Source organism: Streptomyces sp. NPDC033216 (assembly GCF_055577115.1).
On the sequence record NZ_JBVIQK010000014.1, the window covers coordinates 114,573 to 171,482 of the forward strand.

A 56,910-nucleotide genomic window follows, 5' to 3' on the forward strand; every position below is an offset into this window, starting at 1 on the left:
GGGGATGCCCCACTCGTCGTCGACCTCGCAGTCCTCGCGCACCCGGGGCGGCGGCAGGAGCGGCCCGCGCCCGTACTTCAGCAGCGCCTCCATCTCCTCGGGCACCTCCAGCCGGCGCGACGCGCGCATCGTCAGCAACAGCCGGCTCTCCACGGTGAGCCGGTCCTCCCGTACGGCGTCCAGGGCCGTACGCACCTCGGCGACGGGTACCTCGGTCAGGAAGCCCACGCGGCCCAGGTCGACGCCGAGGACCAGGGCGTCGTTCTCGGCGGCCAGCCGGGCTCCGCGCAGGAACGTGCCGTCGCCGCCGAGGGTGACGACGAGGTCGGGGTTCCCGGCGGCCTCGACCTCCTCCCCCGCGCTGTGCCGCCCGCCGTCCCGCCACACGTCGATGTCCGAACACGACACGGAGTGCTCCGCACACCACGCGCGGACGACGCGGGCGGCCTCTCCGGCCTCCGGGCGCCCTCCGTGCACGACGAGTCCCAGCCGACCCACCGTCATGTCAGCCTCCACATCACCTCGCGGGAGGCCAGCAAACACCGTCGGCGCCGGGCCGCCACGCGTGCCACGCCGCCGCTGTCCGCCAACCGCGGCCCGGAGTCCTGAGTCCTGAGTCCTGAGGTCAGCGCGTGCGTGCCGTGCCCACCGCGCTCAGGGCGCGCAGGGCCGCCTGTTTCAGGGCGGGGTGGTCGCGGACCAGGCGGTGCGCGGCGCGTACGGGTTCGCGGCGGAGCCAGTGCAGGGCTGCTCCCGGTCCGGTCGTGCGCAGCGCCCCTTCGTGGACCAGGAGGTCTCCCGTCTTGAAGGAGTCCTTGTACGCCGCCTCACCCCGGCCGAAGTCGAAGAGGCGGATGCCGGAGGCGGCGGCGGTCTCGATCATGCGCAGGTAGAGGACGCGGCCGGGCGAGTAGGTGGCGAGGGCGCGGTCGTAGGAGGGGAACCAGCAGGAGAAGACGGTGCGCGAGCGCAGGCCGAAGTGGGCGGCGACGGGCCGGTCGGCGGCGTAGAGCACCGAGAGGACGCCGGAGCAGTGCGGGGCGGCGGTGTCCGCGAGGAGGTGGACGAGCCGGGTGATCCAGGGCTGGGCGAAGGGGTCGCGGCGGCCGGTGCGCCGGTAGTGGGCGGACTTCCAGGCGATGAGGGTGCGCAGGGCCCCGGGATCGTGTTCGTCGTGGACGAAGCGCAGGGGGCCGAGGTTGCGGGCCATACGGCGCTCCTGTGCCCTGGCCGTCTTGAGGAAGCCGCGCGCGGTCTCGCGCAGGTGCCGCTCGTACCACTCGAAGCCAGGGGTGAGGTCGACGACGGGCGAGGCGAACTGCTCGGTGGCGTACGGCAGGAACAGGTCCTGACCGCTTTCGAGGTGGTTGAACTCCCAGGCGTTGAGGGAACAGGCGCGCATCAGGTACTGCGCCTCCAGGTGGACGTCGGGCTGGAGTACGGCGCCCTGGCAGTCGGAGACGCCCAGTCCGACCGCACGGCCGTAGCCCCAACGTCCGCGCTGGTGGGGGAAGTAGCCGACGGGCCGCCCTCCGCGGCGCAGGACGGCCACCCGGGTGTCGGGCCGGACCCGGCCGACGGCCTGGGTGAACTCGGCGCTCATGAAGGGATTCGCGACGGTCGCGGTCGTGGTGCGCAGGTCGTTCCACGACGCGAGGTCCGTGGGGGCCAGGTCCCCGGGGTGGACGAGGTCGATACGCGGTGTGGTCATGCGGACTCCTGGTGTCGCGGGGAGTGGGCGGCGCGGCCGACGGAAACCTTGCCGCCCCGTCCCTTCCGGCCCGTCCATGATCCGCGAGAAACGTGACCGCCGTTTCCGGAACGGGAAGATTGCCGCATATGAACGTTCAGCCGAAGACTCGCGGGTACGGGTGAACGGCCTCGGGGACCCGGGTGGGCGAACGGCTTCGCGGTGCGTTGCGGGCAATCGGCGTCACCCGGCCGGCCGGAAACGGTGACGAGGCCGCCCGCCGGCCGACGCGGCAGGCGTCACCGGCAGGCTCAGCGCGTCACCGTCACCGGCAGGCTCAGCGCGTCACCGGTCGGCTCAGAAGGCGCCCATGCGGACGAGCCACTCGTCGTCGTCGAAGTCGTTCCTCGCCGGGTCGATGACGTTCGACGGCTTCTCCTCGACCATCTCGGCCGGGGTGATCCGCTCCGGCAGTGCGCCGAACCGGGCGCGGCGGGCCGCCTCCGCGGCGTCCGGGACGTTCTCTTCGTGCGCCATCTCATCCTCCGGGGGTTCGGACGTGCACTGCGGTTCGGTCGCCCACTCGAATACCGAGGATACCCGGCCCGAGCAAGCACATCACCAGTCAGAGCGGTGACGTATGCCGGGGGCGCGCCTCCGGGGTCAGCCGACGCCCCCCGCGTCCAGCAGCGTGGCCACCATCGGCAGGATCAGCCCGCCCAGGGCGTCGGCCCGGGTGCCGGCGCGGGCGCTCGCCCCGTCGAAGAGGAGGGTCAACTGGCGGGCCAGCAGGGCAGGATCGGACGCGCCCCCGCGCTCCGCCTCGGACCGGAAGAACTCGGTCAGCTCACCCTTGACCCGCAGGGCGACCCGGCTCGCGGGGTGGTCGGGGTCCTTCAGCTCGATCTGGACGGCGAGGTAGGGGCACCCGCGGTATTCGGGCAGGGCCGCCTGCTCCTCCACCCGCTCGAAGACGTGGAGGACTCGCTCGCGGGCCGTCCGCCCGTCGTCGGCGTCGGGCATCAGCAGGTCGGCGTAGGCCGCGGCGCGCCGTTCCAGGCTCGCGGCCAACATCTCGTCCTTGCTCTCGAAGAGCTGGTACATCGAGCGCTTGGACACCCCGGCCGCCTTGCAGAGGGCCTCGACGCCGACCCCGACGCCTTCGGTGTAGGCGAGGGCGGCGGCGGCCTCCAGGAGCCGGTCGCGGGGGGTGGGCTTCGCGTCGGTACTCATGGGGAGAGGCTAACCCGGTCACCGGCACCTGGGAAACCGAACGGTTTACCGGGACCTCGGTACCGGGCCATCGTTGCGTGCGGGTCGCCGCACGGCGCGGCCGTCGCGCGGGTCAGCGGGCCAACTGGTCGTACATCCCGGCCACATCCCCGGAGAGCTGAGCCTTGACCCAGCGGGTGAGGTCGTCGGCGAGCACCTCGTGCGCCCCCGACTCCACCCCGTCGAGCGCGGCGGCGGCGATGTCGCCCGGGCGGGACTTGGGCCCGTCGACGCCCCTGGTCATGTCGGTGTCGACGTAGGCCATGTGCAGGCCGGTGACCTGGATTCCACGGGAGCCCAGTTCCAGACGCAGGGCGTTGGTCTGGGACCACAGGGCGGCCTTGGTGGCGCCGTAGGCACTGCCGTCGGAGAACCAGGACAACACGGAGTGGACGTTGAGGAGGTGACCGCCGCCGTTGCGCTCGATGACCGGCACGAAGGCGCGGGCGAGCAGCAGGGGACCGTAGAAATTGGTCTCGAACTCGGCACGCACGGCGTCGAGCGGGGAGTCGAGGAAGCGGGCGCCGGTGGCGACGCCGGCGTTGTTGATCAGGACGGTGACGTCACCGGCCTGTGCGGCGGCGGCCGCCACCGAGTCGGGGTCGGTGACCTCGAGGGCGAGCGGGACGGCGTCCGGGTGGGTCACCGTGCGGGGGTCGCGGGCGGTGGCGTACACCTTTCCGGCGCCGCGCGCGTAGGCCTCCTCCACCAGGGCCTTTCCGACACCCCGGCTGCCGCCGGTGACGAGGACGACGGAGTTCTTGATCGCGGTCATGCGGTGCCTCCTGGACCCGAACCTGGGAAACCGATCGGTTTCCCTTCGGCTCCAGGATGCTAAACCGATCGGTTTCCAGAGTCAAAGGCGTCGCCGCCCGTCGGTCGCCGCTTGCCGAAACCATTGACGAGGTCACTCGCGACCCCTATCTTCTGGCCGAAGTTCCGAACTGTGTTCGAAATCACGTACAAGGGACGGTCCCGTATGCCTCGGATGTTCCGTCGGCTTGCCCGCGCGCTGACCGCCCGCGGTGGTTCCCGGCCGGCCTGCGTGCTCACGCTCCTCGTCGCACTCGTCGCCCTGGTCGCGGCGACGCAGCCGGTTTCCGCGGCGGCGGGCCGCCCGTACACCAACCCGCTGAAGGCGGCGAAAGGCGCCGACCCCTGGCTTCAGTACCACGAGGGCAACTACTACCTGGTCACCACGACGTTCACCGGTGTCCTCGGCATGCGCAAGGCGCCCACCCTGGCGGGACTCGCCACCGCGCCCACCGTGCAGGTGTGGTCGGACACCACCGCGAGCCGCAACACCAACATCTGGGCGCCCGAGATCCACGAGTTCGACGGCCACTGGTACCTGTACTACTCGGCCGGGCGAAGCGGGGTCGCCTGCTGCGACTCCCAGCGCACCCACGTCCTGGAGAGCGCCGGCACCGACCCGCTCGGCCCCTACACCTACAAGGGCTCGCTCACCGGCTCCAACCTCACCCCGGGCGGCTGGCTGATCGACGCGAGCGTGCTGCGAGCGAACGGCAAGCTGTTCCTCGTCGGAAGCGGATTCGTCGACGGCGGTCCGCAGAGCCTGGTCATCGCGCCGATGAGCAACCCGTACACGCTCTCCAGCAGTGCCTTCACGGTCATCTCCGGTCCGACGCTGGACTGGGAGCGGGTGGGCTCCCCCGTGAACGAGGGCCCGGAGCCGCTCTACCACGGCGGCCGCACGTTCCTCACCTACTCCGCCAGCTCCTGTCAGACCGCCGACTACAAGCTCGGTCGGCTGGAGTTGACGGGCCCGGACCCGCTCGACCCGGCGTCCTGGACGAAAAGGGAGGCGCCAGTGTTCCAGCGCAGTGACGCGAACGGCGTCTACGGCCCCGGCCACAACGGCTTCTTCACCTCCCCCGACGGCACCGAGAACTGGATCGTCTACCACGCCAACTCCTCCGCCGGCGGAGGCTGCGGCAACGGCCGTACCACCAGGGCGCAGAAGTTCACCTGGAACGCCGACGGCACCCCCGACCTCGGCACACCGGTCGCGCTCGGCACCGCGCTGCCCGGCCCGTCCGGCGAGACGGCGGCCACCCCGACGGCGTACACCCTCGTCAACCGCAACAGTGGCAAGTGCCTCGACGTGTCGAGCGGTTCGGTCGCCGACGGCACGAACGTCCTCCAGTGGACCTGCACGGGCGGGGCCAACCAGAAGTGGCGGATCGAGGACCTCGGCGACGACACCAGTCGGCTGGTCAACGTGGCCACGGGCGGGGTGCTCGACACCGCCGGGTGCTCCACCGCGGACGGCGCCGATCTGCGTCAGTGGTCGTGGCTGAACAACAAGTGCCAGCGTTTCCGGGCCGTGTTCACCGCGAGCGGCGACCACGTGCGGCTCGTCAACGAGAACAGCGGCAAGGTCGCCGACGTCGCGGACTGCGGGACCGCGAACGGCGCCGACGTACGGCAGTGGACCTGGCTGAACAACACGTGCCAGCAGTGGCGGCTCGTGCCCACCACCTGATCCGACCCCCCTGCGATCCGGAGAACTCCCGTGAGACGCAACGCCCTACGCCTGATCACGGCCCTTCTGGTGGCCCTGGCGGCCACCTGCCTCGCCGGTCCGGCCGGCACCGCACGGGCCGCCGTGCCCGCCTCCCCCGGCGTGACCTACACCAACCCGATCGCGGAGAAGCGCGCCGACCCGCACATCTTCAAGCACACGGACGGCTACTACTACTTCACCGCCACGGTCCCCGAGTACGACCGCATCGTGCTGCGCCGGGCGACGACCATCCAGGGCCTGTCGACGGCTCCCGAGACCACCATCTGGACCAAGCACACCAGCGGGGTCATGGGCGCCCACATCTGGGCACCGGAGATCCACTTCATCGACGGCAAGTGGTACGTCTACTTCGCGGCCGGCGCCACCAATGACGTGTGGGCGATCCGCATGTACGTCCTGGAGGGCACCGGCAGCAACCCGCTCACCGCGACCTGGACCGAGAAGGGCCAGATCAAGACCACCTGGGAGAGCTTCTCCCTGGACGCCACCACGTTCGCCGTGAACGGCGTGCGCTACCTCGCCTGGGCGCAGCGCAACCCGGCCGAGGAGAACAACACCAGCCTGTTCATCGCGAAGATGGCGAACCCCTGGACGATCACCGGGACCCCGGCGGAGATCTCGCAGCCCACCCTGTCCTGGGAGACCGTCGGTTACAAGGTCAACGAGGGCCCGGCCGTGATCCAGCACGGCGGCAGGGTCTTCATGAGCTACTCGGCGAGCGCGACCGACGCCAACTACTGCCTCGGCCTGCTCACCGCCGCCGCCACCGCCGACCTCACCAACCCGGCCTCCTGGTCCAAGAGTTCGCAGCCGGTGTTCAGGACCAGCGCCGCGACGTCGCAGTACGGGCCGGGCCACAACTCCTTCACCGTCTCCGAGGACGGCAAGTCCGACATCCTCGTCTACCACGACCGCAGCTACAAGGACATCACCGGCGATCCGCTGAACGACCCCAACCGCCGCACCCGCGTGCAGAAGCTGTACTGGAAGGCCGACGGCACCCCCGACTTCGGCATCCCGGTCGCCGACGGGGCCACCCCGCAGCGCTTCTCCTCGTACAACCTCCCGGACCGCTTCATCCGGCACTGGGAGTACCGCGCCCGCGTCGAGGCGAACGTGAGCCCGCTCGCGGACTCGCAGTTCCGGGTGGTGCCCGGCCTCGCCGGCAGCGGCACGGTGTCGCTGGAGTCGGCCAACTTCCCCGGCTACTACCTGCGGCACAAGAACTTCGAGGCGTGGGTGGAGAAGAACGACGGCACCGCGCGGTTCGCCGCCGACGCCACCTTCACCCGGCGAGCGGGCCTGTCCGACGCGGCGGGAGTGTCGTACGAGTCGTACAACTACGCGGGCCGCTACCTGCGGCACTACGACCACCTGCTGTACGTACAGGCGCCGAGCACGGCGACGGACCGCGCGGACGCGACGTTCTACGCCCAGTGAGACGCCCTCGCTGATCCCGCGGAACCACCGGCGTGCGCCCGACGGTCCCTCACCGTCCGGGCGCACGCCTGTGTCCGGACGGTAAGTGCTCGGGCTGGTGGCAGCCCCGCACGGCAGGCGGCATCGGCGCGTGGACCGGAAAGAATCACCAGGTCACCCGCTATACGCTTTATGTATAGTCCCGGCATGCCTTCTCCGACCAAGAAGACGAAGAAAACGGGGATCCCGTTCCGCACGGCCGCGATCGGTGTCACCGCCGCCTGCCTGGCCCTGGCCCTGACGGGCTGCGCCGGTGCCGACGCCACCGCACCGAGCGCCGTCCGCGCCGAGCCCGCGTCCACCGCCCAGGCGGCCCGCTTCGGCACCGTCGACTGTCGTGAGGCCAAGTGCGTCGCGCTCACCTTCGACGCCGGCCCGAGCGAGAACTCCGCCCGCCTGCTGGACATCCTGAAGGAGAAACAGGTCCCGGCGACCTTCTTCCTCCTGGGCAAGAACCACATCGAGAAGTACCCGCGGCTCGTCGGACGCATGGCCGACGAGGGCCACGAGGTGGCCAGCCACACCTGGGACCACAAGATCCTCACCAGGCTGACACCGCGGGAGATACGCGAGGAACTGGAGCGCCCCAACAGGGAGATAGAGCGCCTCACGGGCCGCCGGCCCACCCTGATGCGCCCGCCGCAGGGCCGCACGAACGACACCGTGCACGAGATCTGCCGGGAGCTTGGCCTCGCGGAGGTGCTGTGGACCGTGACGGCGAAGGACTACACGACCGAGGACTCCGCGCTGATCCAGCACCGCGTCCTCGCCCAGACCGAGCGGGACGGCATCATCCTGCTGCACGACATCTACGCGGGGACCGTGCCCGCGGTCCCCGGGATCATCGACGCGCTGAAGGAACGCGGTTACGTCTTCGTGACCGTGCCCCAACTCCTCGCACCGGGCAGGGCGGAGGCCGGAAGGGTCTACCGCTGAGCCGGACAGCGGTCGCCGCGGAAACGTTCCCCCGTCCGCCGGCGCCCCTCCCGCACTGGGCCAATGGTGTGAGCCGCCGGCGAACGCGCCGCCGGGGCGAGGCGACTCCTTACGATCACTACGTGGTCACCTTCCAGTTCGAACGCACGGCACCGCTCCCCCTCGACGAGGCCTGGCGCCGGCTCACCGAGTGGACGCGGCACGGTGACGTGGTCCCGCTGACCCGCGTCACCGTGCTCACTCCCGAACCGAACGGGGAGGGCACCGTGTTCGTGGCCCGGTCCGGGATCGGGCCGTTCGCCCTCGACGACCGCATGGAGGTCACCGTCTGGTGCCCGCCGCAGGACGGCGAACCGGGTCTGTGCCGGCTGGAGAAGCGCGGTCGCTTGGTCCGGGGCTGGGCGGAGATCGAGGTCCGCCCGGGACCGGGCGGCCGGACCCGGGTCATCTGGCGCGAGGAACTCCGGCCGCGCCTCCTGCCCTCCCCCCTCGATCCGCTCGTGGGCCCCCTGGCCCGCACGGTGTTCGGCCGGGCCGCCAACCGCCTGCTGCGGCGGCCCTGACGCCGCACCACCTGCCCCCTCGCCCCGCCCCCACGCCCGCCGGGGAGGGCGCGGACGGCCGTTCCCGTACCGCCGCCCGCGCCGCCGAGGGGCCCTCGGGGCAGTCCCTCGCGGTGATGCCGAGGTGACCCCATGGCGGGCGCGGACGTAGCGCGGAAGACGTCGAGGCAGCGGCGGGGGACGGGCCGAGACGGCTGCCGGGGTCGTCCGGGAGACGACGGCGGAGGCATCGGGCGGCCGGGCAGTGACTTCCGACGGGGCGGTCGAGACGGACCTGTACACCGATGCCGCCGGGATCATGCCGACGCCGTGGCCCGGTCGACCGTCCGGCTCAGGCGACCGAGCCGATCCTCCCGGCCCGCCCCGTCGCCGTGTCGTGATGGATCGGGGTGTGCGCTCCGGTCAGGGAGACACCGCTGCCGCCACGCCGGTCGGCGACGATCTCCGCGGCGATGGACAGGGCGGTCTCCTCGGGCGTACGGGCATTCAGGTCGAGCCCGATGGGGGACCGCAGCCGGGCCAGCTCCAGTTCGGTGACGCCCACCTCGCGCAGCCGCTCGGCGCGGTCCAGGTGGGTGCGGCGCGAGCCCATGGCGCCGATGTAGGCGACCGGCAGCCGCAGGGCGAGCCGGAGCAGCGGGACGTCGAACTTGGCGTCGTGGGTGAGGACGCACAGGACCGTCCGGGCGTCCACCTCCGTGCGCTCCAGGTACCGGTGCGGCCAGTCGACGACGACCCCGTCGGCCTCGGGGAAGCGCCGGCGGGTGGCGAACACCGGGCGCGCGTCGCACACCGTGACGTGGTACCCGAGGAACTTGCCGATCCGCACCAGAGCCGACGCGAAGTCGATCGCGCCGAAGACGATCATCCGCGGCGGCGGCACCGAGGCCTCGACGAGGACGGTGAGCGGGGCCCCGCACCGGGAGCCCCGGGCCCCGACCTCCAGCGTGCCGGTGCGGCCCGCGTCGAGGAAGGCACCGGCCTCGGCGGCCACCGCGCGGTCCAGTTCGCGGTGGCCGCCGAAGCCGCCGTCGTAGGAGCCGTCGGGGCTCACGACCAGTGCACGGCCGACGAGTTCGGCCTCTCCGCTCACGACGCGGGCCAGCGCCACCGCCGTACCTGACGCCGCGGCCCGCAGGCCGGCCGTGACGGCCGGGCGGACCGGGTCGCCGGCCCGTACGGCGGTGACGAGGACGTCGATCACGCCGCCACAGGTCAGGCCGACGGCGAAGGCGTCGTCGTCGCTGTAGCCGAAGCGTTCGAGGACTGACTCCCCGTCGGCGAGGGCCTGTCGGCACAGGTCGTACACCGCGCCCTCCACGCAGCCGCCGGAGACCGAGCCGATCGCGGTGCCGTCGGCGTCGACCGCGAGGGCGGCGCCCGGCCGGCGGGGCGCGCTGCCGCCGACGGCCACCACGGTGGCGACGGCGAAGTCACGGCCCTGTTCGACCCAACGGTTCAGCTCATCGGCGATGTCCAGCATGTCTCGCTCTCCTCAACTGCGGTCGTGTGGGGAATGGTCGGGCGCGGCCGGGGCGTGTCTGACAAGCCGCCGGGTGCGCGGCGCCCGGCACGGCACTTCGCCACGTTGTCGGATCACCCGAGTACCTTGGGTACGCGGACGATCCTCCGCCTTGCGACGTACCCCACCGGACGCCGCGCACTGATCCGACGCGCGTCGTCAGGCACGCCCTAGTGGACGCCGAGCCAGCTCTCGATGGGGTTGAGGGCGAAGTACACCAGGAAGACGACCGCCAGACCCCACATGAAGGCGCCGATCTCCCTGGCCCTGCCCTGGGCGGCCTTGACGGCCACGTACGAGATGACGCCGGCCGCGACGCCCGCGGTGATGGAGTAGGTGAACGGCATGATGGCGACGGTGAGGAAGACCGGTACGGCGGTGGCCCGGTCCGACCAGTCGACGTGGCGGGCGTTCGTCATCATCATGGCGCCGATGACCACCAGGGCCGCTGCGGCGACCTCGCCCGGCACGATCGCCGTCAGCGGCGTGAAGAAGAGGCAGGCCGCGAAGAACAGGCCGGTGACGACAGCGGAGAGGCCGGTCCGGGCGCCCTCGCCGACGCCGGTCGCCGACTCGACGAACACGGTCTGGCCGGAGGCACCCGCGACGCCGCCGATCGCGCCGCCCGCGCCGTCGACGAACAGCGCCTTGGACAGGCCCGGCATCCGGCCCTGCTCGTCGGCGAGTTTCGCCTCGGTGCCGACGCCGATGACGGTGGCCATCGCGTCGAAGAACCCGGCGAGCACGAGCGTGAACACGATCAGGCCGACGGTCATCGCGCCGACCTCGCCCCAGCCGCCGAACTCGACGTGGCCGAGGAGCGAGAAGTCGGGCATCGAGACGGCGCCGCCGGGCAGTTCGGGAGGGCCGCTCGCCCACTGCCTCGGGTCGATGACGTCCAGGGCGTTGAGGACGACGGCGAGTGCGGTGCCCGCGACGATGCCGATCAGGATGGCGCCGGGGACGCCGCGCGCCTGGAGCATGACGATGGCGAGGAGGGTGACGGCGAACAGGAGCACCGGCCAGCCGGCCAGCTCGCCCGCGGGGCCGAGGGAGACGGGGGTCGCCTCTCCCCGGTGCACGAAGCCGGCCTTGTAGAAGCCGATCAGGGCGATGAACAGGCCGATGCCCATGGTGATCGCGTGCTTGAGGGCGAGCGGGATCGCGTTCATGACCATCTCGCGCAGGCCGGTGACGACGAGCAGCATGATGACCACGCCGTAGATCACGCACATGCCCATCGCCTGGGGCCAGGTCATCCGGGGTGCGACCTGGGAGGCGAGTACACCGGAGACGGAGAGGCCGGCCGCGAGCGCGAGGGGCACCCTGCCGACGAGACCCATCAGCAGGGTGCTGAGGGCCGCCGCGAACGCGGTCGCGGTGATGAGCGCCTGCTGGCCGAGGGTGGCCCCCGACACGTCCTTGCCGGACAGGATCAGGGGGTTGAGCAGGAGGATGTACGCCATCGCCATGAAGGTGGTGACGCCGCCGCGCACTTCACGTGTGACGGTGGTTCCTCGCTGCGACAGGTGAAAGTACCGGTCGAGCCAGGACCTGCCGGCCGGGACGCGGGTTCCTTCGCCCGCGCCTTCGGCCGTGGTCCCGGGCTCCAGTGACTGCTGGGTCATGGTGCCGTCTCCCAAGGTTCACAGGGACACCCGCGGTTGCCGTCGGCGGTGGCGGGATCTGGGATGTGCACGACCCGGGGGACGGCCCAGGACGGCCGGTTGGGGCCCGAGGGGGCCGGCTCGCACCCCCCGGGCGGACTTACCGGTTCAGTCGCCCGAGGGGGCTGTCCCGGTGAGGTGTTCGGGGCGGACCGGTGTCCGGTTCAGCTCCAGTCCGGTGGCGTCGCGGATCGCCGCGAGCACCGCCGGGGTCGAGGACAGGGTCGGGGCCTCACCGATGCCGCGCAGCCCGTACGGGGCGTGGTCGTCGGCGAGTTCGAGGACGTCGACCGGGATGGTCGGCGTGTCGAGGATGGTCGGGATCAGGTAGTCGGTGAAGGAGGGGTTGCGCACCTTCGCGGTCCTCGGGTCGACGATGATCTCCTCCATCACCGCGATGCCCAGCCCCTGGACGGTGCCGCCCTGGATCTGGCCGAGGACGGACAGCGGGTTGAGGGCCTTGCCGACGTCCTGGGCGCAGGCCAGTTCGACGACCTTCACCATGCCCAGCTCGGTGTCGACCTCGACGACGGCGCGGTGCGCGGCGAAGGAGTACTGCACATGGCCGAAGCCCTGGCCGGTGCGCAGGTCGAAGGGCTCGGTGGGCCGGTGCCGCCACTCGGCCTCGACCTCCACCGCCTCGTCGCCGAGGACGTCCACGAGGTCGGCGAGCACCTCGCCGCCGTCGGTGAGGACCTTGCCGCCCTCCAGCAGGAGTTCGGCGGTGGCCCAGGCCGGGTGGGAGGAGCCGAACCTGCGGCGTCCGATCTCCAGCACCTTGTCGCGGACCAGCTCGCAGGAGTTCTTCACGGCGCCTCCGGTGACGTACGTCTGGCGTGAGGCCGAGGTGGAACCGGCGCTGCCCACCTCCGTGTTGGCTGGATGGATGGTCACCTGGGCGACGCCCAGTTCGGTGCGGGCGATCTGCGCGTGGACGGTGACGCCGCCCTGGCCGACCTCCGCCATCGCGGTGTGCACGGTCGCCACCGGCTCACCGCCGACGACCTCCATGCGCACCCGGGCGGTCGAGTAGTCGTCGAAGCCCTCGGAGAAGCCGACGTTCTTGATGCCGACCGCGTAACCGACTCCGCGGACGACGCCTTCGCCGTGCGTGGTGTTGGACAGACCACCGGGCAGCTGCCGTACGTCCGCGCCCTCGCTGGACTCCCACTGGCGCTCCGGCGGCATCGGCATCGCCTTGACGCGGCGCAGGAGTTCGGCGACCGGGGCCGGGGAGTCCACGGGCTGGCCCGTCGGCATGATCGAGCCCTGTTCCATGGCGTTGAGCTGCCGGAACTCCACCGGGTCCAGGCCCAGTCGCTTGGCCACCTTGTCCATCTGCGCCTCGTAGGCGAAGCAGGCCTGGACCGCGCCGAAGCCGCGCATCGCCCCGCAGGGCGGGTTGTTGGTGTAGAGGGCGACTGCCTCGACCTCCACGTCGTCGACGACGTAGGGGCCGATGCCGAGCGAGGCGGCGTTGCCGACGACGGCCGGGGAGGCGGAGGCGTACGCGCCGCCGTCGAGGACGATGCGGCACTTCACGTGGGTGAGCTTGCCGTCCCTGGTCGCGCCGTGCTCGTAGTACAGGCGGGCCGGATGGCGGTGGACGTGGCCGAAGAAGGACTCGAAACGGTTGTAGACGATCTTGACGGGCTTCCCGGTGCGCAGTGCCAGCAGGCAGGCGTGGATCTGCATCGACAGGTCCTCGCGGCCGCCGAACGCGCCGCCCACGCCGGCCAGGGTCATCCGGACCTTGTCCTCGGGCAGGCCGAGGACGGGCGCGATCTGACGCAGGTCGGAGTGGAGCCACTGGGTGGCGATGTAGAGGTGGACGCCGCCGTCCTCCTCGGGCACGGCGAGGCCGGACTCGGGGCCGAGGAAGGCCTGGTCCTGCATGCCGAAGCGGTACTCGCCCCTGACCACGACGTCGGCCTTCCCGGCGGCCTTGGCCACGTCGCCGCGGATGATCGGCTGGCGGTGGACGATGTTCGGGTGCGGGACGTGGCCGATGTGGTGGTCGTCGCGGTCCTCGTGGACGAGGATCGCGTCGGGGGCGGTCGCGGAGGCCTCGTCGGTGATGACGGGCAGTTCGCGGTACTCGACCTTGATCTTGGCGGCGGCGCGGCGGGCGGTCTCCGGATGGTCGGCGGCGACGATCGCGACGGGCTCGCCGTGGTGGCGGACCTTGCCGTGGGCGAGGACGGGGGTGTCCTGGATCTCCAGGCCGTAGTTCCGCACGTCCGTCGGCAGGTCGTCGTACGTCATGACGGCGTACACGCCCGGCAGCGCGAGGGCCTCGGCGGTGTCGAGGGAGACGATCTCGGCGTGCGCGACGGTGGAGCGCAGGATCTGGCCCCAGAGCATGTCCTCGTGCCACAGGTCGGACGAGTACGCGAACTCGCCGGTGACCTTCAGGGTGCCGTCCGGGCGGAGCGTGGACTCCCCGACGCCACCCTTGGTCTGCGCACCCTGGGTGATCTTGGTGGGGGTGCCGTTGGGGGAGGACACCGAACTGTCGGAGTGAGCGGACACCGTCAGACCACCTCTCCCTGCCGGGCGGCCGCCAGGCGGACCGCGTCCATGATCTTCTCGTAACCGGTGCAGCGGCACAGGTTGCCCGACAGCGCTTCGCGGATGTCCGCGTCGGTCGGGTTCGGGTTGTGCTCCAGCATCTCGTCGGCGGCGACCAGCAGTCCGGGGGTGCAGAAGCCGCACTGGACGGCGCCCGCGTCGATGAAGGCCTGCTGGATCGGGGCGAGTTCGCCGCCCTCGCCGGTGTGGGAGTCGCCGCCTTGGGCCTGCCGGGCCCCGGTCTCCTCGAGGGAGGTGCCGCCGCGGGCACCCGTTCCGCGGGAGCGTTCCCTGGCGAACTCCGCGAGCCCTTCGACGGTGACCACCTCACGGCCCTCGACCTGGCCGGCCGCGACCAGGCAGGAACACACCGGCACGCCGTCGAGGCGGACGGTGCAGGAGCCGCACTCGCCCTGCTCGCAGGCGTTCTTGGAACCGGGCAGGCCGAGCCGCTCGCGCAGCACGTACAGCAGGGACTCGCCCTCCCACACGTCGTCGGCCTCCTGCGGACGTCCGTTGACGGTGAAGTTGACGCGCATCACGCAGCTCCCTCGGTGGCGCGGCGGGCGCCGCGGTACGACTCCCAGGTCCAGGTCAGGGTCCGGCGGGCCATGACGGCGACCGCGTGACGGCGGTAGCTCGCGGTGCCGCGGACGTCGTCGATGGGGTTGCAGGCGGCGGCGCACAGGTCCGCGAACCGCTTGGCGAGCGACGGGGTGATGATCTTTCCGTTCTCCCAGAAGCCGCCTTCGTCGAGCGCGGCGTTCAGGAACTCCTCCGCGGTCCTCGCCCGGACGGGGGTGGGCGCGGCCGAGCCGATGCCGGTGCGGACCGTGCGGGTCTCGGGATGCAGGGCCAGTCCGAAGGCGCACACGGCGATCACCATGGCGTTGCGGGTGCCGACCTTGGAGTACTGCTGGGGGCCGTCGGCCTTCTTGATGTGGACGGCGCGGATCAGCTCGTCGGCGGCGAGCGCGTTGCGCTTCACACCGGTGTAGAAGTCGTCGACGGGGATGCGCCGGGAGCCCCGCACCGACTCGACCTCGACCTCGGCGCCGGCCGCGAGGAGGGCGGGGTGGGCGTCACCGGCCGGGGAGGCGGTGCCGAGGTTGCCGCCCACGCCGCCGCGGTTGCGGATCTGCGGGGAGGCGACGGTGTGCGAGGCGAGGGCGAGGCCCGGCAGCTCGGACCGCAGGTGCTCCATGATCTTCGTGTAGGGGACGGAGGCACCGAGCCGCACCGAGTCCTCGCCGGCCTCCCACTCGTACAGGTCACCCACCCGGCCCAGGTCGAGGAGGTACTCGGGCCGCCGGTGGTCGAAGTTGATCTCGACCATCACATCGGTGCCACCCGCGATCGGCACGGCGGTGGGGTGCTCGGCCTTCGCGGCGAGCGCCTCCTGCCAGCTGGCGGGTCGAAGGAAGTCCATGACCGGCTCTCTTCCTGGTCTCGTGAGTCTTTCGGTTCGAGCCAGATCGGGTGCGGCGGTCCCGGCTCTCTCATGTGCTGTTCACGCGGATCGTGGCCAGTACACAGCGCCGTACTCCGCCCGGGTCAGTCACGGAAACCATGAAGGAGTTGGCTGGTCGTCGCGGTCATCTTGTAGATTCGTATGAACGGAGGTCATCGGTAACCTCACAGTTCTCCCGTGGAAACGCGGGAAGCGACCCGGCAATCCGAGAACGCCGCTCGTGAGAGTGCTCACGGGGGCCGGGAGCCGGTCTCCGGGGCCCGTTCGCCCCGCGACCCCTCACCCTCCATCGTAGATTTCCGGACAAGGAACGGCGGCGACGAGAATGCGGCTGCGCGCACTGCTGGACACCGACGCGCTGGGCCTGCGGCTGCTCGGCGGCCAGGACGAGCTGAACCGCACGGTACGCGGTGTCATGACCACCGACCTGCGGGATCCCAGCCGCTATCTGTCCGGCGGAGAGCTGGTGCTCACGGGCCTGGCCTGGCGCCGGGACGCCGCGGACTCCGAGCCGTTCGTACGGCTCCTGGTGCAGGCCGGGGTGGCAGCGCTCGCCGCCGGGGAGGCCGAACTGGGCGACGTGCCCGACGATCTGGTCCTGGCCTGCGCCCGGCACCGGCTGCCGCTGTTCGCGGTGCACGAGTCGGTGGCGTTCGCCACGATCACCGAGCACGTCGTACGCCAGGTGTCCGGGGAGCGCGCCGGGGACCTCGCGGCGGTCGTCGACCGGCACCGTCGGATGATGACCTCGGGACCGGCGGGCGGCGGGCCGGACGTGGTCCTGGACCTGCTCGGCTCCGACCTCGACCTGCGCGCCTGGGTCCTGTCCCCCACGGGCCGGCTCATCGCGGGCCCGAAGGTGGCCGGGCCGGTGCTGCCGGCCGAGGTGTGCGCGAGGCTGGCCGCCGAACACCTGGCGGCCGTCCGCACCGGCCGGCGGGGCCCGCACCGGGTGATCCTCGGCGGTGTGACGTACTCGCTGTTCCCGATCCGCAGCAGCGGGCGCGCCCCGCAGGCCGCCCCTGCCGGGCGGGACGTGCGCGAGACCGTGCTGTCGGACTGGCTGCTGGCCGTCGAGGCGGACGCCGGGGACTGGGCGGAGGAGCGGCTCGACCTCCTCCAGGGCGTCACCCAGCTCATCTCGGTCGAGAGGGACCGCCGGGACGCGGCACGCACGGTGCGCAGGCGGCTCGCCCAGGAGGTCCTCGAACTGGTCCAGACGGGCGCGGCGCCCGCCGAGATCGCGGCCCGGCTGCGGGTGGCGGCCCCGGTGCTGCTGCCCGGACTGGGGGCCGCACCGCACTGGCAGGTGGTGGTGGCGCGCGTCGAGTGGGACGGCGGGGAGGGCGCCGAGATCGAGGGCGGCCCGATCGCCCAGTCCCTCCTGGAGGAGATCCTCGTCGACCCGCACGCCACCGGCCCCGAGCCCTCCGACCGTATAGCCGTCGCCCACACCGGGGACGAGGCCATCGCCCTCGTCCCCCTCCCGGCGGTCTCCAGCGAGCACGACGGCTCGGAGTCCGGCATCCTCGCCGACGCCCTGCTGACCTCCGTGCGGGAGCCGCTGGCCGCGGGCCTGGACGGCGACGGCCGGGTCACGCTGGGGGTCAGCGCGGCGGTGCACTCGGCGGAGGGGCTGCGGGGCGCCCTGGAGGAGGCCCGGCACGCCCGCCGGGTGGCGGCGGCCCGTCCGGGCCGGGTGTGCGCGGCGGGCCACCAGGAGCTGGCCTCGCACGTCCTGCTGCTGCCGTTCGTGCCCGACGACGTCCGCCGGGCCTTCACCGCCCGCCTCCTGGACCCCCTGCGCGACTACGACCACCGGCACCGCGCCGAGCTGATCCCGACGCTGGAGGCGTTCCTGGACTGTGACGGCTCGTGGACCCGCTGCGCCTCCCGGCTCCACCTGCACGTCAACACGCTGCGCTACCGCGTCGGCCGAATCGAGCAGTTGACGGGCCGTGACCTCTCGCGCCTCGAGGACAAGCTGGACTTCTTCCTGGCACTGCGGATGAGCTGAAACCCGGGAGGCCCTGGAGTCCCCCGACTTTGTGAAAAGCTTCACCCGCCCCCTTGGCCCGGCCCCGCGATCCGTGTTGAGATGCGGCCACCACTCATAGCTCAATGGTGTGCTGGGCCTGTCCTTCGGATGAGGTCGGTAGTGAGGGGCGGTGCCTTGCCACCCGGTGAGCGGGGCTCGGGTGCGTGCGGCCGCGAGGCGGAGCGGGGAGTCGACGCGGAGCGTCGAGGACCGACGACGACGCCGCGGAGGCGCGTGCCGAGTCCCGCGACCCGGAGCTGATCCGAAGGACCGGACCCCGGGGAGGGCAACGTGGCGCATTCCGCCATGTCTGGCAACGGAACGACCGCTGGCGACGATCCCCTCCAGACCGCGGTGTGGCGGCTGCGCTCGCGGGCCTGCTGGGCCGACGCCGCGGCGCTGCTCCCGCCGGACAGCGCGGCGGGGGCCGTCCAGCGGGCCGCTCTCCTCGTGGAACGCTGCCTCTACACCGAGCAGGGCTGGCAGGAGGCGGAGGACGCGCTGCGGACGGCGGAGGCCCTCGCCCACACCGACGAGGAGCGGGGCGCCGCCGCATGTGAACGTGGGCACCTGGCGTACGCGGCGACGGTGCACGGGGTGCGCGACCGGGCCGACGAGGCGCGGGCCGCGCTCGGCCGGGCGGCCGCGCTGATCCCTCCGGACGCGGCGGGGCGGCCCCTGCTGGACTTCCGGCGCGGACTGCTCGCGGAGAACCTGACCCGCTCCCCGCAGGCCGCCCGCGCCGCCTACCGGCGCGCGCACGCGGCCGCCGCGGCTCGCTCCGACGCCCTGTTGCTGTCCTTCACCTGGAGGCACCTCGCGGGCCTCGCCCTGCGCGACGGCGACACGGCCGAGGCTCGCCACGGCTTCGCCGAATCCCTCCGCATCCGGGAGGAGTTGGGCTACCTGGTGGGTACGGCTCCGGCCCTGGTGTCCCTGGCGGACGCGGAGACCGAGCCCGAGGCGTCCCGGCTGCGCGAGGAGGCGCGACGCCTGTTCCAGCTCCTGGGCGGCGTCCCGACGTGGTTGGCGCGCCACTTGGCACCACCGGCGGCCACGGCATAGCGGCCTGTCCCGGGCCGGAGGCCCGGTTCCTCGGCCCGGCACGGGGACGTGCCGGGCCGAGGAACCGCGCACGGGGACGTGTCGGTGGGACGGCACGGCGGTTGACGCCGCCGACGGCGACGGCGAGGGGCGGGGTGACCCGGTCAGCCCTTCGTGCGGGGTCCCGCGAAGTGTTCCCGCACCAGCGCCTGCACCACGTCCGCGTCCCCCGACCCCAGCGCCTCCAGCAGCGTGAGGTGTTCCGCCGCGTCGGCCACCAGGTCCGCCCGGCCGCGCGAGACGGGGCCGCCCACCAGCGGCCACTGGGACCGGCGATGCAGGTCGTCCGCGAGGGAGACCAGCTGCTCGTTGCCGCACAGGGCGAGGACCGCGCGGTGGAAGGCGCGGTCGGACTCGGCGTAGGTGGCGCGGCAGCCGGAGGTGGCGGCGCGGACGGTCGCCTCGGCGACGGGGCGCAGCTCCGTCCAGCGTTCGGCGGGGACCGTGCGGGCGAGCCGCAGCAGCACGGGGACCTCGATCAGGGCCCGCACCTCCGCCAGCTCGGCCAGCTCGCGCGCGCCGCGCACGATCACCCGGAAACCCCGGTTGGGCACGACCTCGACGGCGCCCTCCAGGGCCAGCTGCTGCATCGCCTCCCGGACCGGTGTCGCGGAGACGCCGAAGCGCTCGCCGAGGGCGGGGGCCGAGTACACCTCGCCGGGCACCAGGTCACCGGCGACGAGAGCGGTACGCAGGGCGTCGAGGATCTGGCCGCGGACGGAGGACCGCTGGACGAGGGGACGCGGGAAGGGGGTCTCGCTGTGCGTGTGCTCGCCGCGGACGGCCCCGGCAGCGCTGCCGGGGCCGGGCGGCCCGCCGCCGGCGACGGGGGGCGTCGCAGCCCGGTCCCGGTCCGTGGCGCGCGGCTGTGCGGGGACCCGTGGCCCCGCGCCGGGGATCCCCGTCCCGGCAGAGCCCTGGGCGCTCCGCTCCACGGGGCCTCCTCCGGATGTGTCGGTACTTGGGGTCATTACGGCTGGTTGTTACTCGTCCGTCAAGCACCTTAGGCGTACTGGCCGTCAGTTCAAATCCGAAACGGATTCGATAAGGTAAGCCTTACCTCGCACGCACTGGTGGATCGGTGGTCCCGGTATGCCCACACGCCCGTCGGCCGTGGCGGACGCGTACGTCCGTCTCGCCATGGCCCACCCCGGCCTCACCGTCACGGAACTGGGGCGGGACGAGCCGGCCCCGCGCGGCGGCGGCTGGGTGTCGGCGGCCGCGCTCGCGGAGGGCGGTGCGGACCTGGACGCCTTCCTGGCCTGGGACGAGTCCCAGGTGGTGCGGGACTACGGACAGCGGACCCGCCCCGACGTGGTGGCGAGCTTCGGACTGCACCGGTACGCCTGGCCGGCCTGCCTGCTCATCACCGTCCCCTGGTTCCTGTACCGCAGGGTCCCCCGCCTCCCGGTGGCCCACGTCTGGTACGACCGCACCGGCGCCGGCATGCGGATGGCCGTCCGCACGCCCGTCTCGTTCGCCTGCCTGCCGGGCGACCCGGCAGCGGCCCTGCCCGGCTCGCGGGTGGTCCCCGACGAGGAGGCCCTGCGCGCGGAGGTGCGGGCCGCCGTCGCCGAGCACCACGAACCCGTGCTGGCCGGCTTCGGCCCGCGCACGCGTCGGCGCGGGCGCGCCCTGTGGGGCATGGTCACGGACGAGATCGTCGAGGGCCTCTGGTACGTCGCCGGTCTGCTCGGCGAGGGCGAGGGCGAGCGGGCCCGGCACGAACTGGAGCTGCTGCTGCCGGGCGCGACCCGGCCGTACGTCGGCTCGGCGGCCTTCCGGGAACTGACCGGGCCGGACGGGAAGCCACTGCCCACCCGGGACCGGGCGAGCTGCTGCATGTTCTACACGGTGCGCCCCGAGGACACCTGCGCCACTTGTCCGCGCACCTGTGACACGGACCGTGTCGCCAAGCTCGTGCCTCTCGCCGCGAGCTGAGGCACCCTCAGGTCGGCCCGGCACCTCCCGTCCCGTAAGATCACCCGAACGGGACGCCCCGCGGGGTTACGGATGCTTCACGGCTTCCTCACCCGACACGGGAACTTTCCGTGGAACCACCCGTACGGGTAGTCTTATTCGAACTCAACTCCCGCCCCTCAAGCGGCAGTTCGAGCAGAACGTCGCCCTGGGCATCCCCTTGCACCTCCTTGGCGGCCTCTTGCCCCGAAACCCCCTGAGGGACGCCGGGATTGGGCCACCATGGCGGGCGTTACGCCCTATCCCAATGCAAGGGACCCCAGATGAGACTGACCGACATATCGCTGAACTGGCTGCTTCCGGGCGCCGTGCTGCTCCTGGGCATGCTGGCGGCGGTGGCGGTGCTCGCGCGCGGAAAGCGCTCCTCGGGGGGGAACGCGAGCGACGACTCGTGGGAGCGCAGCGAAGAGCGCCGCAGGCGCAAGGAGGCCATATACGGCACCGCCTCCTACGTCCTGCTGTTCTGCTGCGCGGCGGTGGCCGCCGCGCTCTCCTTCCACGGGCTGGTCGGCTTCGGCCGGCAGAACCTGAACCTGACCGGCGGCTGGGAGTACCTCGTGCCGTTCGGCCTGGACGGGGCGGCGATGTTCTGCTCCGTGCTCGCCGTGCGCGAGGCAAGCCACGGTGACGCGGCCCTCGGTTCGCGGATCCTCGTATGGACGTTCGCGGGCGCCGCTGCCTGGTTCAACTGGGTGCACGCCCCCCGCGGTCTGGGCCACGACGGCGCACCGCAGTTCTTCTCCGGCATGTCCCTGTCCGCGGCCGTCCTGTTCGACCGGGCCCTGAAGCAGACCCGCCGGGCCGCGCTGCGCGAGCAGGGTCTGGTGCCGCGCCCGCTGCCGCAGATCCGTGTCGTGCGCTGGCTGCGGGCCCCTCGTGAGACCTACAAGGCGTGGTCGCTGATGCTCCTCGAAGGCGTGCGCAGCCTGGACGAGGCCGTCGACGAGGTGCGCGAGGACAAGCGGCAGAAGGAGACGGCGCGACTGCGCCGCCGCGAGCAGGACCGCGTGGAGCGCGCCCAGCTCAAGGCGATCAGCCGTGGACACCGTGGATTCCCCGGCCGCGGCGGCCGCCAGCTGGAGGCCCAGGCCTCCTTGGAGCGGGGCACCGAACGCGTACCCGCGGAGCCTGCCATAGCGGCGAACTCGCCGGAACAACTGCCCGTGCCTGCACGGCCCTCCCTCCAGCCGGTCCGCCAGAGCACTGACCCGATCACCGTCGACCTCACCGCGGAGGACGACACGATGGCCCTGCCGCGTCTGGACTCCCTGGAGCGCAAGCTCAAGGACCTGGAGCAGCAGTTCGGCTGACAAGTGGTTACGGGAAGGGGGCGCGACCGGCAGGTCGCGCCCCCTTCCCGTTGTCACGTTGTTCCTGCGTTCCGCTCACGCCATCTCGGCGCCCAGTTCGAACCAGACCACTTTCCCGATCCCGTGCGTCCGCACGCCCCACGCGTCCGCGAGGGACTGGACCAGGACCAGGCCCCGGCCGTGCGTCCCCTCGTCGCTGCCCGGCCCGCGCGGCCGTGGACGGCCGGCCACGAAATCCCGTACCTCCACCCGCAGACCGTCCGGTCCGACCGTCGCCGTCAGGACCGCGTCCTGATCGGTGTGGACGAGCGCGTTGGTGACGAGTTCGCTCGTGAGCAGTTCCGCGGTCTCCGACTGTCCGGGCTTCCCCCAGTGCCGCAGCAGTTCGCGCAGCGCCCGACGCGTCTCGGGTACGGCCCCCAGGTCCGCCCGCCCGAGTCTGCGCCGAAGCTGGGACGGGTGCCCGCGCCCGCCGCCGTCCGCCGTGTCCTGATCTGTCTGCGTCCTCGCCGAGGTGTTCGCGATCACGGTCGAACCGCTGCCTCGTGCCTGCCTCTTCATGACCCCCGCCCGCGTGCCGATATCGGTTCCCCTCCTGCTCGAACACGTTCACGGGATGCTTGCCCCCGTGGGCGGCGGGCCAGTCATGTCGCGTCCTCGACGACCAGGTGTTCGGCCACGTCCCGGCGGGCCCCAGGGCTCCCCCGGCGGGTGGCGGCGTTGCCCGGCCCCGGGACCGGCGTGCGAAGTTGGCCGAAACCAGCTCTACTCGAAGCCCTGCATCCGTGGCCGCGTGCCGCGCGCGGCACCCTGTCCGGCGGATGGCGCCGTCACCGGACCGTCTCTTCGGACGGCGCCTCCCAAACAGCGGCGGCCGTACGGTCGTCCGCGTACCCCTTGACCCTGGTCTGGGTGTCGGCGAGGAACGCCGCGAGCCCCGGCGGGGTCGGCGCGGCCCACCGTCGGGAGAGGTGGGCGAGGAGCTCGGGCTCGCCGCGCAACGGTTCGGCGAGGCCGTCGGAGCACATGAGCAACGTGTCACCCGGGCGGGCTACGGAAGCCCGGAACCGGAACGGTTCGCGGGGCGGCTCGGGGGCCGGCCCGTACGGGCTCGGCGGAGTGGGGATGCCGAAGTCCATGGTGAGTCGGTCGCCCTCGGGGGTCTCGGCGGGCAGCGCGCCGAAGCCGACGACCGGCTCGCCGACGACCTCACCGACCTGCGGCTCGATGTCCTGCCACGCGCCGTCCCTGAGCCGGAACAGTCCGCCGGGGCCGACGCCGAAGAAGACCCGGACACGGCACGCGGGGTCGCCGGGCAGCAGCAGGCAGCGCAGGCCCGCGGCGTACTCCCCCGGCGCCAGGCCCTGTTCGGCGGCGGTGGCGCGGAGCCGGCCCAGACCGCGGTCGGTGAGACGGTGCAGCCCCGACTTCAGGTCTCCCCTCCGGCTGGCCCTCATGTCCTCCACGAGCCGGACATGACTGCGGCCCACGGCCCGCCCGATCCAGCGGCACACCTCGGCGGCCGCCCGGTGCGCGCCCGGCGTGGCGCGGGTGCCGGTGGCCATCGCGACCAGGACCAGCGCCTGATCGCCGCTGCCGAAACGGGCGGTGAGCAGCGAGTCGCGGCGGGGCTCGCCCCGATACCGCGCGGAGTCGCCGCGCACGGACACCGCCCGCAACGTGCAGGTCCCGTACCGGGCCCCGTCCAGCACGGTGTCCGCGACGAGATCGTCAAGCCCGTCCGGATCGGCGGCCGGCAGCGCGGTCGGCTCGGCGTCGTAGGTGGGCGGTCCGGACCCGAGATAGGCCTTCGCGGGGGGCAGCCCGTGCGGCGGGGGCGGCCCGGCGGGGGCGGGTGGGGGTGCGGGGGGCTGGTCGTGCGGGAGCGGTGGGGCGCCCGGAGGCAGGGGTGCGCGGTCGGGGAGCGGAGGTGCCGACTGCGGCTGCGGCGGGGCCTGCGGGGCGCCTGGGGGCTCGGCGGGACGGGCGCTCCGGGTGGGGGGCGGCGTCTCCGGCGGGGACTGCGGGAGGGGTGGGGCCTCGGGCGGTGCCGGGACGGTGTGCGCCGACGCCGGGGACGTACGGTCGTCCGGGGCGAGGCCCTGGGACGTCCGTACGTCGAATCCCGGTGGCAGTGGGCCGGGCAGGTACGTCGTCGGTCCGGTGGGCGGGTCCGACGGTTCCCGGGGGGTGCTGGGCGGCGCGGGGGGACGGTCAGTCGGAAGGCCGTCGCCGGCCGCCTCGGCTGCCCCGACCGGCCCAGCACCCCCAGCCGGCCCAGCCGGCCCAGCCGCCGAGGGCTGTTCCCCCGTCTGCTTCCCCGCCCTCCAGTCGGGCCACCCCGTCGCCTCCTGGCGCGGCCCCGGCACGGAACCGGCCGTCCGCGGCTCCGCCTCGGCCGGTGCGTCTGCCGGCACGGCGCCGGCCGAGACCGCGTCGGCGGGAACGGCGCCGGTCGGGGCGGCGGAGCGTCCCGCCGGACCCCCGGTGCGGACCGTCCCGGCCGCCGACGCGAATCTGTCGTCCAGCGAGTCCGCGGCGGCCGTGGGGCCGGTGTCCTCGGCGGTGTCGTCGTACAGCTGAGCCCACCAGTCGTCCTCGTGGCCGGTGGGCCTTCCCCCCTGCTGGCTCATGCCCCTGATTGTCCACCGCGAGGCCCGTGGGAGAACGGGGCATCCGGAAAATGCCTCCGGACCCGCGGAGGGAAGGAACAGGCGTGCGAGCGGCGGGGGCGAACCGGCAGCGCTGACCGGCGGCGCCCCGTCCCTCGAACTGCCCCTTCGGCCCGCTTCCGGCAGGCTGGGCAGATGGGAGCGTGGGAACTCCTGCTGGTCGGTCTGATCATTCTGCTCGGCCTGTGCGGAGTGCTGGTGCCAGGCCTGCCGGGATCGTGGCTGGTGTGGGCCGCGGTCCTGTGGTGGGCTCTGAAGGACCCCCAGCCGGTCGCCTGGCTGGTGCTCGTGGGTGCGACGGTCGTACTCTTCCTGTCCCAGGTGGTGCGCTGGGCGCTGCCGCCGCGTCGCCTGAAGTCGAGCGGAGCCACCCACCGGATGGCCGGATACGCCGGAGCGGGCGCCTTCCTCGGTTTCTTCCTGGTGCCGGTGCTCGGTGCGATCCCGGGTTTCCTCGGCGGCATCTACCTCTCCGAGCGGCTCCGCCTGGGACGCGCCGACGCGGCCCGCGCCTCCCTGCGCACGGTGATGCGGGCGGGCGGCTCCAGCATCCTCGCGGAACTCTTCGCCTGCCTGCTGATCATGGGAGCATGGCTGGGAGCGGTGCTGTGGGGTGGGCCCCGGTAGTCCTCGCGTCCTGAACCCAGGAGCCGATGCGCAGCACCCGGGAGGCGTGGTTCGCTGCTGTGCATGACCGAATTCAGCGAGGCCGAGCGCGCCTACCTCAGGTCACAGCGGCTGGGGCGGCTGGCCACCGTCGACCCGCAGGGCCGGCCGCAGGCGAACCCGGTGGGCTTCCATCCGCAGGACGACGGCACGATCCTGGTCGGCGGTCACGCCATGGGCACGACCAAGAAGTGGCGCAACCTCCAGAAGAACCCGAAGGTCGCCCTGGTCGTGGATGACATCGTCAGTGAGCGCCCGTGGCGGGTGCGCGGGGTCGACATACGGGGTGAGGCCGAGCTGCTGACCGGGCCGCACGACCTCGGGCCCCACTTCAGCGAGGAGGTCATCCGCATCCATCCTCGCCGGATCCACAGCTGGGGCCTGGAAGACGACGGCTCCTAGGCTCGCCGTCTCCGGGGGTTGCCGACTCCCGGAGTCGCCGGCTCCTCTGCTTCCCGGCTTCCCGGCACCCGGGACGCGCCCGGCGGCGCTGCGGCCTCGGCCCCTTCCAGCGTCAGCAGCCGTACCTTTTGCTCCAGACCGCCCGCGTAACCGGTCAGTGAGCCGTCGGCGCCGATGACGCGGTGGCAGGGCCGCACGATCAGCAGCGGGTTGGCGCCGATGGCCCCGCCGACGGCCCGTACGGCGGCCCGTGGGGCTCCGACGCGGGCGGCGATCTCGCCGTAGGTCGTGGTGGCGCCGTAGGGAACCGCGTCGAGGGCGGCCCAGACGCGCATCCGGAACGGTGTGCCCTCGGCGCGCGTCTCCAGCCGGAACTCCTTCAGCTCGGCGGCGAAGTAGGCGGCGAGCTGCTCCTCGGCGGCGCGGAAGGGCCCGGGGTCGCGCCGCCACCCGTCCTGGACGTTCCGGCCGCCCTTCTGCCCCGGGACGGACAGCGAGGTCAGCGCGCCGTCCGGGCCCGCGGTGAGGAGCAGAGGACCGAGCGGGCTGCCGACGCTAGTGAAGTACATGGGGTTCCTCCGCTGCACGCAGGTGGTGAAGGGCGTACGTCCGCCAGGGACGCCAGCTGTCGGGGACGTCGGCGTCGGGCGGCGCGACGTCGGGGTCGCCGAGGGCACGGGCCCGGATCACCGCCACGGTACGTCCGTCCAGGCCGGGCAGGGTGAGCAGCGCCTCCTGGGCGTCGTCCCGGTCGACGCCGGGGTCGAGCCGTACGGCGCCGTCCGCGAGGGCCGTGGCGAGCCGGCCCAGGGGGCCGCCGGTGTCGGCGAGGGCGGCCGGTTCGGGGAAGAGGTGGGTGAGGCCGCCGCAGGGCGCGTCCAGCGTCTTGCCGTGCGCGCGGACCAGGGACGCGGCCTCGGCGCGGCCCACCAGCGCGCGCACCGCGTACTCCTCCGGGTCGGCGGCGCCGGGCGCGCGCAGTCCGGGCCGGGCGGCGACGAGCGGGGCGAGCCGCGGGTGCGCGCCTAGCCGCTCGTCGACGGCGTACGGGTCGGCGTCGAGGTCGAGGAGCCGGCGCAGCCGCTGAACGGTGGTGGTGAGGTCGCGCGGGTCGGTGAGGTGCAGGCGCGCGTCGAGCCACCCGCCGGGGTGGACGGCGGCGCCGGGCACGGAGCCCGGCCGTTCCTCGACGGCGACGATCCCGGTGCCGTACGGCAGGCGGAGGGTCCGGCGGTAGGTCCGGCCGCCCGGCGGACCGCTCACTTCCTCGACTCCGGGCACGGCCTCGCGTTCGAGCAGGTCGAACACCGGGCCGGGCTGGTAAGGGCCCCGGTGGGCGAGCCGCAGCGGGATCCCGGCTCCCGGCGCGGCCGTACGGTCCTGGCGCGGGGCGGCGGCCCGCAGCTGGGTCGGGGTGGCGGCGTACACGGCCCGGATCGTGTCGTTGAACTGGCGCACGCTGGCGAAGCCGGACGCGAAGGCGATCTCCGTGACCGGCAGGCGGGTCGTCCGCAGCAGGACCCGAGCGGTGTGCGCGCGCTGTGCGCGGGCGAGGGCGACGGGCCCCGCGCCGACTTCGGCGGTGAGCTGGCGCTGTACCTGACGGGCGCTGTATCCGAGGCGCACGGCCAGCCCCGCGACGCCCTCCCGGTCGACGACCCCGTCGCCGATCAGCCGCATGGCGCGGCCCACGACGTCGGCGCGCACGTTCCACTCGGCGGACCCCGGACTGGCGTCCGGCCGACACCGCCGGCAGGCCCGGAAACCCGAACCCTGCGCGGCGGCGGCCGTCGCGAAGAACCGCACGTTCCGGCGTTTCGGCGTCACGGCGGGGCAGCTGGGCCGGCAGTAGATGCCGGTCGTCTCGACGGCGAAGTAGAACGCGCCGTCGAACCGGGCGTCCCGGCTGCGAACCGCCTCGTACCTGCTCTCCTCGTCCATCACGGGTCCCAGTCTTCGCCCGCGGGGAGAATGCTGCTAGCGGAAATCGGACATGACGGTGAGGGTCCGGACCCGTTCCTCTCACCGGCGTGTGCCGGGCGGGCCCGACCGGACCGGGCGAAGCTGGACCAGGCACGACCGGACCGCCGAGCCGGACCGGGCCCAGCCGGACGGCCGGGACCGAGGCCAGGCAAGGCCGACCGCGGCCGGAGCCTGGGGCCGCGCAAGGCCGGACCGGGGCCGGAGCCGGGGAGGTCGGGGCCGGGCCTGGGGCCACGCAGGGCCAAACCGCGGCCGGAGCCGGGGCCGTGCAAGGCGGACCGCGCCCGGAGCCTGGGCCGCGCAAGGCCGGACCGGGGCCGGAGCCGGGGAGGTCGGGGCTGGGGCCGCGCAGGGCCAAACCGCGGCCGTGCAAGGCGGACCGCGGCCGGGGCCAGGCCCAGGGCCACGGCCGGAGCGGGCCGAGCAGTCCGGACCGAGAGCCGGCCCGAACAGGCCGGAGTGCGGCGGGGCCGAGCAGTCCGGCCCCGGCCCGGACGAGGCTGTGCCAGGCCGGGACCGGCAAGGCCTGGCACGCGGCGGCGCCGTCCCCCTCACCGCCCCGGTGTCGCACCGCGCCCGCACGGCGACGCGGCCCGGCTTCGCTCCCCTGCCCCCTCGGCCGGCGCGGCGGCCCGGTCCGGCCGACGACGCCCGCCGTTCACCACTCCCGCGCGCGCTTGGCCCGCCCGGCGGCTCGCCCGGCGGCCTGCTTGCGTTTCCAGTCCTGCCGGACGTCGCCGCGGAGCCGGGCGTCGGACTTGGCGACGATCCACTGGTTCTCCCGGACGAGTTTGCGGTAGCTGTCCAGCCGTCGGACCGGCAGGTCGCCGCTCTCCACGGCCACGAGCACCGCGCAGTCCGGTTCGCGCTCGTGGGCGCAGTCCTGGAAGCGGCAGCGGCGGGCGAACTCCTCGATCTCGGCGAACACCCGGCCGACGCCTTGTCCTGCGTCCCACAGCCCGACGCCGCGCAGTCCGGGCGTGTCGATGAGGACGCCTCCGCCGGGCAGCGGCAGCAGGTTGCGGGTGGTCGTGGTGTGTCGCCCCTTGCCGTCCATGTCGCGGGTGGCCCGCACATCCATGACGTCCTCGCCGACGAGCGCGTTGGCGAGGGTCGACTTGCCCGCGCCGGACGCCCCCAGCAGCACGGACGTGCCCCGGCCGAGGAGTGCGGCCAGCTCCTCGACGCCGTGCCCCGCCATGGCGCTGGCGGTGAGTACGGGCACGCCGGGCGCGCTGTTCTCGACGTCCTCGACGAGGTACGCGAGCGCGGCGGGGTCGGCGACGAGGTCGGCCTTGGTGAGCACGACGACCGGCTGGGCGCCTGACTCCCAGGCCAGCGCCAGGAACCGTTCGACGCGCCCGAGGTCGAGTTCGACGGCGAGCGACAGGGCGACGATCGCGTGGTCGACGTTGGCCGCGAGGATCTGCCCCTCGGACCGCTTGGACGAGGTGGAGCGCACGAAGGCGGTACGACGCGGCAGATACGCCCGTACGTAGCGCGGGCTGCCGTCGGTGTCCACGGCGACCCAGTCTCCGGTGCACACGACCCGCAGGGGGTCGTGCGGGGTGACGAAGGCGGTGTCCGCGCGGACCACGCCGTCGCCGGTGACGACGTCGCACTGCCCGCGGTCGACGCGGACGACACGGCCGGGGAGCAGACCCCGCTCGGCGTGTGCGGCGAACTCGGCCGCCCATCCCTCGTCCCAGCCGTAGGGGGCGAGCGGGTGGGACGGAGCCGGGGAGGAGGAGAGGTTCAAGACAGACCCTTCACAGGGGCGGTCCCGGCGGCGCGCTCAGGGGCGCGCGGAAGCTCGTGTGGTCAGCCGGAGACCGCGGAGGTGGGGTGGACGAACGTCTGGTGGCTGCGAAGAGCACCCGTGTCGGCGACAGTCATCGGTCACACCTCCTGATCTGCGTCATGTACGTCAAGCACGCCGTCCGTGTCATGGCCGGCGGCGGCCGGGTCGAGCGCCGTCAGGATAGGAGCACGCCGGCGACCGCCGCCATCCGTTTTCCCCGGCCCGGCTGCCGTCCCGCCGCGACGGGATCGCAGGTCCCGTGACGCACATCACATCATTCGGCCGATGTCTTCCACGCCCTCCTCCGGTCTGAAGGAGCGACTGTCCCGCCGCAGGAAAGGACGCGATCGCCATGAGCGCCCCCGTGAAGGGCCCCGCCGGCTACTTTCCCTCGATCGAGAAGAAGTACGGCCGCCCGGTCGCCGCGTGGCAGGAGCTGATTCGCACCTCGCCGCTGACCCGGCACATGGAGCTGGTCACCTGGCTCAAGTCCGAGCACGGTCTCGGTCACGGCCACGCCAACGCCCTGGTCGCGCACACCCTCGCGGAGGCCGCAGGCCGCTGAACCGTCCCTCCCGGGGGGACACCTGAGTGGGCCGGGGGCGGAGGCATGGCCCTACCGCTCCGGGGAAGCCGCAGGACGGGGGACGCCAGGGCAGGGGAGGGTGTCGCCGCCCGAGCGGCCGCACGGCGGTAGGCTGCATGTCAGACAAGCGCCGTTTTCCGTCCGTGCCACGCCAGGACGAAGCAGACGGTCGGCGACCGCGGAGGAGACCGAGTGTGGATGGCACGAGCGACTGGGGGAATTCCTCTCCCGCGCACGGCAGTGCCGTGCTGGAGGTGAGCCCGTTGTCCGGTCGTGCCGGAATCCGCGTCAGCGGCGAGATCAGCGTGGCCACCCGCCCGTCCTGGGAGGGCGCGCTGGCCGAACTGGCCCGCCGGCACGCCGACGTGTCGTACGTGGAACTGTCCCGCGTGGCCTTCGTCGACGTGGCGGGGGTCTCGGCGCTCGCCGTCACCGCGATGAACCTGCCGGCCGGACGGGTCGTCGTGGAGTGCCCGCCCCCACAACTGTCGCGCGTGCTGGCCCTGTTCTGGCCGACGCTGCACGGGATCGAGGTGGCGCCGCGATGACCTCGGTAGCCGACGAGAAGTTCGTCCACCCGGCGCTGTTCTACCGCACCGGGCAGGACTACGCCGACCACACGGTGCCTTTCGTCCGGGAGGGCCTGGCCCTCGGCGAGCCCGTGGCGGTGGCGGTACCGGGCCCCAATCTGGAGATCATCAGCGACGGACTGGGTCCGGACGCCGAGGATGTCCTCCTCCTGGACATGACCGAGGCGGGCCGCAACCCCGGGCGGATCATCCCGGGCGTTCTGCGCGCGTTCGCCGACGCCCATCCGGACGCGCGCGTCCGGATCATCGGGGAGCCGATCTGGGCCGGCCGCAGCTCCGTGGAGTACCCGGCGTGCGCGCAGCACGAGGCGCTGATCAACGCGGCCTTCGAGGGCCGGGCGGCCACGATCCTGTGTCCGTACGACGAGAGCCGCCTGGACCCGGACGTACTCGCCGACGCGCGGATCACCCACCCCACCCTGATCGCCGGGGGCCGTGAGCGGGCCAGCGAGGCCTACGACTGGCAGGCCGTGGTCGACCGTTACAACGAGGCGCTCGTGCCCGCGCCGGACGCCGCCGTCTTCTCCTTCGGCTCCGCCGAGCTGCCGGAGGCCCGCCACTTCGCCGTCGACCGGGCCGCGCGGCTGGGCCTCGCCGGGCAGCGGCTCCAGGACACGGAACTCGCGGTCGCGGAACTGACGACCAACAGCGTGATCCACGGCGGGGGCCAGGGCACGCTGTGGATCTGGGCCGAGGCGGGGCAGGTCGTGTGCGAGGTCCGCGACCAGGGCCGACTGACCGACCCGCTGGCCGGCCGCAGGCCGCCGGGACGCGGACAGATCGGCGGCCGGGGCCTGATGCTGGTGCACTACGTGTCCGACCTGGTGCGCCTGCACACGTCACCCGACGGCACAACCGTGCGGTTCTACGTCGGCATATAGGGACGTGGGCTCGTAGACGCCGCCTGCGGAGAGATGGCCAGTGAAGACGCGGGCCTGTGGGACGTGGGTTGTCGCACGTCCCACAGGCACAGCGGCTGAGCGCGTGTCCCCCCTTCCGGCGCTGACGGTCGGTCAGGGCGCCCCGGTCACGGTCCCGTCGGCGGCCATGACTCCGAAGGAGCGTCCCGCCTGCCGGAATCACGGAGATGGTCCGCCTAGCATCTAGGGGCCCGCGCCGCGGGCTCCGGCCGCCGAGGCCGCAGACGCCCCCTGATCCTCACGGGAGCCGAGCCCCCATGCGCCCGACCGGCCGTCACCGAGCCCCGCTCTCCGGCTCCGCCGCCCTCCAGGACAGCACGCTCCTCCACGGTCCCGAACCGCGCGCCGCCGTAGGGCACTTCGGCCGTCGCCGCTTCCTGACCCTCACCGCCGCCGCGGCGGCCCTCGCCTTCGCCACCCATGTCCCCGCGCGGGGCGCGGCCGCCGTCGCCCGGCTCGACCCGGCGAGGATCTCCGAGGACCCCTTCACCCTGGGCATCGCCTCCGGTGACCCGCTGCCCGACTCCGTGGTCCTGTGGACGCGGATCGCGCCGGCGCCGTACGAGCCGGGCGGCGGGCTGGCCGGGCAGAGCGTCACCGTGGAGTGGGAACTGGCGCGGGACGAGCACTTCGGCCTGGTGGTGCGCGGCGGGACCGCCCTCGCGCTGCCCGAGTACAACCACACCGTCCACGTCGACGTCACCGGCCTCGACGCGGGACGTCCGTACTACTACCGGTTCAGGACGGGCGCCTGGACCAGCGAGACCGGCCGCACCCGCACCGCGCCCGCCCCCGGCGCCACCCCCGGCTCGCTGGCCTTCGCGGCCGTGTCCTGCCAGGCGTACCACGACGGGTACTTCACGGCGCACCGGCACCTCGCGCAGGAGGACATCGACGTGGTCTTCCATCTCGGGGACTACCTGTACGAGTACCCGGTGAACTCGGCCGGCGGCGCACGCGACTACCCGGACCGGGTGCTGCCCGCGGTCTTCGACCGGGAGACCGTCACCCTGGAGGACTACCGGTTGCGGTACGCCCTCTACAAGAGCGATCCCGACCTGCGTGCCGCCCACGCCGCCCATCCCTTCGTCGTCGCCTGGGACGACCACGAGACCGAGAACAACTACGCCGGCGCCGTCGACGAGCACGGCGGTCCGCCCGCCGCGTTCCTGCTGCGGCGGGCCGCCGCCTACCGGGCGTACTGGGAGCACCAGCCGCTGCGCTCCGAGCGGTCGCCGGTCGGAGCCGACATGCCGCTGTACCGGCGTCTGCACTGGGGCTCACTCGCGCAGTTCGACATCCTCGACACCCGCCAGTACCGCTCCGACCAGGCCTACGGCGACGTCCAGCACGCGCCCGGCCCGGAGTCGGACGATCCGGCGCGCACCATGACGGGCGCGGCCCAGGAGAAGTGGCTGCTCGACGGCTGGCGGGCGTCCGACGCCGTGTGGAACGTGATGCCGCAACAGGTCTGCTTCTCCCAGCGCAAGCTGAGCACCGGCGCGCAGGCGCCGATGTCGATGGACGCCTGGGACGGCTACCGCGCCTCCCGCGGCCGCGTCCTTGCCGGGGCGCGGGCGGCGGGGGTGCGCAACCTGGTCGTGCTGACCGGCGACGTCCATGTGGGCCACGCCTTCGACATCAAGGCCGACTTCGACGACCCGGAGTCGAGAACACTGGGCGCCGAGATCGTCGCCACGTCCGTCGCCAGCGGCAAGGACGGCACCGAGCGGCCCGCCGACTGGCAGACGTGCCTCACGGCCAACCCGCATCTTCGCTTCTACGACGGCCGGCGCGGCTATGTCCGGGTGGAGATGACGCCGGACGCGGCCCGCGCCGACTTCAGGACGCTGGCGGCGGTGACGACCCCCGGCTCCCCCGCCTCCACGGCGGCGTCCTTCGTCACGGAGGCGGGCAGTCCCGGCCTGACACCGGTGTGACGCGCCGGTGCCGCTCGGCGCGGTCGCCGGGCGGTGCCGCTCGGCGGCGGGTCACGACAGGGTGCAGGGCTCCCCGTTCAGGCTGAAGGCGTACGGTGCCGTGTTCTTCTTCTGCCAGGAGGCGAGGAAGCCGAAGGAGAGGGTGCCGTCCGCCGGGACGTCCTTGTTGTAGTCGGCGTTGGAGGCGGTGACCCGCGAGCCGTCCTGGCCGACGCTCGCGTCCCACATCTGGTCGACCCGCTGGCCGTCGCGGAAGGACCAGGCGACCCGCCAGGAGTCCAGCGCCTCGGCGGTGGTCACGGTGACGGTGGCCTGGAAGCCGTCGGGCCACTGGTTGACGAGGTCGTACGCCACCTCGCAGGCCGCCGTGCGCGCGGTGGACGACGAGGTGCCCTGGGGTTCCGGATCGGGCCGGGTCGTCGCCGACGGCAGACCGCCACGGGAGGACTTCGGCGAGCGGGAGGCGGTGCCCGCGCCCGCGCCGGTCGACGACGGTGAGGTGTCGGGCGCGGCGGACGGCCCGGACGGGATCCCGGGGCCGGCCACCGGCGTGCTGTCGGTGGGGGGGTCGCCCTGCGCGAAGTCGTCGCTGTCGCCGAACGGCATCAGCGACACGGCGAGGGCCAGCGCGGAGACGAGGACGGCGGCGACGAGCAGGCCGTTGCGCAGGGTGCGCGCCTTGTCCGCGGCCGGGTCGTCCCACTCGCCGTCCGGGTCGGGCCCGGCGGGGCGGCCCGCGCCCATCCGCACCTCGGCCGCGCGGCGGCGGCGCTCCAGATAGGCCAGTCCGCCCCAGCCGATCACCCCCTGGGCCAGTGCCGCGGGCAGCCCGCCGCCGTGCAGCCGCAGGCAGGCCGCGGCCTCCGCGCACTCCACGCAGGTGGCGAGGTGCCGGGAGAGGTCCTCGGGCGTCTCGGCGACGGGCGAGCGGGTGACGGCGTCGAGGAGCCGGACATAGCTGCGGCACTCGGCGTCCATCGGCATGTCGAGATGGTTGCGGTGGCAACGGTCCCGGAACAGCCCGCGGACCTGGTTCAGTTCCTCCATCGCGGCGGCCGGGTCCAGCCCCTGCCGGCGGGCGACGGCGCGCAGCGGCAGCGCCTCCACCTCGGCCAGCCACAGCAGCGCGGCGTCCGGCTCCTGCATGTCGCGCAGCCCGCGCAGGGCGATGGGCCGGCGCAGGGGCGGTCCCGTGTACCGCGCGGCCTTGTCGGAGTTCAGCCACAGGCGCAGGTCGGGGTCGAGTTTGTGGCCCTGCCCCCGAGCCTCCCAGGCAGCCGCCGTGGTGCGTACGGCGGTCAGCAGCAGGGGTGTCCGGGGCAGGCGGGAGGCCCGGCGGCCGGCCCCGTGCCGGGTGCCGTCCTCGGCCGCGCGGGCTTCGCGTATGCCGAGTGCGAACGCCTCGCGGGCCAGTTGGCCGGCCGCGGTCGACCCGGAGGTGCACAGGTCGGCGTACGACAGGACAGCGTCCCAGCACTCCGAGAAGAGCGCGGCCTCGGCGGCGTCCTTGGGGGTCGGCAGGTCGGGCATGAATCTCCTGCATCCAGGAGCGAGGTCAACTCGACATGTCGGCAATGGAGTTGGGGGGAACCTCGCGGCAGGCCAGAGCTTTTCACGACTCCCGCACAACTGACAAGCGCCCTGTTCAGATGTCGGATGAGGGCGGCCGCGGCCTTGGACCAGGGCCTCTCGTCCTCCGGTACGGACGCGGACCGCCCTGCGACTCAACGCGGTGGAGCCTTCTCTCCCGGCGCGGGTCCGTCAGACGCTCGAGGGTTCGTCCTCCGTGGCCGAGGGCTGGTTCGCCGGCAGGCTGTCCATGAAGGAGCTGACGGAGAAGACGGCACGGCCGGGGCCGGGCGGGCCGTAGCCGGGGGGCGAGGCGAGGCCGAACTCGTCCATCGTGGCGCGGTAGGCCTCCAGCAGGCGGATGTGGTACTCCAGCGGCGCACCCTGCGGGTTGGCCTTGCCGAGCGGGGTGGTCGGCTCCGGGCACCAGGTCGTGAACCGCGGTGTGATGCCGTGCGACATGAAGAAGCGCAGGCCCTCGGTGGTGGACGCGATCGCCTCGTCGACCGTGGTGAAACCGAACGGCTCGGCCATCTCCACACCGGCGACGAAGTTGGGGATGACGTTGCGCGCGCCGAAGATCTCCGCCGAGTCGAGAATGCGCTTGTGCCACTCGTCGCGGCCGACGTAACGCTCCTTGCCCGGGCAGTACAGCTCGAACAGCCGGCGGTCCCAGACCTCGTAGTTGGGGTGGTAGATCTGCACGCCGTGGTCCTTGAAGCGCTGCACGTCGTCGCGCGGGAGGGCCTGGGCGACGACCTTGCCGATCCAGCGGCCCGGGAAGCGCTCCTCGATGGCCTTGGCGTAGTGACCGTAGAAGTCGGCCTCGTCGCGCCCGGCGACCGTCCTGGTGATGGCGCCGCCGGTGAGCGTGTAGGCGGTGGAGACCTTCGCGGTGTCGTAGCGGTCGATGATCTCCAGGGCTTCGAGGACCTCCTCGACGTCCTTGACTCCCGTGTACGGACGACCGGCGGCCTTGTGCTGGCGCCAGTTGTGGTTGATGTCGCAGTACTGGCACTCCTCCTTGGCGCCGAAGTACTGGCAGACCCGGAAGACGGTCAGGTAGATCAGATAGCCCCACTGGATGGTGGGGGCGACCTCCATGACGGACTTCCCGTTGGAGAGCTTGTGCCGGTAGTACTCGGGCATGGGCGGCACCCCGACGTCCGAGATCCGCTTCCCGTCGAGGTAGAGGCCGAGCATGCCGTCCTCGTCGGCCGCCACCCGGTACGGCGAGGCGGGGTTCACCCGGACCGAGACGACCGTGCGCCGCAGGTCGTAGGGGCCACCGGTGAGGATGATCTCCTCGGGCGGTCGGCGCAGCGCGGCCTCGCCCAGCTCGGGGAGGGTGCCGTGGTCGAAGGAGAAGATGAAGTACGACTTCGGCTTGACCTCGCCCCCCTCGTTGTCGCTGAGCGCGGAGGGGTCGAAGGCCACGCCCCCGCGCAGCAGGTCCTCCTTGAAGACGGCCTCCCGCGGAACATGCGGAAACCGCTCCATCAGATCCTCGACCAGCGCGGTACGGCTGCCCATCGTCTCTCCTCCCGACTCAGGCGTACGACTCCTCACGGTATGCCCCCGCTCGCGCGGGGGTGGGGGCGGGGGTCTCGTGCTGTGGGCACGGTAGGTTCCACCTGGGAATTCCTGGTTCTCGATCTCCTCGGGAGGGCGACGGCATGGCCGAGACCGTGACCAACTGGGCGGGCAACATCACGTACGCCGCCAAGGAGCTGCACCGTCCTGCCTCGCTCGACGCGCTGCGCTCGCTCGTGGCGGCGAGCCCGCGGGTGCGCGTGCTGGGCAGCGGGCACTCCTTCAACGCGATAGCCGAGCCGGGCGCGGACGGGGTGCTGCTGTCGCTGGGCGCGCTGCCCGCCGAGGTCGAGGTGGACTCCGCGGCACGGACCGTGCGGGTCGGCGGCGGGGTGCGGTACGCCGAGCTGGCCCGACGGGTCCACGCGCACGGGCTGGCGCTGCCGAACATGGCCTCGCTGCCGCACATCTCGGTGGCCGGCTCGGTGGCGACCGGCACGCACGGTTCGGGGGTGGGCAACGGTCCCCTCGCGGCGCCGGTGCGGGAGGTGGAGATCGTCACGGCGGACGGGTCGACGCTCGTGATCGGTCGGGAGGACGAGCGGTTCGGCGGGGCCGTCACCTCACTGGGCGCCCTCGGCGTGGTCACCGCGCTCACCCTCGACCTGGAGCCGGCCTTCGAGGTCGAGCAGCATCTGTTCACCGAGCTGCCTCTGGACGGGTGGGACTTCGAGACCGTCGCGGCGGCCGCGTACAGCGTGAGCCTGTTCACCGACTGGCGGGCGCCCGGGTTCCGGCAGGTGTGGCTCAAGCGGCGCACCGACCAGCCCCTGGCCGGTTTCCCGTGGGCGGCGCCCGCCACCGAGGCACTGCATCCGGTGCCGGGGATGCCCGCGGTCAACTGCACGGAGCAGTTCGGGGTGCCGGGACCGTGGCACGAGCGGTTGCCGCACTTCCGCGCGGAGTTCACCCCGAGCAGTGGGACCGAGTTGCAGAGCGAGTATCTCTTGCCCCGCGAGCACGCCGCCGACATCGTGTATGCGATCGACGGTATTAGGCAGACGGTCGCCTCCGTACTACAGATCTGCGAGGTGCGCACGATCGCGGCGGACGAACAGTGGCTGAGCCCGGCCCACGGGCGGGACTCCGTCGCCGTGCACTTCACCTGGGTGGACGACACCGCTGCCGTACTGCCGGTGGTGCGGGAGCTGGAGGCCGTACTGGAGCCGTTCGGGCCCCGGCCGCACTGGGGCAAGGTGTACCGACTGCCCGCCGCCGAGATACGTGGCCGGTATCCGCGGATCGACGACTTCCGGGCGCTGGTCCGGGAGCTGGACCCGGCCGGGACGTTCACCAACGCCTTCGTACGGGACGTCCTCGCCGGGTGAGCCACCGGTCGGCCGCACTTTGCCAACCCCCTTTCCTAACCGCTTGCCGAAGCCACGGGCACCCCATAGCCTGACGCCGCGCCGGTGCCGAACCGGCCCCGCCACGTCGGCCACAGCGGCACATCGGTCCATCGGTCCATCGGTCCATCGGCATGCCGACATGGAAGAGAGGGGGGCTCCGCGGTGAAGCGCACCTCCCGTGACATCCGTACCGCGAACCGCTACGAGGTGCTGCGCCAGATCATCGCCAGGTCCCCGACCTCCCGGCAGGAGCTGGCGGCGGCCACCGGCCTCAGCCTCGCCACCGTCGCCACCCTGGTCGGCGAGCTGCTCGACCTGCGCATGATCACGGAGGTCGGCTTCGAGGACTCGGCGGGCGGCCGGCCCCGCGGCCTGGTGGCCGTCAACGCCGCCGGGGGCGCGCTGATCGGTGTGGACATCGCGGAGACGTACGTCCATGTCGAGCTGTTCGACCTCGCGCTGAACGTGCTGGCCCGCGCCGAGGAGGACATCCGCCCCGGCGGGAGCCACCCGGAGCAGGTCGTGGCCCATGTCGCGGCGGCCGCCGGCTCGGTCGTCGAGCAGGCCGGCGTCGAGGCGGCCCGGGTGCTCGGTGTCGGCGTGAGCGTGCCGGGCCAGGTGGACCGGGACAGCGGGATCGCCGAGTACGCGCCCAACTGGAACTGGCACGAGGTGCCGTTGCTCGACCTGCTCTCCGAACACATCCCCTATCCCCTTTATCTGGACAACCCGCTGCGTGCCTGCGCGGTGGCCGAGCTGTGGTTCGGCGCCGCGCGCGGACACGGGGACGCCGTGGTCGTCAACCTGGGCACCGGGGTCGGCGCGGGGCTGGTGCTGGGCGGCGGACTGCACCGGGGGGTGAGCAACAGCGCCGGCGAGTGGGGACACACCACGCTCGTGCTCGACGGGCGGCTGTGCCACTGCGGCAACCACGGCTGTGTGGAGACGTACGTCGGAGCGCCCGGCATCATGCAGAATCTCCGCGAACTCAGCCCTCGCAGCCCGCTGTTGCATCCGGAGGACCAGACGGCCACCGTCGACGCCCTGGCCCGCGGGGTCGCCGAGGGCGATCCGGTGGCCGCCGAGGTGGTCCGGGACACCGCCCGCTATCTGGCCGCGGGCGTCGCCGACCTGGTCAACCTCCTCAACCCGGAGGTCGTCGTGCTGAGCAGCTGGGTCGCCGCCCGGCTCGGCGAGCCCCTCCTCGACGAGGTGCGCGTGGCGGTCGCCCGACATGCGCTGCGGCGCCCGCTGGCCTCCACGGAGATCGTTCTCTCGCCGATTCCCACCGACCCCGTCTGCCTGGGCGCGGCGACGTTCGCCCTCGAAGGGACGCTGGAGTCGGTGGGGCAACGGAACACGCGGCGCCAGGCGGCCGTCAGGAACCGTACGGCACCGATAACCTGAGGAGAGCGGGAGGCGGGCGACGGGCAGCGGAAGGCGCGCGGCCCGCACGCACCCGTGCGTCCTCCCTCTGACGGCCGGGACGGGGCGGCCTGCCTCCGGCGCCGCGCGGCAGCGTCCTGGTCTCGACGGCGGCGTCGCGCGGCGCGGCTCGGGAGGGCGCCGGCCGGCCGTCCCCCGGGGCGCCGTGCGGTCGCGCCCCTGGGAGGGCGCCCCCGTACGGCTTCCCGAGGTGATCGCGCGGACCGTCCCCGCCACTCACATTCCTCGCGTCCGGCATTTCGAACGCCGCACAACTGCTGGACAGACTTCGTCCAACCCCTTGCCGAAGCCTTGTCCGAAGGCTAGCGTCCCGCCCGCGACACCTTCGGAGCCTATGGGCGCCGATGCCGTACGAGCCGCAGCCGTACTCGAACGGCCGCATCCATCGTGCCCCCGTTGTCGGTGTTCCTCTTCGTCCAGCGCCGGCTGGTGCAGGGGATCGCCCACCGGCATCAGGGGCTGAGCAAGGAGACCGATGTCTTTGCGCACCTCCTCCGCCCCCGGCGTCGCCCGAGCCGGGGGCTCTCCCTCGGCCGTCCCCTACGTCGAGGACGTGTCGCCCGGCACGGGGGCCCTCCCGCCCCGCGCCTGGTACCCGTCGTCGAGCGCCATGTCGCTCTCACTGAACGGCAGCTGGCGCTTCCGTCTGTCGGCGACGGCCGACGCGCAGGACGAGTCGTTCGCCGCCGCGGGCTACGACGCAGGGGACTGGGCCGAGGTCGCCGTCCCCGGTCACTGGGTCCTCCAGGGTCACGGATCCCCCGTCTACACCAACCACCTCTACCCCTTCCCGGTCGACCCGCCACGGGTGCCGACCGAGAACCCCACGGGCGATCATCTGCGGGTCTTCGACCTGCCCGAGGAGTGGCCCGCCCTCACCGAGGGCGACGCGGTCCTGCGCTTCGACGGGGTGGAGTCCTGTGCCCGGGTCTGGCTGAACGGCACGGACATCGGCGAGTTCAAGGGCTCGCGGCTGCCGCACGAGTTCGCCGTCGGCCATCTGCTGGAACCTGCGGGCAATGTGCTGGCCGTCCGGGTGCACCAGTGGTCGGCGGGCTCGTACCTGGAGGACCAGGACCAGTGGTGGCTGCCGGGCATCTTCCGTGACGTGACCCTGCTGCACCGCCCGGCGGGCAGCGCCCGCGACTTCTTCGTGCACGCCTCCTACGACCACGTGACGGGTGAGGGCACCCTGCGCGTCGACTCCGACGTCGACGGGCGGGTGACCGTGCCCGCCCTGGACATCGATGTCGCGACGGGCCGACCGGTGACCGTCCCCGTCGAGCCGTGGAGCGCGGAGACGCCCCGGCTGTACGAGGGCGAGCTGGCGACCGAGGGCGAGCGGATCCCGCTGCGCATCGGTTTCCGCACGGTGTCCCTGGACGACGGCCTGATCAAGGTGAACGGCACGGCCGTGCTGTTCAGGGGAGTCAACCGGCACGAGTGGCATCCCGTGCGGGGCCGCGCGCTCGACCTGGAGACGATGCGCGAGGACGTGCTGCTGATGAAGCGGCACAACATCAACGCCGTCCGCACCTCCCACTACCCGCCGCACCCCGCCTTCCTCGACCTGTGCGACGAGTACGGGTTGTGGGTGATCGACGAGTGCGACCTGGAGACCCACGGCTTCGTCGAACAGGACTGGCGCGACAACCCCGTCGACGACGACCGATGGACCCCGGCTCTCCTCGACCGAGCCGCCCGCATGGTCGAACGGGACAAGAACCATCCGTCGGTGGTGATCTGGTCGCTGGGCAACGAGGCAGGCACCGGCCGCGGCCTGACCGCCATGGCCGAGTGGATCCGCGGCCGCGACACCTCGCGCCTCGTCCACTACGAGGGTGACCTCGACTGCCGTGACACCGACATGTATTCGCGGATGTACGCCTTCCACGACGAGGTCGAGCGCATAGGCCGGCGCCTGGACGGCGGCTCGGCGAGGCGGCGCCGACTGCCCTTCATCCTGTGCGAGTACGGCCACGCCATGGGCAACGGCCCCGGTGGACTCGCCGACTACCAGCGCCTGTTCGAGGCGCACGAGCGCCTCCAGGGCGGCTTCGTGTGGGAGTGGATCGACCACGGCATCGAGGACGGCCGGTACGGCTACGCGTACGGCGGGGACTTCGGCGAGGAGCTGCACGACGGGAACTTCGTCTGCGACGGCCTGCTTTGACCAACGCCCATGACTTCGCCGACCTTTCGGCCCTCACCTTCGCATGGTCGTACCAGGTGGACGGCGAGACCGTCGGAACCGGCGCGCTGGACGTGCCGCCCCTGGCTCCGGGCGAGGCGGCCGACGTCAAGCTGCCGGAACCGCCGGTGGACGCGCGGGGCGCCGAGACGTCGTGGACCGTGCGGGCGCTGCTGGCGGACGACACCGCGTGGGCGGCGAAGGGCCATCCGGTGGCGTGGGGGCAGTTCACGGCGGCCGCCCCTCGGAGGCCGGTCGTCGTCCCTGCCGACGCCCCCGTGGCCGGCGAACGGCTGACCACCCTCGGCCCGGCCGTCTTCGACGCCCGCACCGGCGCGCCGACCTCGATCGGCGGGGTGTCCCTCGAAGGGCTGCGCCTCGATGTGTGGCGGGCGCCCACCGACAACGACGACGGCGCCGAGTGGCAGCCGGACACCCGCTACGGCGTGCTGTGGCGCAAGCTGGGCCTGCACCGCATGCGACACCGGGTGGACGCAGTCGATGTGGATGACGAGGCGCTGACGGTACGGACCCGGGTGGCGCCCGCGGCCCGCGAGGTGGGCCTGGCCACGGTGTACCGCTGGACGTCCGACGGCAACCGGCTGAAACTGACGGTGTCCGTGTCACCCGAGGGGGACTGGACGTTGCCGCTGCCCCGGCTGGGCATCCGCTTCGGACTCGCCGAGGCCGATCGGGTCACCTGGTTCGGCGGCGGGCCGGGCGAGGCGTACCCGGACACCCGGGCGGCGTCGATGGTCGGTCGCTGGCAGTCGACCGTGGACGATCTACAGACGCCGTACGTCCGTCCACAGGAGAACGGCGCCCGTGCCGACGTCCGCTGGGCGGAGATCGGCGGACTGCGTGTCGAGGGCGACCCGGAGTTCTGGTTCAGCGCCCGGCGCTGGACGAACGAACAGCTCGACGCGGCCCGGCACCGCACCGACCTGACGCCCGGACCGACCGTGTGGGTCAACCTCGATCACGGTCAGCACGGCATCGGCTCCCAGTCCTGCGGTCCCGGCCCGCTGCCGCGCCACTTCCTGAACGCCGGCCCCGCCGTGTTCTCCTTCGTGTTCACGGAGACCGGCTGAACCGGCGGCCCAGCAGTTCCCCTGGCGGCCGGGCCACGACCCGGCCGTCAGGGCCGTGCCCGGTCTGCCGCCACGGCACCGGGGTCCCTTCTCACGGAAACCGGCTACCGTCGGCGGGATCAGTCGCCGACGATGACCTGTGTGAACGACCCTTGCGGCATCCCCCGGCCCCGCCCCGTCATGCCCGGCGAGTTCCCGCTGTGGGAGGAGGCGTTGGCGCTTGTCAACCGTGACCTGGACGCGCTGCTGCCGGACCGGGGGCCGTTGGGGTTGCTGGCCCTGCCCGCCTGGGAAGAGGACGACACCGAGCGCGAGCACGTGCACGTCGCGCTGCCCGACGGCCGCTGGCACGGCAACGATCTCCGGTACGGCTCCACGGCCGATCCGGCCGGCGTGCCGGCGGCGGTCGCCGAGGCCGCGCAGGACACCGTGGTGGAGTGTCTGTGGCAGGTCTGGCCGGTCTGCGCCGAGCACGGCATCGGGATGCACGCGCGCCAGGAGGACGGCCGCTCGGTGTGGTGGTGTGCGGGCGGCCGTGACATGCCGGACGCTGCGCACGTACGGGCGGCGGTCGGTGAGCTGGACACGCTGCACCGACCGCGCCGGGCCCGCCGCAAGCGGCGCTGACCTCAGTGGTCCGCGCGGCGGGGCGTCTCTTGCCGCGCGGGTCGTCCCAGGTCTTGTCGCCTGGGTGTCGCCCTTGCGGGTGGCGTCGGACGGGGCACCTCGGACGTCACCGGCGTGCCCGCCCTGGCGGGCACCGCGAGGACCGGTTCACCGCCGGTGCCCCTGCGGATCGACATGACGGTACGCCTCCACCCGCTCGCCCCGTCCCTCACTGTTCCCTCGACTGTCCCTTCCCATCAGACTGATCGCCACCGAACATGAGCAGAGTTCACCTTTCATGCAGTCCGCCCCGACCGGGAGACACCCCCACCATGAGACGACGACTCCTCGGCACGCTCGCGGCCGCCTCACTCACCCTCACCGGCTTCGCGGGCACGGGCGCGACGCCCGCGGCCGCCACCTCCGCCGCACCCGCCGCGACGGCCCCCACCGGTTCGTTCAACGTGCTGACCTACAACGTGGCCGGTCTGCCCGAGGGCCTGAGTTCGGGCCACCCGGCGACCAACACCCCCCTGATCTCGCCGCGGCTGGGGGCGTACGACATCGTCAACGTCCAGGAGGACTTCAACTACCACGCGGCGCTGTACGCGGGTGACAAGCACCCCCACCGGACCGCGACGAGCGGGGGCGTGCCCTTCGGTGACGGCCTCAACACCCTCTCCGACTACGCCTTCGAGGACTTCGAGCGGGTGCGGTGGAACGCCTGCACGGGCACCAACTGCCTGACGCCGAAGGGTTTTTCGCTGGCGCGCGTACGGCTGGCCGAAGGCGTCTTCCTGGACCTGTACAACGTGCACACCAACGCCGACTCGACGGACGACGCGATGGCCGCCCGCAGGGCCAACATCGAGCAGTTGTCGGACTTCATCCAGGCGAACTCGTCCGGCAACGCGGTGATCGTGATGGGTGACACCAACACGCGCTACACCCGCGCCGAGGACAACATCCGCACCCTCGTCACCGAGAACGGGCTCACCGACCCGTGGGTGAAGCTCGTCAAGGGCGGTACACCGCCGGCGCAGGGCGCGGACGCGCTGCTCTGCCCGACGACCGCCCCGGCGAACGACTGCGAGGTGGTGGACAAGGTCCTCTACCGCGGCAGCAGGCTCCTGTCCCTCGACGCCGTGCGTTACCAGAACGCGTGGGCGTCCTTCCTGGACGCCGCGGGCGGCAACCTCTCCGACCACTTCCCCCACACGGTGGACTTCTCCTACGCCCTCGACTCCGGCCTGCGGGCGAGCGACTTCTTCGGCGGCCCCCACGGTACGGCGTTCAACGACGCGGACGACCTGCCGGCCACCCCGGCTCCCCGCACCCTGACGCTGCGCGGCGGCTCCCGCGTGGACGCCGTCTCCCTGACCCACGACGGCGGTACGACCCTCACCCACGGCGGCAGCGGCGGTACGGCCGCCTCACTGACCCTGGCGGCGGGTGAACATCTCACCTCCGTCAGGCTGACGCAGGGTCAGAAGAACGGACGTACCCGCGTCTTCTCGGCGTCCTTCACCACCGACAGGGGCCGTACGCTGTCGACCGGCACGGCCACCGCCGACACGAGGACCTTCACCGCCCCGTCCGGCTGGCAGATCGTCGGCTTCACGGGCCGGGCGGCCACCGAGGTGGACAAGCTGGGCGTGGTGTACGCACCGGTCGGCTGAGCCCGTGGCCGGAGCGCCGCAGCCCACACCTCCGGGCAGGCGGGGGCGGGGCTGAGCGGTCACGGACGGGAACGGGGTACGGGCGCCGCCCCGGACGCGGACACCGTGGACCGTCAGATGCGGGACAGGGTGCCGCAGTCAAGGCGGCTCTCCTCGAAACTCCTGCTGCGGTCGTACGGGTCCTTGGCCGGGCCCGTGGGCGACGGCCCCGTCGACTCGGCGCTCGGGAACAGGGGATGCAGGAAGCCGTCATGGACGTCGCAGGCGTCGTTGCCGAGGTCGCCGTTGTACTTGACGAGGGTCAGTCGGCCGGCGGTGACGTCGTACTCGGCGGGGTCGGGGAGTTCGGCGTCGACGACGCGACGCACGATCGTGCGCGTCACCTCGGTGCTGCCGTCGGCTCGGGACACCGGATAGACGAAGGTGTAGTCGGCGTGCACCGCGACACCGGCGTACTTGCCCCTCGTGAACGTCATGCGCCCGCGCGTCTTGACCACCTCGCCGACGAGGCGCACCTCTTCGGGATCGAACCGGCTGAACAGCCTGAGGGGGTCGTGTTCCTCGTCCGGGGAACGCAGTGAGGCGTTCAGGTCGTCGAGGAGGTGCGGTTGCACCGGGTCGAGGACCGCCAGCGCGGCCTCGGGGCGTCGGCCGCGCAGGGTGCCGGTGTCGAGGTTCGCGCCGATCAGAAGCTTCCTGGTCAGTTGCAGCGCCTGCGCGACGCGTTCCTTCGGGACCGAGCCGACCGCCTCGGCCGTCGGCGGGACGATCCCGGCCGCACCGTCGGCCCAGCCGAGCGCGGGCGAGCCGGCGAACGGCCTGTCGAGGGTGGGGACCTCCTTCGGTGCCGGGGCGGGCGCGGCGGTGGGAGCGGCGGTCTCCGCCGGGAGCGGCGAGACCGTCACGGCGTTCGGCCGCCCCGATCCGATGGGGTCGCCGGGCAGCAACGACGGCTTCAGGGACACCGCCAGCGCGCAGACGGCCAGGGAGACACCCAGAAACGGCCACGCCTTCCGCCGTCGGCGGCGGTCGCGCGGGGCCGGGCCGCCTCGCCACGGCTGAGGCGCCTCGCCGCGGGCGTCGAGCTGACGCAGCCGCTCGGTCACCATGCGGGCACGGGCGGAGGGCTCCTTCGGGGCGGAACCGGCCGCGCCTCGTTCGCTCTCCTGGAGGAATGCCCGCAGTGCCTCGTCGGATATGGACGAGCCGTCGTTGCCGGACTCTTCGGGGGATCTGCCGATCACTTGTGCGTGCCTTCCCGGTGTTCACGAGTGGGGACGTTCCGAACGATCTCAGCGCTTCCGCGGGCAGCTCACACGCTGCCGCCGCGGACAGTGACCATGATCACGCCGTATGCGCCGTGCAGCGGCCCCATCGAGACAGCCCTTAGGATCCTCCCCGACCCACCAAGGCCCCCGACGGACAAGGCGCCCTCCATGCCCCGAGCCGGCCTCACCGCGGACCGTCTGGTCGCGGCCGCCGCCGACCTCGCAGACGAGGCCGGGTTCGACAACGTCACCCTCTCCGCGCTGGCCCGCCGCTTCGGTGTCAAGGACGCGAGCCTGTACTCCCACGTCAGGAACATCCAGGACCTGCGGACCCGCCTCGCGCTGTACGCGGGCGCCGAGATGATCGACCGGATCGCCCCGGCCGTCGCGGGCCGCTCCGGCAAGGAGGCCCTCGCGGCCTTCGCGGGCGCCTACCGCGAGTACGCGCTACAGCATCCGGGACGGTACGCCGCCACCCAGATCCCCATGGACCGGACCGTGACCGCCGAGGCCCCGTCCTTCCGCCGCACCGCCGACATCACCTACGGCATGCTCCGCGCGTACGGCCTCGAGGAACCCGACCTCACCGACGCCGTGCGTCTGCTGCGGAGCACCTTCCACGGCTACTGCACCCTGGAGGCCGGGGGAGGCTTCGGCGCGCCCCGCGACGTACAGCGCTCGTGGGACAAGGCGGTCGCAGCCCTGCACACGGCCCTGACGCACTGGCCGAGCGGACAGTAGCCGCACAGGCGCCTGCCGGGCGGAGCCGGCCGTCGAGCCTTCAGAGCGCCCGCTCCGCCACGCTCCGCTCCACGCAGAACTCGTTGCCCTCCGGGTCCGCGAGGACCACCCACCCCGTGCCGTCCGGATTGCGGCGATCGGCGACGAGGGTGGCTCCGAGGGCCAGCAGTCGGTCCACCTCCTCGTCGCGGGTGCGGTCCTGCGGCTGGAGGTCGACGTGGATGCGGTTCTTCGTGGTCTTGCGCTCGGGGACCGTCACGAACAGCAGACCGGCACCCTCGATCAGCGCCTCCTCGTCGCCCGGGTCGTCGTCCGCGTGGAGAGGTTCGCCGAGGGCCGCGGACCAGAAACTCGCCAGGATGTACGCGTCCGCGCTGTCGATCGTCATGTGCCGGATCTTGGAAGTCATGCGCGGATTCTTGTGCAACCGTCGACGCGCGGCAACGGAGAACGCGCCTCCGTCCGGCCGACGGCAACCCCCCGGTGCGGGTGGACGACCCAGCCGACCGGCAGCCGCCTCCCGCGACAAGTCGCCGACCGGGCCTCCTCGTGCGCCCCGAAGGCAGCGGCAGTTCGCGACAACCTCACGGCGCGTCACGCGCCACCGCCGTGTCCGCGCCGCCCGCCGGCCCGGCGACCCTGGGAGGTGGCCCGCCTCGAGCCCTGAGGACCGGCAGCCCGGCGGCCACGCCCGACGAGGTCACCCCTGCGTCCCCGCCGCGCCGGTGATCCGTACACCCTCACGCGCGGGCACGGTGGCCGCCTTCCCTTCCGTACCCGGGCGGACGGACCAGGGACCGGGGCGGCGACGGTCCGCCGGCCGGGGGGGCGGAGCCTGGGGGCGTCCCGGTTCCGGTCGGGGCGCCCCCAGGGGTCTATCCCACCCGCACGAGGCCCTGCGGCACCAGACGCAGGGCGACGAGTTCGTCACGGACCAGGCCCGCGTAGACGGTGGCACCGTGCACGGAGGTGTGCGTGTTGTCCCGTTTCTCGTTGTAGAGGTACAGCGCCTTGGAGCCTTCCACGCCCAGGGACTCCACCACGGCCTTGGTCTTCGCCGTGAGGTCGATCAGCGGGACCTCCCCCGCCGCCGCGACCGAGCGGACGACGGCGGGGTGGTCGACGCCGAGGCCGTTGACCAGCAGGGCCGTACCGTTGTTCAGAGTGCCGTCGGCGTTGAACCAGCGGCGCACGATCGGGGTGACGAGGACCGGCTCGCCGCCCCTCTCACGGACCCCCGCGACCAGCGTCTCCAGGTTCGCGCGGTAGGTCGCCTCGTCGGTCGTCTTGTCGTTGTGGGCGAGCTGGATCAACACCAGGTCGCCGCGGTGGATCTGTGGCTGGACGGTGGCCCACAGCTGCGGGTTCCCCAGATAGGTGACCGTACTCTCCCCGGAATCCGCGTAGTTGGCGACGGAGACGCCCTTTCGCAGGTATCGCGGGAGCTGCTGGCCCCAGCCGGAGTAGGGATCGCCCGGCTGGTCGCAGACCGTGGAGTCGCCGACCAGGAAGACCTGGCGGGTGTGCCGGGCGGGAGTGACGCGGATGCCGGCGAGAGCGGGCGCCGAGCCGCCGAGGACGAGATCCAGGCCGGGAGCGCCGTCGGCGCCCGTCGGCTCGCCCTCGGGGGTGCGGACGTTCACGGTGAAGCTGCGGGCGACGCGCTCCCCCGCCGGGACGGCGGTCTCGGGCAGCAGGGACCGCCGGGTCTCGCCGCCGATCGATGTGCTGGACGCGGCCTCGCCACCGAGGAGGACCTTCACGTCGTAGGTGCCGGGCGGGACATCGAAGTGGCAGGCGGTGGGGGTGCAGGCCGCGGCGCCGGGCGCCGGGCGCCGGCCGTCGTCGGCCTGGGCGGCGGGTACGGCCGTCAGGGCGGCGGTCAGGGTCAACGCCGCCAGCACGGCTGGGGTGAAACGTCTCACTTGCGGCTCCTCGGTCGCGGCAACAGAACCTGGCGGAGGACCGTATCGCCTCCGGCAAGCGCTTTCTAGATCCAGCGCTCGATCCGCCCAAGCACCGACCCGCAATGCGTGAGAACCCCTTTCACAGAATCGATTCAGCCCTTGCCCTGCCACCTCCGGAGGTGACGTCACAGCGGCCTGCCGGTGTCCTTCCGCCTCACCGCGCGGCCCGGGCCGCCGCCGCGCGGACGCCGCGCATCGGCGTGACGACGGCCTGCGCCGACGGCCGGCCGCGGGGCGTCGTCAACGAAACCCGCGCCTCGGCCGTCCCGCCCGCCCACCCAGCCGGGCACGCGGTCACCGGCCGACGGGTCCCACCGGGGCGGCGACCACACTTTCACCTACAGCCTTCCGGCGAGCGCCTGGCGGACGGACACCGGCCAGTACCACGTGCTGAGGATCAGCGTGGTGAGCGGTTCGGGGACGACCGGTTGCCTCAGCCCTGGGACCGCGTTCGACGCGACCGACCCGCGGGCGCGGCCCGTTGAGGGCCGGTCATGTGCCGCGCGTCCACTGCTGGTTGGTGCCTCCGTTGCAGGCGTACGTGATCACGGCCGCGGCGTTGGCGGTGGACGCGCCGTTCACGTCCAGGCACTCGCCGCTCGCGCGGGACCTGACGCTGACGTAGCCGCCGGACGCGGTGAGCGACCACTGCTGGGCGGTCGCCGAGGCGTTGCAGTTCTCCTGGGTGACGGTGCTCGCGTTCTCCTGCACGCAGAGGGAGCTGCTCCTGACGACCAGCTGGTAGGAGCCGCCGCCGACCGGCTTGAACCAGTACTTCTGGTTGCCGCCGCCGTTGCAGTCGTACTGCTTGATCTGCGCGCCCTGCCAGAGCGACTGGCTGGTGACGTCGGCGCACCTGCTGGAGTGCCGGGCGACCAGCGTGTCGTACGTGGCGCTCGTGCCGGTGACCGTGCCCGCGGCCGTGTCGATCGTCAGCTCCGGGGCCCAGGCCATGGACATCGAGGTCGAGGTCGGGAAGGTCAGCGGCAGCCACACGTAACGGGAGTCGTTGACGGTCCCGCCGAAGGAATTCCCCCAACGGTCGCCCAGATAGAGGAAGGAGGTGCCAGAACCGCCCTGCACGGGCAGGACGTACGCCGTCTGCGAGCCGTACGTCGTCGAGTCACCGACGTTCGCCATCGCCGACCAGGGGCCGGCCGGGGACGTGGCGGTGGCGTACTGCTGCTGGTTGGGGTTCCAGCCGGTCGCGCCCGAGGTGAGCATGAAGTAGACGTTGCCGCGCTTGAACAGGGCGGGGGCCTCCCGGTGGCCGCCGTGCCAGGGGTCGGCGACCAGAGTCGCGATGCCGGTGTAGTCGGCGGTCAGCCGGTAGATGTGGAGGTCGTAGTTCTCGCGGGCCGCGGAGACCATGTAGCCGGTTCCGTCGGTGTCGACGAAGACGGTGATGTCGCGGGACATGTGCAGGCCGAGCGGCCGGAAGCTGCCCCGCCACGCGTAGTCGCCGTCCACGGTGTCGGAGACGGCGACGGCGGCACGAGCCTCGCTGTAGTCGGTGCCGTTCTCCTTGTGCATCCACATGACGAACTTGCCGGTGGAAGCGTTGTACATGACCTTCGGCCGCTCGATGTTGGCGGTGGCCAGCTCGGGGTCGCTCGCCTCGGTCAGTTCGTGGTTGCGGAACTCCCAGTTCTTCAGGTCGGTGGAACGGTAGGCGTCCACGTACCGGAACGTTTTGTCGGCGTTGCGGTTCTCGCCGAACCAGTAGTAGTAGTTCCCGACCTTGAGCACACCGCCGCCATGGGCGTGTACGGGGTTGCCGGAAGTGTCGGTGAACCGCGTGCCGTTGGCGATGGTCTGGGGCGCGGCCTGGGCCGGACCCGCGGTGGCGAGGGCGCCGGTGAGCGCCAGACAGAGGGTGAGCAGGATCGCGTACGCACGTCTCATGTCACGCCCTCTCCTTCGCGGTGCCGGCGAGGGGGACGCCGACGTCGGGGGTGCCGTCCGATGCCCGGGGGAAGACCTGGGGGGCGGGCGCGGCGGTGGACCTGGGGCTGGGGGTCGGCTCGGTCGAGGACGAGGGGGTGGGCTGCACGCGGCTGCCTCTCGCCTGGGGCACGTTCGCCGCCTCGAGGACTTCTCAGATGTTCGAGACTGCGAACGACATGTGGAATGACGAACGCCGAAAAGGTAAGGGCGCGTCACGAAGAGGTCAACGGGTCTGGCGACACAAGGGGGAAAGCCCTTTCACCAAACCTTGGGGCCGGCCCGGCAATGGCTTCGGTCGGCACCTGGGACCCGGCGGGTGCCTCGTGGGTCCCGTGGCCCGGGGTGGCGGCACAGGTCACGCGCCAGGACCAGCCACCTCGGTCGGCGCGGACGGCTCCGACGCCTCCCGGCGCCCGCGCAGCCACACGTACACCGGGATGCCCGCGAAGAGGAACAGCACGCCCTGGTAGACGGCGGCGTAACCGGCTCCCGCGATCAGCCAGAAGGAGAACGCGAAGGAGAGGGCGGCGACCACGACGTCACGGACCAGACCCGCGGGACGGACGCGTTCGCGGCTGCCGCGGGCCAGCCAGTACAGCTGGGCCGCGGCGGACAGCAGGTACGGGACGCAGCCGGTGAACGTGGTGATCAGGACCAGCACACGGAACGTGCTGTCGGGGCCCGCCGTGTAGTTGAGCCCGATGAGCACCGTGCCGAGGACGGCCACGGCCCACACGCCGAAACCGGGCACCCCGCCCTTGCCGACGCGGGCGAACGGTCGCGGGAACAGTCCGTCGCGGGCGGCGGCGTACGGCATCTGGGCGGCCAGCAGGATCCAGCCGTTGAGGCAGCCGACGATGGAGGCGACGGCGACCAGGGAGATGGCGGTGCCGCCCCAGGTGCCGCCGGTGATCGCGTTCACGGCGTCGGCGAAGGGCGCGCCGGATTCGACGAGCCGCTCGTGCGGGACCAGGCCGAAGACAGCGACCGTGCCGAGGAGGTAGACCAGCGCGGACCCCAGTGTGCCGAGGACGCCCGCCCGGCCGACCGTGCGCTCGGGGTCGTCGACCTCGCCCGCGCTGACGGCGGCCGACTCCACGCCGAGGAAGCTGTAGAGAAGCAGCGCGCCGGAGGCGGCGAGCGCGCCGGGAACGCTGTTCCCGGAGGCGTTGAACGGCCCGAAGTTGTCGGCGTCGATGAAGAACAGACCGACCGTGGCGACCACCAGCAACGGAACGAACTTCAGGACGGTCGAGACGATCTGGACCGTGCCCACCCAGCGGGTGCCGGCGAAGTTGGCGGCGGTCGGCAGCCACAGCGCGGCCAGGGCGACGACCGCTTCCAGGGCGTGATCGCCGTGCAGTGGTATCAGCACGTCGACGTAACCGACGACGGCGACGGCGAGCGCGGCGATGCTGACCCAGCACATCGTCCAGTACGACCAGGCGGACAGGAAGCCGGCGAAGGGGCCGAACGCGTCGCGCGGGTAGACGTACAGGCCGCCGGTGACCGGGCTGCGACGGGCCAACTTGCCGAACAGGAGGGCGAGGAGGAGCGCGGCCACGGAGAGGACGACGAAGGCGAGCAGGCTGACCGTTCCGTACGGGGCGACCGCCGCCGGCAGGGCGAAGATGCCGCCGCCGATGATGTTGCCCATGACGAGGGCGGTGGCGGCCGTGAGGCCGAAGCCGCGACGGCGGGGAGCGGGCGCGGGGCCGGTGTCGGTGGCTTCGGTGGTGCTGGGGACAGTCATGACGGGTCCGTACGGGGTGCGGTGGGGCGGGGGACCGTGATCGTAGCCCGGCGTCCCACATGGTGGGCGTTCTGTTCATCTGATGGACACAGTCGGCCTGTCCGGGACGGCTTCGACTAGCGTCGGGGCATGAGCAGCAGCGACACCCCCACCCCGCCCGGACCTGCCGCGCAGGGCACGCCGGCCCCCGGTTCCCCGGCGCGCGGTTCCGCCCCGCACCGCCCCTCCCTCGCCGGGGCGCTCGCCGCCGGGGCCGTGGTCCTCGACGGCGGCATGTCGAACCAGCTGGAGTCCGCGGGACACGATCTGAGTGACGAGCTGTGGTCGGCGCGACTGCTCGCGGAGCGGCCCGAGGCGATCACCGAGGCGCATCTCGGCTACTTCGAGGCCGGCGCGAACGTGGCGATCACCTCCAGCTACCAGGCCACCTTCGAGGGCTTCGCCAAGCGCGGAATCAGCCGCGAGCAGGCGGCCCGCCTGCTCGCGCTGAGCGTGGAACTGGCGCAGGACGCGGCCCGGCAGGCCCGGGACAAGGGCGTACGGCAACCGTTGTGGGTGGCGGCGTCGGTGGGGCCGTACGGGGCGATGCTCGCGGACGGCTCCGAGTACCGGGGCCGTTACGGGCTGACGGTGGAGGAGCTGGAACGGTTTCACCGGCCTCGCCTGGAGGTGCTGGCGGCCGCCGGACCGGACGTGCTGGCGCTGGAGACCGTGCCCGACGCCGAGGAGGCCGAGGCGCTGCTGCGGGCGGTGCGCGGCCTGGGCGTGCCGGTCTGGTTGTCGTACAGCGTCGCGGGTGGTCGCACCCGTGCGGGGCAGCCGTTGCAGGAGGCGTTCGCCCTGGCCGCCGAGGCCGACGAGGTGATCGCGGTCGGCGTCAACTGCTGTGCCCCCGAGGACGTCGAGGGCGCCGTGAGGACCGCGACGCGGGTGACCGGGAAGCCGGTCGTCGTCTACCCCAACAGCGGTGAGGCCTGGGACGCCGGGGCGCGTGCCTGGAGCGGCCGCTCCACGTTCGCCCCCGAACAGGTCCTCGCCTGGCGGGACTCGGGTGCCCGGCTGATCGGCGGCTGCTGCCGGGTGGGCCCGGACGCGGTCGCGTCGATCGCGCGGACGCTGACGGTGGCGTAACCGGCCGGGGTCCGTCGCGGCGCCGGCCACGGGCGCAGGTGGGTCGGCGGCCGGGGCGGCGGGACAGGCCGGGGGTCAGTCCCGGCCCACTCCCCCGGTCGACGCGGGCGGCGGACGAGGGCGCGCAGCTCGGCACCGTGCGGGCGCCCGGGTCGACGGGAACGCCCGGGGCGGTCCGTGACCCTCGACGCCCGGCCGGTCGGCGACCGGGCGAACACGACGCCGTCCCGTGCGAAGTGCGTCCGTCGTACTCGGCCACCGCCGAGGGGCCCCTGGTCGTCCGCTCCCCCGTCCGCGGAACCGTTTCCTACGTCTTCACGCCGGGCTGAGGCACACCTAGGATAGCAAGCGCTTTCTGTGAGCCGTCGGTCAAGGATCGGCTCCGGCAGGGCGGTGGTCGAACGTTCGCTGGCCCCAGGCGGGCCGGAGAGGTGGTTCCGGATGGTCCGCACGGGCGGTTCGCGCGTGGCGGCCGGGCCGACCCTGGCGGTCGTGGCCCGCGAGGCGGGGGTGTCCGTGCCCACCGCCTCGAAAGTGGTCAACGGCCGCGAGGACGTGGCGCCCGAGACCCGACGCCGTGTCACCGAGGCGCTGGACCGGCTCGGTTACGTGCGCAGACCCCGCTTCGACCCGACGAAACCGCCCCGGCTGGTCGATCTCGTGGTGCACTCCCTGGCGACTTCCCGGTCGGGCGCGGTGTTGCACGGCGTGGAGGAGGCGGCCCACGACGCGGGCCTGGACGTGGTCGTCTCGGCCGCGCTGTCCCGTACCCGGGAAGGCCGTGCGCAACGCGGCTGGCTGGACAAGCTCACCACGCGCGGCTCGGCCGGCGTGCTGTTCAACCTCGCCGAGCTGGCGGAGTTCCCGTACCTGTGGCTGGAGCAGCACCGGATCCCGTTCGTGATGATCGACCCGGTGGTGGAGCCGCCGCCGGGCGTGGTGTCGGTGGGCGCGGCGAACTGGCAGGGCGGCGTGACGGCGACCGAGCACCTGCTGGCCCTCGGTCACGAGCGGATCGCGGTGATCGCCGGAGCACGCCGCAGGACGTGCAGCAGCGCCCGCGTAGCCGGATACCGTTCCGCCCTGGCCTCGGCGGGCCTCGGTCACCGTCCGGACTACGTCCGCCACGGCGGGCTCGACGAGTCCGCGGCCCGTCACCGCATGCGCGAGCTGCTCGATCTGCCCGAGCCGCCGACGGGCGTCTTCGTGTGCTCCGACGGTATGGCACTGGGTGTCTACGAGGCTCTGGCGGAACGCGGGTTGAGGGTCCCGGACGACGTCAGCGTGGTCGGCTTCGACGATCTGCCCGAGTCCCGCTGGACCACTCCGGCACTGACGACGATCCGCCAGCCCCTGGCCGAGATGGCGGCGACGGCCCTGCGGCTGCTGGTACGGATGATGGACGGCGAACGCCCGGAGGGGACACGCACGGAGTTGTCCACGCGGTTGGTGGAGCGAGCGAGCACCGCACCGCCGGGGCGCAGGCCAAGGCGGCCGCGGCGGTGAGACCTCGTTTGGCGGCCGCCTCCGTCGGCACGGGCGGGCGCAGACGGTCGGGCCCGTCCGCCGGCGGGCAGGGCAGGACCGGGTCCTCAGCACCGCCGCGTCGCTCGTCGAGGCGGCCGGCCGGGGCGAGCCCACAGCCCGGGTGCCCGTGCACGGAGCAAGATCATGCCGGTCAGGACGCTGCGGGCGGCGTCCCCGGTCCACGCGCGGGCGCTCGTCGGCACGCAGCGCGGACCGACGCCGAACGCCTCACTGGTCCAACCCGGCCGCCCATCCGATCCCGCCGCCCAGATGGGCCACGAACTCGGGGTTCCGGTAGGCCTCGGACGTGTGTCCGAGAGCGGTGTAGAAAACTCGGCCCGCGCCCTGTCCGCGGCACCAGACGAGCGGATGGTCGGGGCCCATGCGCCCCCCGTCGTAGGAGGACTCGTCGGCGGTGGCCAGCACGCGGACGCGGCCCCGTCCTCGGCCCTGGCCTCGGGGACTGGTGCGGAAGTCGTACCACTCGTCGGTGAAGTCCCAGACGGCCGGCAGGTGGCGGGTGGCGGGATGGTCGCGGTCCTCGACGAGCGCCTTGCCGGGCTGGAGGGCGGGGTGGCGGGCGAAGCGGGCGCCGAGGAGTTCGCCGTAGTAGGGCCAGTCGTACTCGGTGCAGGCCGCCGCGTGCACCCCGGCGAAGCCGCCGCCGGAGTCGACGTACCCGGCGAGACGTTCCCGCCCGGCCGGGGTCAGCACCTCACCGCTGGTGGAGAGGAAGACCACGGCCGCGTAGCCGTCCAGCGGGGCTTCCAGGGCCGCCGGGTCCTCGGTGTGGTCGACGGCGTACGTCCCCAGCGCGCGTACGGCGGCGACGGCGTCCGGGATGGAGTCGTGGCGGTAGTCGGTGGTCCGGGTGAACACGAGCAGACGGGCGGTCATGCCACCCGAGCTTATGCGCGCCGGAGGGCGCGCCGGGGCCACGGTCGGCGCGAGATCCCCGGCCGACACGGAGGGGGATGGGCGACGCGGCCCACCACCGGCTTCGTCGTCCTGCCCGGGTGGACGTCTCAGCCGCCCGCGTCGACGTCGTTGTCCGGGGCTCCGTCGCCGACCGGGGGCAGGTCGCCGCGTTCCACCGGCTCACCGCCGGCCGGTGCGGAGGGCAGGAGGGTGTCGAGTTCGTCGGCGGAGGGGCGGTGGAGGTGCTCGGCGGCCTGTCGCAGAACGTCTCTGGGTACGTCCGTGCCGCCGACGCGGATGACGAAGTCCTGCTTCGGGACGGCGTACTCCGCCCACTGCCCGGAGCTGCGGTACCACCCGTCACCGTCCCGCGCGCAGGTGACGGGTGTGGTGGAGGAATCGGCTCCGGGTTGCTGTTCACAG

Annotated in this window: 47 protein-coding genes and 2 pseudogenes (2 of these 49 running past the window's edge); 23 read left to right on the forward strand and 26 right to left on the reverse strand. The window is 72.8% G+C overall.

Annotated features, from left to right (window positions below; all coding sequences use genetic code 11):
- The 5 genes from ACZ5Y0_RS24415 to ACZ5Y0_RS24435 form a co-directional block, all read right to left on the reverse strand.
- Positions 1-504 carry the 5' end (the start) of an NAD(+)/NADH kinase gene (locus tag ACZ5Y0_RS24415; RefSeq protein ID WP_469130805.1) on the reverse strand. It extends 570 nt beyond the left edge of the window, so 504 of the gene's 1,074 nt are visible here — the first part of the coding sequence; it begins with the start codon at positions 502-504; its stop codon lies off the left edge, out of view.
- A 121-nt stretch (positions 505-625) separates the two neighbouring features.
- Entirely contained in the window at positions 626-1,711 is a 1,086-nt protein-coding gene (locus tag ACZ5Y0_RS24420) for a GNAT family N-acetyltransferase (RefSeq protein ID WP_469130806.1), read from the reverse strand.
- A gap of 336 nt (positions 1,712-2,047) precedes the next feature.
- Positions 2,048-2,227, reverse strand: coding sequence for a hypothetical protein (locus ACZ5Y0_RS24425; RefSeq protein ID WP_469130807.1), 180 nt, complete (start codon positions 2,225-2,227; stop codon positions 2,048-2,050).
- Between the two features lie 126 nt (positions 2,228-2,353).
- Positions 2,354-2,923 carry a TetR/AcrR family transcriptional regulator gene (locus ACZ5Y0_RS24430; protein ID WP_469130808.1) on the reverse strand — a complete coding sequence of 190 codons (570 nt, stop codon included), beginning with the start codon at positions 2,921-2,923 and terminating at the stop codon, positions 2,354-2,356.
- A gap of 112 nt (positions 2,924-3,035) precedes the next feature.
- Positions 3,036-3,737 (reverse strand): SDR family oxidoreductase, encoded by a 702-nt coding sequence (locus tag ACZ5Y0_RS24435; RefSeq protein WP_469130809.1) that lies wholly within the window; start codon positions 3,735-3,737, stop codon positions 3,036-3,038.
- 213 nt (positions 3,738-3,950) lie between these two features.
- On the opposite strand from ACZ5Y0_RS24435, the gene ACZ5Y0_RS24440 reads away from it, so the two are divergent.
- The 4 genes from ACZ5Y0_RS24440 to ACZ5Y0_RS24455 all read left to right on the forward strand — a co-directional run bounded on the left by ACZ5Y0_RS24440 (position 3,951) and on the right by ACZ5Y0_RS24455 (position 8,488).
- A complete protein-coding gene (locus tag ACZ5Y0_RS24440; protein ID WP_469130810.1) occupies positions 3,951-5,468 on the forward strand; it encodes a family 43 glycosylhydrolase in 1,518 nt (505 codons plus the stop codon).
- Between the two features lie 30 nt (positions 5,469-5,498).
- A complete protein-coding gene (locus ACZ5Y0_RS24445; protein ID WP_469130811.1) occupies positions 5,499-6,950 on the forward strand; it encodes a family 43 glycosylhydrolase in 1,452 nt (483 codons plus the stop codon).
- A gap of 186 nt (positions 6,951-7,136) precedes the next feature.
- Complete coding sequence (locus tag ACZ5Y0_RS24450) at positions 7,137-7,925, forward strand: polysaccharide deacetylase family protein (protein WP_469130812.1); 789 nt, start codon at positions 7,137-7,139, stop codon at positions 7,923-7,925.
- Between the two features lie 122 nt (positions 7,926-8,047).
- Complete coding sequence (locus ACZ5Y0_RS24455; protein ID WP_469130813.1) at positions 8,048-8,488, forward strand: SRPBCC family protein; 441 nt, start codon at positions 8,048-8,050, stop codon at positions 8,486-8,488.
- A gap of 331 nt (positions 8,489-8,819) precedes the next feature.
- On the opposite strand, the gene ACZ5Y0_RS24460 is transcribed toward ACZ5Y0_RS24455, so the two are convergent.
- From ACZ5Y0_RS24460 to ACZ5Y0_RS24480, 5 genes are all read right to left on the reverse strand, one after another.
- On the reverse strand, positions 8,820-9,971 hold the full coding sequence (locus ACZ5Y0_RS24460; protein ID WP_469130814.1) for an XdhC family protein: 1,152 nt from the start codon (positions 9,969-9,971) through the stop codon (positions 8,820-8,822).
- A gap of 209 nt (positions 9,972-10,180) precedes the next feature.
- The gene (locus tag ACZ5Y0_RS24465) at positions 10,181-11,638 is read right to left on the reverse strand and encodes an NCS2 family permease (protein WP_469130815.1); all 1,458 of its coding nucleotides are present in this window, start codon (positions 11,636-11,638) and stop codon (positions 10,181-10,183) included.
- Between the two features lie 147 nt (positions 11,639-11,785).
- Positions 11,786-14,185, reverse strand: a complete 2,400-nt coding sequence (locus ACZ5Y0_RS24470; RefSeq protein WP_469130866.1) for a xanthine dehydrogenase family protein molybdopterin-binding subunit — start codon at positions 14,183-14,185, stop codon at positions 11,786-11,788.
- Positions 14,186-14,211: 26 nt separating this feature from the next.
- On the reverse strand, positions 14,212-14,787 hold the full coding sequence (locus ACZ5Y0_RS24475; RefSeq protein WP_469130816.1) for a (2Fe-2S)-binding protein: 576 nt from the start codon (positions 14,785-14,787) through the stop codon (positions 14,212-14,214).
- Entirely contained in the window at positions 14,787-15,677 is an 891-nt protein-coding gene (locus ACZ5Y0_RS24480; RefSeq protein ID WP_469130817.1) for an FAD binding domain-containing protein, read from the reverse strand. The genes ACZ5Y0_RS24475 and ACZ5Y0_RS24480 overlap by 1 nt, the downstream gene beginning before the upstream one ends.
- Positions 15,678-16,044: 367 nt before the next feature.
- On the opposite strand from ACZ5Y0_RS24480, the gene ACZ5Y0_RS24485 reads away from it, so the two are divergent.
- Positions 16,045-17,736 carry a PucR family transcriptional regulator gene (locus ACZ5Y0_RS24485; RefSeq protein ID WP_469130818.1) on the forward strand — a complete coding sequence of 564 codons (1,692 nt, stop codon included), beginning with the start codon at positions 16,045-16,047 and terminating at the stop codon, positions 17,734-17,736.
- Positions 17,737-18,048: 312 nt separating this feature from the next.
- Complete coding sequence (locus tag ACZ5Y0_RS24490; protein ID WP_469130819.1) at positions 18,049-18,822, forward strand: hypothetical protein; 774 nt, start codon at positions 18,049-18,051, stop codon at positions 18,820-18,822.
- Between the two features lie 143 nt (positions 18,823-18,965).
- Here ACZ5Y0_RS24490 and ACZ5Y0_RS24495 read toward each other — a convergent pair whose 3' ends face one another.
- Positions 18,966-19,796, reverse strand: a complete 831-nt coding sequence (locus ACZ5Y0_RS24495; RefSeq protein ID WP_469130820.1) for a GntR family transcriptional regulator — start codon at positions 19,794-19,796, stop codon at positions 18,966-18,968.
- 157 nt (positions 19,797-19,953) lie between these two features.
- Between ACZ5Y0_RS24495 and ACZ5Y0_RS24500 the strand changes: the two genes are divergently transcribed.
- Together ACZ5Y0_RS24500 and ACZ5Y0_RS24505 are read left to right on the forward strand one after the other, a co-directional pair.
- Positions 19,954-20,802 (forward strand): (2Fe-2S)-binding protein, encoded by an 849-nt coding sequence (locus ACZ5Y0_RS24500; protein ID WP_469130821.1) that lies wholly within the window; start codon positions 19,954-19,956, stop codon positions 20,800-20,802.
- A 302-nt stretch (positions 20,803-21,104) separates the two neighbouring features.
- Positions 21,105-22,151 (forward strand): DUF2637 domain-containing protein, encoded by a 1,047-nt coding sequence (locus ACZ5Y0_RS24505; protein WP_469130822.1) that lies wholly within the window; start codon positions 21,105-21,107, stop codon positions 22,149-22,151.
- Positions 22,152-22,226: 75 nt separating this feature from the next.
- On the opposite strand, the gene ACZ5Y0_RS24510 is transcribed toward ACZ5Y0_RS24505, so the two are convergent.
- Positions 22,227-22,712 (reverse strand): ATP-binding protein, encoded by a 486-nt coding sequence (locus ACZ5Y0_RS24510; RefSeq protein ID WP_469130823.1) that lies wholly within the window; start codon positions 22,710-22,712, stop codon positions 22,227-22,229.
- A gap of 269 nt (positions 22,713-22,981) precedes the next feature.
- The gene (locus ACZ5Y0_RS24515; RefSeq protein WP_469130824.1) at positions 22,982-24,784 is read right to left on the reverse strand and encodes a protein phosphatase 2C domain-containing protein; all 1,803 of its coding nucleotides are present in this window, start codon (positions 24,782-24,784) and stop codon (positions 22,982-22,984) included.
- 174 nt (positions 24,785-24,958) lie between these two features.
- Here ACZ5Y0_RS24515 and ACZ5Y0_RS24520 point away from each other — a divergent pair, with 174 nt between their 5' ends.
- Positions 24,959-25,450, forward strand: a complete 492-nt coding sequence (locus tag ACZ5Y0_RS24520) for a DUF456 domain-containing protein (RefSeq protein WP_469130825.1) — start codon at positions 24,959-24,961, stop codon at positions 25,448-25,450.
- 63 nt (positions 25,451-25,513) lie between these two features.
- Entirely contained in the window at positions 25,514-25,891 is a 378-nt protein-coding gene (locus ACZ5Y0_RS24525) for a PPOX class F420-dependent oxidoreductase (protein WP_469130826.1), read from the forward strand.
- On the opposite strand, the gene ACZ5Y0_RS24530 is transcribed toward ACZ5Y0_RS24525, so the two are convergent.
- The 3 genes from ACZ5Y0_RS24530 to rsgA form a co-directional block, all read right to left on the reverse strand.
- Positions 25,888-26,460 (reverse strand): methylated-DNA--[protein]-cysteine S-methyltransferase, encoded by a 573-nt coding sequence (locus tag ACZ5Y0_RS24530; RefSeq protein ID WP_469130827.1) that lies wholly within the window; start codon positions 26,458-26,460, stop codon positions 25,888-25,890. The genes ACZ5Y0_RS24525 and ACZ5Y0_RS24530 overlap by 4 nt on opposite strands.
- Positions 26,447-27,832 (reverse strand): DNA-3-methyladenine glycosylase 2 family protein, encoded by a 1,386-nt coding sequence (locus tag ACZ5Y0_RS24535; protein ID WP_469130867.1) that lies wholly within the window; start codon positions 27,830-27,832, stop codon positions 26,447-26,449. Before ACZ5Y0_RS24535 ends, ACZ5Y0_RS24530 begins: the two co-directional genes overlap by 14 nt.
- A 700-nt stretch (positions 27,833-28,532) precedes the next feature.
- A complete protein-coding gene (gene rsgA, locus ACZ5Y0_RS24540) occupies positions 28,533-29,633 on the reverse strand; it encodes a ribosome small subunit-dependent GTPase A (RefSeq protein WP_469130828.1) in 1,101 nt (366 codons plus the stop codon).
- Between the two features lie 394 nt (positions 29,634-30,027).
- Here rsgA and ACZ5Y0_RS24545 point away from each other — a divergent pair, with 394 nt between their 5' ends.
- The 4 genes from ACZ5Y0_RS24545 to ACZ5Y0_RS24560 all read left to right on the forward strand — a co-directional run bounded on the left by ACZ5Y0_RS24545 (position 30,028) and on the right by ACZ5Y0_RS24560 (position 33,711).
- On the forward strand, positions 30,028-30,240 hold the full coding sequence (locus ACZ5Y0_RS24545) for a DUF4287 domain-containing protein (protein WP_469130829.1): 213 nt from the start codon (positions 30,028-30,030) through the stop codon (positions 30,238-30,240).
- A gap of 215 nt (positions 30,241-30,455) precedes the next feature.
- Complete coding sequence (locus ACZ5Y0_RS24550; RefSeq protein WP_469130830.1) at positions 30,456-30,809, forward strand: STAS domain-containing protein; 354 nt, start codon at positions 30,456-30,458, stop codon at positions 30,807-30,809.
- Complete coding sequence (locus ACZ5Y0_RS24555) at positions 30,806-31,732, forward strand: anti-sigma factor RsbA family regulatory protein (protein WP_469130831.1); 927 nt, start codon at positions 30,806-30,808, stop codon at positions 31,730-31,732. The genes ACZ5Y0_RS24550 and ACZ5Y0_RS24555 overlap by 4 nt, the downstream gene beginning before the upstream one ends.
- A 296-nt stretch (positions 31,733-32,028) precedes the next feature.
- A complete protein-coding gene (locus ACZ5Y0_RS24560) occupies positions 32,029-33,711 on the forward strand; it encodes an alkaline phosphatase D family protein (protein ID WP_469130832.1) in 1,683 nt (560 codons plus the stop codon).
- Between the two features lie 51 nt (positions 33,712-33,762).
- On the opposite strand, the gene ACZ5Y0_RS24565 is transcribed toward ACZ5Y0_RS24560, so the two are convergent.
- A complete protein-coding gene (locus ACZ5Y0_RS24565; RefSeq protein WP_469130833.1) occupies positions 33,763-35,241 on the reverse strand; it encodes a cellulose binding domain-containing protein in 1,479 nt (492 codons plus the stop codon).
- 231 nt (positions 35,242-35,472) lie between these two features.
- On the reverse strand, positions 35,473-36,813 hold the full coding sequence (locus ACZ5Y0_RS24570; protein ID WP_469130834.1) for a radical SAM protein: 1,341 nt from the start codon (positions 36,811-36,813) through the stop codon (positions 35,473-35,475).
- 143 nt (positions 36,814-36,956) lie between these two features.
- On the opposite strand from ACZ5Y0_RS24570, the gene ACZ5Y0_RS24575 reads away from it, so the two are divergent.
- From ACZ5Y0_RS24575 to ACZ5Y0_RS24595, 5 genes and pseudogenes are all read left to right on the forward strand, one after another.
- Positions 36,957-38,201 (forward strand): FAD-binding protein, encoded by a 1,245-nt coding sequence (locus ACZ5Y0_RS24575; protein ID WP_469130835.1) that lies wholly within the window; start codon positions 36,957-36,959, stop codon positions 38,199-38,201.
- Positions 38,202-38,384: 183 nt separating this feature from the next.
- Positions 38,385-39,629 carry an ROK family protein gene (locus ACZ5Y0_RS24580; RefSeq protein ID WP_469130836.1) on the forward strand — a complete coding sequence of 415 codons (1,245 nt, stop codon included), beginning with the start codon at positions 38,385-38,387 and terminating at the stop codon, positions 39,627-39,629.
- A 514-nt stretch (positions 39,630-40,143) separates the two neighbouring features.
- A pseudogene (locus ACZ5Y0_RS24585) lies at positions 40,144-42,950 on the forward strand (glycoside hydrolase family 2 TIM barrel-domain containing protein).
- A 132-nt stretch (positions 42,951-43,082) separates the two neighbouring features.
- Complete coding sequence (locus ACZ5Y0_RS24590) at positions 43,083-43,577, forward strand: hypothetical protein (RefSeq protein WP_469130837.1); 495 nt, start codon at positions 43,083-43,085, stop codon at positions 43,575-43,577.
- A 311-nt stretch (positions 43,578-43,888) separates the two neighbouring features.
- Entirely contained in the window at positions 43,889-45,235 is a 1,347-nt protein-coding gene (locus ACZ5Y0_RS24595; RefSeq protein WP_469130838.1) for a jacalin-like lectin, read from the forward strand.
- A gap of 113 nt (positions 45,236-45,348) precedes the next feature.
- Here ACZ5Y0_RS24595 and ACZ5Y0_RS24600 read toward each other — a convergent pair whose 3' ends face one another.
- Positions 45,349-46,479 (reverse strand): hypothetical protein, encoded by a 1,131-nt coding sequence (locus ACZ5Y0_RS24600; protein WP_469130839.1) that lies wholly within the window; start codon positions 46,477-46,479, stop codon positions 45,349-45,351.
- 192 nt (positions 46,480-46,671) lie between these two features.
- Here ACZ5Y0_RS24600 and ACZ5Y0_RS24605 point away from each other — a divergent pair, with 192 nt between their 5' ends.
- On the forward strand, positions 46,672-47,244 hold the full coding sequence (locus ACZ5Y0_RS24605; protein WP_469130840.1) for a TetR/AcrR family transcriptional regulator: 573 nt from the start codon (positions 46,672-46,674) through the stop codon (positions 47,242-47,244).
- A 40-nt stretch (positions 47,245-47,284) separates the two neighbouring features.
- Here the strand turns inward: ACZ5Y0_RS24605 and ACZ5Y0_RS24610 are convergent, their stop codons facing one another.
- Positions 47,285-47,653 carry a VOC family protein gene (locus ACZ5Y0_RS24610; RefSeq protein WP_469130841.1) on the reverse strand — a complete coding sequence of 123 codons (369 nt, stop codon included), beginning with the start codon at positions 47,651-47,653 and terminating at the stop codon, positions 47,285-47,287.
- Positions 47,654-48,119: 466 nt separating this feature from the next.
- Complete coding sequence (locus ACZ5Y0_RS24615; protein WP_469130842.1) at positions 48,120-49,169, reverse strand: rhamnogalacturonan acetylesterase; 1,050 nt, start codon at positions 49,167-49,169, stop codon at positions 48,120-48,122.
- 168 nt (positions 49,170-49,337) lie between these two features.
- On the opposite strand from ACZ5Y0_RS24615, the pseudogene ACZ5Y0_RS24620 reads away from it, so the two are divergent.
- Positions 49,338-49,676: pseudogene (locus tag ACZ5Y0_RS24620) on the forward strand (polysaccharide lyase family protein); the annotation flags it as partial.
- A 27-nt stretch (positions 49,677-49,703) separates the two neighbouring features.
- On the opposite strand, the gene ACZ5Y0_RS24625 reads toward ACZ5Y0_RS24620, so the two are convergent.
- From ACZ5Y0_RS24625 to ACZ5Y0_RS24635, 3 genes are all read right to left on the reverse strand, one after another.
- Entirely contained in the window at positions 49,704-51,116 is a 1,413-nt protein-coding gene (locus ACZ5Y0_RS24625; protein WP_469130843.1) for an RICIN domain-containing protein, read from the reverse strand.
- A 1-nt stretch (position 51,117) separates the two neighbouring features.
- A complete protein-coding gene (locus tag ACZ5Y0_RS24630; protein WP_469130844.1) occupies positions 51,118-51,288 on the reverse strand; it encodes a hypothetical protein in 171 nt (56 codons plus the stop codon).
- A 225-nt stretch (positions 51,289-51,513) separates the two neighbouring features.
- Positions 51,514-52,911 (reverse strand): APC family permease, encoded by a 1,398-nt coding sequence (locus ACZ5Y0_RS24635; protein WP_469130845.1) that lies wholly within the window; start codon positions 52,909-52,911, stop codon positions 51,514-51,516.
- A 129-nt stretch (positions 52,912-53,040) separates the two neighbouring features.
- On the opposite strand from ACZ5Y0_RS24635, the gene mmuM reads away from it, so the two are divergent.
- Together mmuM and ACZ5Y0_RS24645 are read left to right on the forward strand one after the other, a co-directional pair.
- Positions 53,041-54,042, forward strand: a complete 1,002-nt coding sequence (gene mmuM, locus ACZ5Y0_RS24640; protein WP_469130846.1) for a homocysteine S-methyltransferase — start codon at positions 53,041-53,043, stop codon at positions 54,040-54,042.
- Between the two features lie 441 nt (positions 54,043-54,483).
- On the forward strand, positions 54,484-55,548 hold the full coding sequence (locus tag ACZ5Y0_RS24645; RefSeq protein ID WP_469130847.1) for a LacI family DNA-binding transcriptional regulator: 1,065 nt from the start codon (positions 54,484-54,486) through the stop codon (positions 55,546-55,548).
- Between the two features lie 249 nt (positions 55,549-55,797).
- On the opposite strand, the gene ACZ5Y0_RS24650 is transcribed toward ACZ5Y0_RS24645, so the two are convergent.
- Both ACZ5Y0_RS24650 and ACZ5Y0_RS24655 read right to left on the reverse strand, forming a co-directional pair.
- Positions 55,798-56,466 carry a ThuA domain-containing protein gene (locus ACZ5Y0_RS24650; protein WP_469130848.1) on the reverse strand — a complete coding sequence of 223 codons (669 nt, stop codon included), beginning with the start codon at positions 56,464-56,466 and terminating at the stop codon, positions 55,798-55,800.
- A gap of 128 nt (positions 56,467-56,594) precedes the next feature.
- Positions 56,595-56,910, reverse strand: the 3' portion of a protein-coding gene (locus ACZ5Y0_RS24655) for a hypothetical protein (protein ID WP_469130849.1). 290 nt of this gene lie beyond the right edge of the window; the window shows 316 of its 606 coding nt (coding positions 291-606); its start codon lies beyond the right edge, outside the window — the gene reads right to left on this strand; it ends in the stop codon at positions 56,595-56,597.

Bases quoted from the DNA above. Each gene is read 5' to 3' on its own strand.
- ACZ5Y0_RS24420 (WP_469130806.1), bottom strand. From the start codon at position 1,711: ATGACCACACCGCGTATCGACCTCGTCCACCCCGGGGACCTGGCCCCC.
- ACZ5Y0_RS24425 (WP_469130807.1), bottom strand. From the start codon at position 2,227: ATGGCGCACGAAGAGAACGTCCCGGACGCCGCGGAGGCGGCCCGCCGC.
- ACZ5Y0_RS24430 (WP_469130808.1), bottom strand. From the start codon at position 2,923: ATGAGTACCGACGCGAAGCCCACCCCCCGCGACCGGCTCCTGGAGGCC.
- ACZ5Y0_RS24435 (WP_469130809.1), bottom strand. From the start codon at position 3,737: ATGACCGCGATCAAGAACTCCGTCGTCCTCGTCACCGGCGGCAGCCGG.
- ACZ5Y0_RS24440 (WP_469130810.1), top strand. From the start codon at position 3,951: ATGTTCCGTCGGCTTGCCCGCGCGCTGACCGCCCGCGGTGGTTCCCGG.
- ACZ5Y0_RS24450 (WP_469130812.1), top strand. From the start codon at position 7,137: ATGCCTTCTCCGACCAAGAAGACGAAGAAAACGGGGATCCCGTTCCGC.
- ACZ5Y0_RS24460 (WP_469130814.1), bottom strand. From the start codon at position 9,971: ATGCTGGACATCGCCGATGAGCTGAACCGTTGGGTCGAACAGGGCCGT.
- ACZ5Y0_RS24465 (WP_469130815.1), bottom strand. From the start codon at position 11,638: ATGACCCAGCAGTCACTGGAGCCCGGGACCACGGCCGAAGGCGCGGGC.
- ACZ5Y0_RS24475 (WP_469130816.1), bottom strand. From the start codon at position 14,787: ATGCGCGTCAACTTCACCGTCAACGGACGTCCGCAGGAGGCCGACGAC.
- ACZ5Y0_RS24480 (WP_469130817.1), bottom strand. From the start codon at position 15,677: ATGGACTTCCTTCGACCCGCCAGCTGGCAGGAGGCGCTCGCCGCGAAG.
- ACZ5Y0_RS24485 (WP_469130818.1), top strand. From the start codon at position 16,045: ATGCGGCTGCGCGCACTGCTGGACACCGACGCGCTGGGCCTGCGGCTG.
- ACZ5Y0_RS24500 (WP_469130821.1), top strand. From the start codon at position 19,954: ATGCCCACACGCCCGTCGGCCGTGGCGGACGCGTACGTCCGTCTCGCC.
- ACZ5Y0_RS24505 (WP_469130822.1), top strand. From the start codon at position 21,105: ATGAGACTGACCGACATATCGCTGAACTGGCTGCTTCCGGGCGCCGTG.
- ACZ5Y0_RS24510 (WP_469130823.1), bottom strand. From the start codon at position 22,712: ATGAAGAGGCAGGCACGAGGCAGCGGTTCGACCGTGATCGCGAACACC.
- ACZ5Y0_RS24515 (WP_469130824.1), bottom strand. From the start codon at position 24,784: ATGAGCCAGCAGGGGGGAAGGCCCACCGGCCACGAGGACGACTGGTGG.
- ACZ5Y0_RS24520 (WP_469130825.1), top strand. From the start codon at position 24,959: ATGGGAGCGTGGGAACTCCTGCTGGTCGGTCTGATCATTCTGCTCGGC.
- ACZ5Y0_RS24525 (WP_469130826.1), top strand. From the start codon at position 25,514: ATGACCGAATTCAGCGAGGCCGAGCGCGCCTACCTCAGGTCACAGCGG.
- ACZ5Y0_RS24530 (WP_469130827.1), bottom strand. From the start codon at position 26,460: ATGTACTTCACTAGCGTCGGCAGCCCGCTCGGTCCTCTGCTCCTCACC.
- ACZ5Y0_RS24535 (WP_469130867.1), bottom strand. From the start codon at position 27,832: ATGGACGAGGAGAGCAGGTACGAGGCGGTTCGCAGCCGGGACGCCCGG.
- ACZ5Y0_RS24545 (WP_469130829.1), top strand. From the start codon at position 30,028: ATGAGCGCCCCCGTGAAGGGCCCCGCCGGCTACTTTCCCTCGATCGAG.
- ACZ5Y0_RS24555 (WP_469130831.1), top strand. From the start codon at position 30,806: ATGACCTCGGTAGCCGACGAGAAGTTCGTCCACCCGGCGCTGTTCTAC.
- ACZ5Y0_RS24560 (WP_469130832.1), top strand. From the start codon at position 32,029: ATGCGCCCGACCGGCCGTCACCGAGCCCCGCTCTCCGGCTCCGCCGCC.
- ACZ5Y0_RS24565 (WP_469130833.1), bottom strand. From the start codon at position 35,241: ATGCCCGACCTGCCGACCCCCAAGGACGCCGCCGAGGCCGCGCTCTTC.
- ACZ5Y0_RS24570 (WP_469130834.1), bottom strand. From the start codon at position 36,813: ATGGGCAGCCGTACCGCGCTGGTCGAGGATCTGATGGAGCGGTTTCCG.
- ACZ5Y0_RS24575 (WP_469130835.1), top strand. From the start codon at position 36,957: ATGGCCGAGACCGTGACCAACTGGGCGGGCAACATCACGTACGCCGCC.
- ACZ5Y0_RS24590 (WP_469130837.1), top strand. From the start codon at position 43,083: ATGACCTGTGTGAACGACCCTTGCGGCATCCCCCGGCCCCGCCCCGTC.
- ACZ5Y0_RS24595 (WP_469130838.1), top strand. From the start codon at position 43,889: ATGAGACGACGACTCCTCGGCACGCTCGCGGCCGCCTCACTCACCCTC.
- ACZ5Y0_RS24605 (WP_469130840.1), top strand. From the start codon at position 46,672: ATGCCCCGAGCCGGCCTCACCGCGGACCGTCTGGTCGCGGCCGCCGCC.
- ACZ5Y0_RS24610 (WP_469130841.1), bottom strand. From the start codon at position 47,653: ATGACTTCCAAGATCCGGCACATGACGATCGACAGCGCGGACGCGTAC.
- ACZ5Y0_RS24625 (WP_469130843.1), bottom strand. From the start codon at position 51,116: ATGAGACGTGCGTACGCGATCCTGCTCACCCTCTGTCTGGCGCTCACC.
- ACZ5Y0_RS24635 (WP_469130845.1), bottom strand. From the start codon at position 52,911: ATGACTGTCCCCAGCACCACCGAAGCCACCGACACCGGCCCCGCGCCC.
- mmuM (WP_469130846.1), top strand. From the start codon at position 53,041: ATGAGCAGCAGCGACACCCCCACCCCGCCCGGACCTGCCGCGCAGGGC.
- ACZ5Y0_RS24645 (WP_469130847.1), top strand. From the start codon at position 54,484: ATGGTCCGCACGGGCGGTTCGCGCGTGGCGGCCGGGCCGACCCTGGCG.
- ACZ5Y0_RS24650 (WP_469130848.1), bottom strand. From the start codon at position 56,466: ATGACCGCCCGTCTGCTCGTGTTCACCCGGACCACCGACTACCGCCAC.